Origin of the sequence: Novosphingobium sp., assembly GCF_965229225.1 — a bacterium.
Taxonomy (GTDB): domain Bacteria; phylum Pseudomonadota; class Alphaproteobacteria; order Sphingomonadales; family Sphingomonadaceae; genus Novosphingobium.
The window spans coordinates 2989363-3045227 of sequence record NZ_OZ245867.1; the positions used below are offsets into that span (position 1 = coordinate 2989363).

52 protein-coding genes and 1 tRNA gene (2 of these 53 only partly in view) are annotated in these 55865 nt (G+C 65.9%); 30 read left to right on the top strand and 23 right to left on the bottom strand.

Translation table 11 applies throughout. The features are described 5' to 3' along the window. Together ubiB and ubiE are read right to left on the bottom strand one after the other, a co-directional pair. Positions 1-649 carry the start of a 2-polyprenylphenol 6-hydroxylase gene (gene ubiB, locus ACO06X_RS13865; protein ID WP_421836830.1) on the bottom strand. The gene continues 905 nt to the left of window position 1, outside the view, so only the first 649 of its 1554 coding nucleotides appear in the window; it begins with the start codon at positions 647-649; the stop codon falls past the left edge of the window. 10 nt (positions 650-659) lie between these two features. Beyond that, positions 660-1412, bottom strand: coding sequence for a bifunctional demethylmenaquinone methyltransferase/2-methoxy-6-polyprenyl-1,4-benzoquinol methylase UbiE (ubiE, locus tag ACO06X_RS13870; RefSeq protein WP_421836831.1), 753 nt, complete (start codon positions 1410-1412; stop codon positions 660-662). Positions 1413-1471: 59 nt separating this feature from the next. On the opposite strand from ubiE, the gene mutM reads away from it, so the two are divergent. The 3 genes from mutM (at position 1472) to rfbG (ending at position 4303) form a co-directional block, all read left to right on the top strand. Continuing rightward, positions 1472-2302, top strand: a complete 831-nt coding sequence (mutM, locus tag ACO06X_RS13875; RefSeq protein ID WP_421836832.1) for a bifunctional DNA-formamidopyrimidine glycosylase/DNA-(apurinic or apyrimidinic site) lyase — start codon at positions 1472-1474, stop codon at positions 2300-2302. A gap of 124 nt (positions 2303-2426) precedes the next feature. Next, positions 2427-3212 (top strand): glucose-1-phosphate cytidylyltransferase, encoded by a 786-nt coding sequence (gene rfbF / locus ACO06X_RS13880; protein ID WP_421836833.1) that lies wholly within the window; start codon positions 2427-2429, stop codon positions 3210-3212. Next, positions 3209-4303, top strand: coding sequence for a CDP-glucose 4,6-dehydratase (gene rfbG, locus ACO06X_RS13885; RefSeq protein ID WP_421836834.1), 1095 nt, complete (start codon positions 3209-3211; stop codon positions 4301-4303). The genes rfbF and rfbG overlap by 4 nt, the downstream gene beginning before the upstream one ends. Here rfbG and ACO06X_RS13890 read toward each other — a convergent pair. Next, positions 4273-5988, bottom strand: coding sequence for an ArnT family glycosyltransferase (locus ACO06X_RS13890; protein ID WP_421836835.1), 1716 nt, complete (start codon positions 5986-5988; stop codon positions 4273-4275). The two genes, rfbG and ACO06X_RS13890, sit on opposite strands and share 31 nt — an antisense overlap. A 135-nt stretch (positions 5989-6123) precedes the next feature. On the opposite strand from ACO06X_RS13890, the gene ACO06X_RS13895 reads away from it, so the two are divergent. Continuing rightward, positions 6124-6834, top strand: a complete 711-nt coding sequence (locus tag ACO06X_RS13895) for a M23 family metallopeptidase (RefSeq protein ID WP_421836836.1) — start codon at positions 6124-6126, stop codon at positions 6832-6834. Here the strand turns inward: ACO06X_RS13895 and ACO06X_RS13900 are convergent. Continuing rightward, positions 6824-7471 carry an HAD family hydrolase gene (locus tag ACO06X_RS13900; RefSeq protein ID WP_421836837.1) on the bottom strand — a complete coding sequence of 216 codons (648 nt, stop codon included), beginning with the start codon at positions 7469-7471 and terminating at the stop codon, positions 6824-6826. The two genes, ACO06X_RS13895 and ACO06X_RS13900, sit on opposite strands and share 11 nt — an antisense overlap. Before the next feature lie 235 nt (positions 7472-7706). Here ACO06X_RS13900 and ACO06X_RS13905 point away from each other — a divergent pair, with 235 nt between their 5' ends. The 10 genes from ACO06X_RS13905 (at position 7707) to ACO06X_RS13950 (ending at position 19356) form a co-directional block, all read left to right on the top strand. Continuing rightward, positions 7707-8480 carry an aldolase/citrate lyase family protein gene (locus ACO06X_RS13905; protein ID WP_421836838.1) on the top strand — a complete coding sequence of 258 codons (774 nt, stop codon included), beginning with the start codon at positions 7707-7709 and terminating at the stop codon, positions 8478-8480. 291 nt (positions 8481-8771) lie between these two features. Further along, entirely contained in the window at positions 8772-10661 is a 1890-nt protein-coding gene (locus tag ACO06X_RS13910) for an SLBB domain-containing protein (RefSeq protein ID WP_421836839.1), read from the top strand. Further along, positions 10658-11788, top strand: coding sequence for a capsule biosynthesis protein (locus ACO06X_RS13915; RefSeq protein ID WP_421836840.1), 1131 nt, complete (start codon positions 10658-10660; stop codon positions 11786-11788). Before ACO06X_RS13910 ends, ACO06X_RS13915 begins: the two co-directional genes overlap by 4 nt. Before the next feature lie 16 nt (positions 11789-11804). Next, positions 11805-12785: a glycosyltransferase family 2 protein gene (locus ACO06X_RS13920; RefSeq protein ID WP_421836841.1), complete on the top strand. Its 981-nt coding sequence runs from the start codon at positions 11805-11807 to the stop codon at positions 12783-12785. Next, positions 12778-14139: a hypothetical protein gene (locus ACO06X_RS13925; RefSeq protein ID WP_421836842.1), complete on the top strand. Its 1362-nt coding sequence runs from the start codon at positions 12778-12780 to the stop codon at positions 14137-14139. The genes ACO06X_RS13920 and ACO06X_RS13925 overlap by 8 nt, the downstream gene beginning before the upstream one ends. Beyond that, positions 14136-15179 (top strand): NAD-dependent epimerase/dehydratase family protein, encoded by a 1044-nt coding sequence (locus ACO06X_RS13930; protein ID WP_421836843.1) that lies wholly within the window; start codon positions 14136-14138, stop codon positions 15177-15179. Before ACO06X_RS13925 ends, ACO06X_RS13930 begins: the two co-directional genes overlap by 4 nt. Continuing rightward, positions 15176-17005: a thiamine pyrophosphate-binding protein gene (locus ACO06X_RS13935; protein ID WP_421836844.1), complete on the top strand. Its 1830-nt coding sequence runs from the start codon at positions 15176-15178 to the stop codon at positions 17003-17005. Before ACO06X_RS13930 ends, ACO06X_RS13935 begins: the two co-directional genes overlap by 4 nt. A 54-nt stretch (positions 17006-17059) precedes the next feature. Further along, positions 17060-17449, top strand: a complete 390-nt coding sequence (locus tag ACO06X_RS13940; protein ID WP_421836845.1) for a GtrA family protein — start codon at positions 17060-17062, stop codon at positions 17447-17449. A gap of 66 nt (positions 17450-17515) precedes the next feature. Continuing rightward, on the top strand, positions 17516-18358 hold the full coding sequence (locus ACO06X_RS13945; RefSeq protein WP_421836846.1) for a class I SAM-dependent methyltransferase: 843 nt from the start codon (positions 17516-17518) through the stop codon (positions 18356-18358). 26 nt (positions 18359-18384) lie between these two features. Then, positions 18385-19356, top strand: coding sequence for an NAD(P)H-dependent flavin oxidoreductase (locus tag ACO06X_RS13950; protein ID WP_421836847.1), 972 nt, complete (start codon positions 18385-18387; stop codon positions 19354-19356). A 143-nt stretch (positions 19357-19499) separates the two neighbouring features. On the opposite strand, the gene ACO06X_RS13955 is transcribed toward ACO06X_RS13950, so the two are convergent. Then, positions 19500-20630 (bottom strand): acyl-CoA dehydrogenase family protein, encoded by a 1131-nt coding sequence (locus ACO06X_RS13955; RefSeq protein WP_421836848.1) that lies wholly within the window; start codon positions 20628-20630, stop codon positions 19500-19502. 63 nt (positions 20631-20693) lie between these two features. After that, the gene (locus ACO06X_RS13960) at positions 20694-21887 is read right to left on the bottom strand and encodes an acyl-CoA dehydrogenase family protein (RefSeq protein WP_421836849.1); all 1194 of its coding nucleotides are present in this window, start codon (positions 21885-21887) and stop codon (positions 20694-20696) included. Between the two features lie 355 nt (positions 21888-22242). Between ACO06X_RS13960 and ACO06X_RS13965 the strand changes: the two genes are divergently transcribed. The 4 genes from ACO06X_RS13965 (at position 22243) to ACO06X_RS13980 (ending at position 28963) form a co-directional block, all read left to right on the top strand. Next, on the top strand, positions 22243-24789 hold the full coding sequence (locus tag ACO06X_RS13965) for a TonB-dependent receptor domain-containing protein (RefSeq protein ID WP_421836850.1): 2547 nt from the start codon (positions 22243-22245) through the stop codon (positions 24787-24789). Positions 24790-25116: 327 nt separating this feature from the next. Next, positions 25117-26568 (top strand): tryptophan halogenase family protein, encoded by a 1452-nt coding sequence (locus tag ACO06X_RS13970; RefSeq protein WP_421839913.1) that lies wholly within the window; start codon positions 25117-25119, stop codon positions 26566-26568. A gap of 4 nt (positions 26569-26572) precedes the next feature. Further along, positions 26573-27949 (top strand): putative 2OG-Fe(II) oxygenase, encoded by a 1377-nt coding sequence (locus ACO06X_RS13975; RefSeq protein ID WP_421836851.1) that lies wholly within the window; start codon positions 26573-26575, stop codon positions 27947-27949. Positions 27950-27964: 15 nt separating this feature from the next. Further along, positions 27965-28963, top strand: a complete 999-nt coding sequence (locus tag ACO06X_RS13980) for a LacI family DNA-binding transcriptional regulator (RefSeq protein WP_421836852.1) — start codon at positions 27965-27967, stop codon at positions 28961-28963. Here ACO06X_RS13980 and ACO06X_RS13985 read toward each other — a convergent pair. From ACO06X_RS13985 to ACO06X_RS14020, 8 genes are all read right to left on the bottom strand, one after another. Continuing rightward, on the bottom strand, positions 28956-29828 hold the full coding sequence (locus tag ACO06X_RS13985) for an ROK family protein (protein WP_421836853.1): 873 nt from the start codon (positions 29826-29828) through the stop codon (positions 28956-28958). The two genes, ACO06X_RS13980 and ACO06X_RS13985, sit on opposite strands and share 8 nt — an antisense overlap. Continuing rightward, a complete protein-coding gene (locus ACO06X_RS13990) occupies positions 29825-30964 on the bottom strand; it encodes a glycoside hydrolase family 68 protein (protein ID WP_421836854.1) in 1140 nt (379 codons plus the stop codon). The genes ACO06X_RS13985 and ACO06X_RS13990 overlap by 4 nt, the downstream gene beginning before the upstream one ends. A 68-nt stretch (positions 30965-31032) precedes the next feature. Next, positions 31033-32163: a galactokinase gene (gene galK / locus ACO06X_RS13995; protein ID WP_421836855.1), complete on the bottom strand. Its 1131-nt coding sequence runs from the start codon at positions 32161-32163 to the stop codon at positions 31033-31035. Further along, on the bottom strand, positions 32160-33209 hold the full coding sequence (locus tag ACO06X_RS14000) for a UDP-glucose--hexose-1-phosphate uridylyltransferase (protein WP_421836856.1): 1050 nt from the start codon (positions 33207-33209) through the stop codon (positions 32160-32162). The genes galK and ACO06X_RS14000 overlap by 4 nt, the downstream gene beginning before the upstream one ends. Further along, a complete protein-coding gene (locus tag ACO06X_RS14005; RefSeq protein WP_421836857.1) occupies positions 33206-35272 on the bottom strand; it encodes an alpha-galactosidase in 2067 nt (688 codons plus the stop codon). The genes ACO06X_RS14000 and ACO06X_RS14005 overlap by 4 nt, the downstream gene beginning before the upstream one ends. Next, entirely contained in the window at positions 35265-36605 is a 1341-nt protein-coding gene (locus ACO06X_RS14010; RefSeq protein ID WP_421839914.1) for an MFS transporter, read from the bottom strand. The genes ACO06X_RS14005 and ACO06X_RS14010 overlap by 8 nt, the downstream gene beginning before the upstream one ends. 159 nt (positions 36606-36764) lie before the next feature. Next, positions 36765-37388 (bottom strand): flavin reductase family protein, encoded by a 624-nt coding sequence (locus ACO06X_RS14015; protein ID WP_421836858.1) that lies wholly within the window; start codon positions 37386-37388, stop codon positions 36765-36767. After that, a complete protein-coding gene (locus ACO06X_RS14020) occupies positions 37388-38332 on the bottom strand; it encodes a carbon-nitrogen hydrolase family protein (protein ID WP_421836859.1) in 945 nt (314 codons plus the stop codon). Before ACO06X_RS14020 ends, ACO06X_RS14015 begins: the two co-directional genes overlap by 1 nt. Positions 38333-38566: 234 nt before the next feature. On the opposite strand from ACO06X_RS14020, the gene ACO06X_RS14025 reads away from it, so the two are divergent. After that, positions 38567-39166, top strand: a complete 600-nt coding sequence (locus ACO06X_RS14025) for a 2-hydroxychromene-2-carboxylate isomerase (protein WP_421836860.1) — start codon at positions 38567-38569, stop codon at positions 39164-39166. Between the two features lie 14 nt (positions 39167-39180). Here ACO06X_RS14025 and ACO06X_RS14030 read toward each other — a convergent pair. Continuing rightward, positions 39181-39254: transfer RNA gene (locus tag ACO06X_RS14030), tRNA-Gly, on the bottom strand. 156 nt (positions 39255-39410) lie between these two features. Between ACO06X_RS14030 and ACO06X_RS14035 the strand changes: the two genes are divergently transcribed. Continuing rightward, positions 39411-41540: an acetate--CoA ligase family protein gene (locus ACO06X_RS14035; protein ID WP_421836861.1), complete on the top strand. Its 2130-nt coding sequence runs from the start codon at positions 39411-39413 to the stop codon at positions 41538-41540. A gap of 160 nt (positions 41541-41700) precedes the next feature. Here ACO06X_RS14035 and ACO06X_RS14040 read toward each other — a convergent pair whose 3' ends face one another. Genes ACO06X_RS14040 through ACO06X_RS14055 form a run of 4 tightly spaced genes read right to left on the bottom strand, consistent with a single transcriptional unit; the run spans position 41701 to position 45768 of the window. Next, on the bottom strand, positions 41701-43437 hold the full coding sequence (locus ACO06X_RS14040; RefSeq protein WP_421836862.1) for a hypothetical protein: 1737 nt from the start codon (positions 43435-43437) through the stop codon (positions 41701-41703). Between the two features lie 57 nt (positions 43438-43494). Next, complete coding sequence (locus tag ACO06X_RS14045) at positions 43495-44295, bottom strand: SGNH/GDSL hydrolase family protein (protein WP_421836863.1); 801 nt, start codon at positions 44293-44295, stop codon at positions 43495-43497. Further along, positions 44295-45524, bottom strand: coding sequence for a serine palmitoyltransferase (gene spt, locus ACO06X_RS14050; RefSeq protein WP_421836864.1), 1230 nt, complete (start codon positions 45522-45524; stop codon positions 44295-44297). Before spt ends, ACO06X_RS14045 begins: the two co-directional genes overlap by 1 nt. 4 nt (positions 45525-45528) lie before the next feature. Next, complete coding sequence (locus tag ACO06X_RS14055) at positions 45529-45768, bottom strand: acyl carrier protein (protein ID WP_421836865.1); 240 nt, start codon at positions 45766-45768, stop codon at positions 45529-45531. 285 nt (positions 45769-46053) lie between these two features. Here ACO06X_RS14055 and ACO06X_RS14060 point away from each other — a divergent pair, with 285 nt between their 5' ends. After that, positions 46054-46584, top strand: a complete 531-nt coding sequence (locus ACO06X_RS14060; protein ID WP_421836866.1) for a hemerythrin domain-containing protein — start codon at positions 46054-46056, stop codon at positions 46582-46584. 51 nt (positions 46585-46635) lie between these two features. Here ACO06X_RS14060 and ACO06X_RS14065 read toward each other — a convergent pair whose 3' ends face one another. Continuing rightward, positions 46636-46998 carry a response regulator gene (locus ACO06X_RS14065; RefSeq protein ID WP_421836867.1) on the bottom strand — a complete coding sequence of 121 codons (363 nt, stop codon included), beginning with the start codon at positions 46996-46998 and terminating at the stop codon, positions 46636-46638. A gap of 83 nt (positions 46999-47081) precedes the next feature. Here ACO06X_RS14065 and ACO06X_RS14070 point away from each other — a divergent pair, with 83 nt between their 5' ends. From ACO06X_RS14070 to ACO06X_RS14090, 5 genes are read left to right on the top strand one after another with little or no spacing between them, the layout of a single operon-like run. After that, entirely contained in the window at positions 47082-47327 is a 246-nt protein-coding gene (locus ACO06X_RS14070; RefSeq protein WP_421839915.1) for a DUF3572 family protein, read from the top strand. A 13-nt stretch (positions 47328-47340) separates the two neighbouring features. Continuing rightward, positions 47341-47976: an HAD family hydrolase gene (locus ACO06X_RS14075; RefSeq protein WP_421836868.1), complete on the top strand. Its 636-nt coding sequence runs from the start codon at positions 47341-47343 to the stop codon at positions 47974-47976. Further along, a complete protein-coding gene (locus ACO06X_RS14080; RefSeq protein WP_421836869.1) occupies positions 47969-48436 on the top strand; it encodes a RidA family protein in 468 nt (155 codons plus the stop codon). The genes ACO06X_RS14075 and ACO06X_RS14080 overlap by 8 nt, the downstream gene beginning before the upstream one ends. Continuing rightward, the gene (locus ACO06X_RS14085) at positions 48408-49199 is read left to right on the top strand and encodes a glycerophosphodiester phosphodiesterase family protein (RefSeq protein WP_421836870.1); all 792 of its coding nucleotides are present in this window, start codon (positions 48408-48410) and stop codon (positions 49197-49199) included. Before ACO06X_RS14080 ends, ACO06X_RS14085 begins: the two co-directional genes overlap by 29 nt. Further along, entirely contained in the window at positions 49196-50326 is a 1131-nt protein-coding gene (locus tag ACO06X_RS14090) for a GNAT family N-acetyltransferase (protein ID WP_421836871.1), read from the top strand. Before ACO06X_RS14085 ends, ACO06X_RS14090 begins: the two co-directional genes overlap by 4 nt. Positions 50327-50597: 271 nt before the next feature. On the opposite strand, the gene ACO06X_RS14095 is transcribed toward ACO06X_RS14090, so the two are convergent. Continuing rightward, positions 50598-50960 carry a hypothetical protein gene (locus tag ACO06X_RS14095; protein ID WP_421836872.1) on the bottom strand — a complete coding sequence of 121 codons (363 nt, stop codon included), beginning with the start codon at positions 50958-50960 and terminating at the stop codon, positions 50598-50600. A gap of 260 nt (positions 50961-51220) precedes the next feature. Here ACO06X_RS14095 and dksA point away from each other — a divergent pair, with 260 nt between their 5' ends. From dksA to ACO06X_RS14110, 3 genes are all read left to right on the top strand, one after another. Then, positions 51221-51679: an RNA polymerase-binding protein DksA gene (gene dksA / locus ACO06X_RS14100; protein ID WP_298165765.1), complete on the top strand. Its 459-nt coding sequence runs from the start codon at positions 51221-51223 to the stop codon at positions 51677-51679. Between the two features lie 211 nt (positions 51680-51890). Then, complete coding sequence (locus tag ACO06X_RS14105) at positions 51891-52253, top strand: PilZ domain-containing protein (RefSeq protein WP_298165763.1); 363 nt, start codon at positions 51891-51893, stop codon at positions 52251-52253. Positions 52254-52365: 112 nt separating this feature from the next. Then, positions 52366-53835, top strand: coding sequence for an ABC transporter substrate-binding protein (locus ACO06X_RS14110; RefSeq protein WP_421836873.1), 1470 nt, complete (start codon positions 52366-52368; stop codon positions 53833-53835). A 23-nt stretch (positions 53836-53858) separates the two neighbouring features. On the opposite strand, the gene ACO06X_RS14115 is transcribed toward ACO06X_RS14110, so the two are convergent. Next, entirely contained in the window at positions 53859-54077 is a 219-nt protein-coding gene (locus ACO06X_RS14115) for a DUF1674 domain-containing protein (RefSeq protein WP_366886045.1), read from the bottom strand. A gap of 29 nt (positions 54078-54106) precedes the next feature. Between ACO06X_RS14115 and ACO06X_RS14120 the strand changes: the two genes are divergently transcribed. Then, positions 54107-55369, top strand: a complete 1263-nt coding sequence (locus tag ACO06X_RS14120; protein WP_298165760.1) for an RsmB/NOP family class I SAM-dependent RNA methyltransferase — start codon at positions 54107-54109, stop codon at positions 55367-55369. 111 nt (positions 55370-55480) lie between these two features. Here the strand turns inward: ACO06X_RS14120 and msrA are convergent, their stop codons facing one another. Beyond that, on the bottom strand, positions 55481-55865 hold the 3' portion of the coding sequence (gene msrA / locus ACO06X_RS14125; protein ID WP_298165758.1) for a peptide-methionine (S)-S-oxide reductase MsrA. 143 nt of this gene lie beyond the right edge of the window; only the last 385 of its 528 coding nucleotides appear in the window; the start codon falls outside the window, past its right edge; its stop codon occupies positions 55481-55483.

Consider the following 55865-nt stretch of genomic DNA (forward strand, 5'->3'; position numbering starts at 1 on the left):
CGGCGAGTTCGGAGGCCGAGGCCGCCTCGCGCCTGAGGTCGAGTTCGCGCAGGGTCCAGCGCTTGAAGTTGGCGATCACCATGCGCGGACGCAGCCGCGAGGCCTCGCCGCCCAGCGCTTCGAGATGCGCCGCGGCCCATTCGTAGGTCGCGATATCGGCGGCGAACTTTTCGCGCACGCCCGGGCGAAGCACCTTGACCGCGACCTTGCGGCCATCGGTCGTCACCGCGCGGTGGACTTGCGCCACCGAAGCCGCGCCGACCGGTTCTTCCTCGAATTCGGCAAACAGCGATTCGAGCGGGCGTTCGAAGCTCGTCTCGATCTCGCGGCGGATCAGCGCGAAATCGACGGGAGGCAGCTTGTCCTGCAGCTTGAGGAGGTTTTCTGCCGGCCCCGGCCCCACCAGATCGGGCCGCGTGGCCAGTGTCTGGCCCAGCTTGATCGCGGCGGGGCCGATCGCGCGAAAGGCCCCGGCATAGTCGCGGTCACGGTTCTTGCCCGTCAGCGAGGCCCAGCGCGCCAGCTTCACCAGCCGCCGCACCGGCGCCGGCGTGTTCGCGTCGTTCTCGATGCCGATCAGCGCGCCATGCCGGGCAAGCGTGATGCCCCAGCCCAGCAGGCGGCGAATATGCGTGATGTGCCGGGTCAAAGCGCTGGACCTAGATCTTCCAGCCCGAATGGATCGCGACGACCCCGCCCAGGATCGCCTCGACCTTGGTGTGGCGGAAGCCGGCTGCGCGGATCATGCCTTCAAACTCGCGCATCTTGGGAAAACGGCGGATCGATTCGATCAGGTAGCGGTAGGAATCCGCGTCGCCGGCGATCATCTGGCCCAGCTGCGGCACCACCTTGTGCGAATAAAGGTCGTAGACTTCGGCAAAGCCCGGCCATTCGGTGGTCGAGAATTCGAGCACGAAGAACCGGCCGCCCGGCTTGAGCACGCGGTGCGCTTCGGCGAGTGCCTTGTCGATCCGGGTCACGTTGCGGATGCCGAAGGCGATCGTATAGGCGTTGAACGCGCGGTCGCTGAAGGTCAGTTCCTCGGCGTTCTGGCGCGACCATGTGAGGCCCTGAATGCCCTGCTTTTCCGCGCGCTCCATGCCGACATCGAGCATGTCCTGGTTGATGTCCGAAACCGTGATGGCCGCGCCATGCCGCGCCATGCGGAAGGCGATGTCGCCGGTGCCGCCCGCCATGTCGAGGATCGTCTCGCCCTCGCGCGGCTTCACCCGGCGCACGAAGCGATCCTTCCACAGCCGGTGCATCCCCGCCGACATGGCGTCGTTCATCCGGTCGTAGTTCTTCGCGACGGAGGAAAACACCGCGCCAACGCGCTCGGTCTTCTCTTGCGGGGTCACCTCCTCATAGCCGAAGGAGACGGTTTCGGGCTCGGCAGCAGTTGCGTCAGTCATACCCCGCGCCTTTACGTGGGAATTGCCGCGACCGCAAAGCCTGTTAGGTGCAAAGCACGATGCCCGAATTACCCGAAGTCGAAACCACCGTCCGCGGCCTTGCCCATGTCCTCGATGGACAGGTTATCGCGCGTATCGAGACCCGCCGTGCCGACTTGCGGCGCCCGTTTCCGCCAGATCTCGTGCAGGCGCTGACAGGTGCCCGCATCACGGGCCTCTCGCGGCGCGCCAAGTACGGGCTGATCCATGTGGATCGCGGGCAGACCATGGTCTTCCACCTCGGCATGAGCGGGCGCTGGCGAATCGATCCCGAGGAGATCGGCAAGCACGATCATCTGGTGATGGAGACCGGGCCAGATTTAACTGGAAGACGGCGCACCCTCGCACTCAACGATGCGCGCCGCTTCGGCTCGGTCGATCTGGTCGATACCGCCGCGCTGGAACAATGGCCGCAGTTTGCCGCAATGGGCCCCGAACCGCTCGGCCCTGGCCTCACCCCCGGCCACCTCGCCAAGGCCTTCGAGAATCGCTTTGCCGCTGTGAAGCTGCTTCTGCTCGATCAGCAGATCGTCGCGGGGCTCGGCAATATCTACGTCTGCGAAGCGCTCCACCGCGCGAAGATCCACCCGGAGCGCGAGGCGGGCAAGGTCAGCCGTGCCGCGCTTACCCGCCTCGTGCCGGAAATCCGCGCGGTGCTGGAGGAAGCGATTCGCGCCGGCGGCTCCACCTTGCGCGATTATGTGCGCCCCGATGGCGAACTTGGCTATTTCGCCAAGGACTGGCGCGTCTACGGGCGGGAAGGCGAGCCATGTCACTGCGGCAAGCCGGTCAGCCGCGTGGTGCAGGGGGGGCGCTCGACGTTCTTTTGCGGCCACTGCCAGCGGCTCTGACAGGTTCTGTTCATGTCGGATCAGCTTCCACATTGAACTCGGCGCGTCGTCTGATTAGCGTCGAGTAACGTCAGCGCACCCGCCTTGCCGGGATGCGCTCTTTTTGTCCGCATGGCGCGGCAATATGCAGGAGTGTGGCTTGACCATCGCGGTGATTTTGGCCGGCGGCCTTGGTACGCGGCTCGGTGAGGAAACATCGGTTCGCCCGAAACCGATGGTTGAAGTTGGCGGTATGCCGATCCTTTGGCACATCATGAAGATCTATTCCGCGCACGGCGTGAATGATTTCGTGATCTGCCTGGGTTACAAGGGCTATATCATCAAGGAGTACTTCGCAAACTACTTCCTGCATATGGCGGACGTGACGCTGGATCTCACGAAGAACAGCATGGAAGTACACCAGAACTGGAGCGAGCCGTGGCGGATCACGCTGGTCGAAACCGGGGCTGACACGATGACGGGCGGCCGCCTCAAGGCGGTGCGGTCCTATCTGAAGGAAGACGAGCCCTTCTGCTTCACGTATGGCGATGGCGTCGCCACGGTCGACATCACCGCGCTGCTCGATTTCCACAAGGCGCACGGCAAGCGCGCCACCATCACGGCCGTCACGCCGCCGGGCCGCTTCGGCGCGCTCGAGATCGAGGGCGACTTGGTGCGCAGCTTTCAGGAAAAGCCCGCCGGCGATGGCAACATGATCAACGGCGGCTTCTTCATCGCCGACCCTTCCGTGATCGATCTTATCGAGGGACCGGCAACGATCTGGGAGCGCGAACCGCTGGAGCAGCTGGCCGCTTCGGGCGATCTTGCCGCCTGGCGCCATGAAGGCTTCTGGCAACCAATGGATACCCTGCGCGACAAGCTCTACCTCGAAAAGCTGTGGGAGGAAGGCGCGCCGTGGAAAATCTGGTGAGCCCAAATCTGCTGAACGAGGCCTTCTGGCGCGGACGGCGCGTTTTCCTCACCGGGCACACCGGGTTCAAGGGCAGCTGGTTGGCGCTCTGGCTCCATGCGATGGGCGCGAAAGTCACCGGCTTTGCGCTGCCCGCCGAACCGGTCAGCCTGTTCAACCAGGCCCGTATCGGTGAACTGGTCACGCACATCGAAGGTGATATCCGCGATCTCGCGGCGGTCGAGGCCGCGATGCAGGCCGCAATGCCATCGGTCGTGCTGCATCTCGCCGCGCAGCCGCTGGTCCGCAAGTCCTATGTCGAGCCGGTGGAAACCTATGCGACCAATGTGCAGGGCACGGTCCATGTGCTCGATGCCTGCCGCCGCATTGCCGGGCTGGAGGCCATCGTCTGCGTCACCAGCGACAAGTGCTACGAGAACCGCGAATGGGTCTGGCCCTACCGCGAGGACGATCCGATGGGCGGATACGATCCTTACTCGAGCAGCAAGGGCGCGGCAGAACTGGTCGCGGCGGCCTATCGCCGCAGCTATTTCAGCAAGGCGCCGGGGCCGCGGCTGGCCACGGTCCGCGCCGGCAACGTGATCGGCGGGGGAGACTGGGCGGAAGACCGGCTCGTGCCCGATATCGTCCGCGCGCTGCTCGGCGGCCACGCGCCGCAGATCCGCGCCCCCCAGTCGGTGCGGCCCTGGCAGCATGTGCTTGAGGCGCTGAGCGGCTATCTCCTCGTCGCCCAGCGGCTGGCGCAGGGGGATGCCGGGATCGACAGCGGCTGGAACTTCGGCCCCGCCGAAAGCGACGCCCGCCCCGTCTCGTGGATTGCCGACCGGCTGATTTCGGCATGGTCGGGCGCTGCACCGGGGGCGGGTTGGCAGGATGTTTCCGGCGGTGAGGCGGTCCACGAAGCGCGCCTGCTGCGGCTCGATTGCTCGAAGGCGCGCGCCGATCTCGGCTGGCGCACGGCGCTGACGCTGCACGACGCGCTGGGCATGATCGTCGATTGGCACAAGGCCGTCGGCGCGGGTGAGGATGCGCGCGCGGTCACGCAGGCGCAATTGCAGGACTACCGGGGGCGCTGCGCCGCGCTCAGCTGATTGCGTGGTGCCTGGTCCGCCTTCGGCTGGTCCAGCGCCACGACATGTGTGGTCCAGCCGCCGACGCGGCCCGGGACGGTGGCGAAGGTTGCCATGATCCGTCCCCGGGCCAGCAAGGCGCGATAGGCGGCATATTCCTCCGGGAAGGTGCCGCGCTCCGCCGCATAGCGGTCGTATTGCGTGATAATGGCGTAGTCGGCGCGGCAGGTTCCGCGCTTGTCGGGCGCAACGGTGCCGTAGTCGATGTTGGAACGGCCGCCGCGTCCGGCGTCCACGGTGTCATACTGCACCTTGCCGCCCAGATAGGCGCGCACGTCCACACAGCCCACCGTGCCGAACGGAAAGATCAGGTGCCATGGCTGGGGCAGGATATCGAACGCGAAGTGCTCCACCAGCACGGTGCTGCCGGGCGGGATGTGCGCTTTGGCCCAATTGGTGGCGAGCTGCCGCGCATCGGTCTGGCGCTCGATCTTGCGGGTCGTCATGGCCATTGCAGGCTGGATCAGCGCCGCCGCCAGCAGGGCGAATCCGGCAAGTCGCAAGGCTGGCGTCTTCTCGATTCGCGCCATCAGCTGGGCCCAGCCCAGCCCCATCGCAATCGCCAGCAGCGGGATGAGCGGCAGCACCCAGCGTTCCCAGACCAGCGTCTGGCTGCAGATCGTGGCGGCAAAGGCTCCCAGCACGGGCAGCACGATCGCACCGGCGCGGTGGCGCAGCAGCCACCATCCGCCCCATAGCGCCAGACCGCAGCCGATCACGCCGAGGCCCGAAAGGACTGGTCCGCCGGCATACCAGCCGAGGTTGTAAAGCGGGCTGCCCCCGGTCGCGCCGAGATGGTGGCTCTGAGCCTCGCCGTGCAGGTTGTGGACCACGGTGGCGAAATCGAGCGCTATGTAGGGCGAGACGGCAAGGAGCCCGATCACCGTAGCGACCGCACCGGCCGCGAGGTGCGCCGCGATTTCCCGGGTCCGCGTCCTTTCGGTGGATAGCCGCACTGCCGCCGCCCCGATCAGTGCTACTCCGGCAATGCCGGTGGGCCATTTGGTCGCAATCGCCACCCCCAGCCACAGGCCGGAAACCACATGGTCCCCGAGCCGACCCTCGCGCATCGCGCGCATTGCCGCGCGCAGGCTGAGCAGCATGAAGAAGGTCGCCATGATGTCCGTGCGGATCACCTGTGACCAAGCGACGCTGGCCGGTTCGATGGCGACCAGTGCGGCGGCGGCGAGTCCGGCATGGCGCGCCAGCCCGGCTTGTTCGCGGGTATCGCCCAGTTCCTCGCCCAGCCGGAAGGTCTGCCAGACCGTACCGGCGCCGAAGGCAACCATGGCGAGCCGCCCTGGCAGGATGATCCAGGCCGGATTGGCATAGACCGCGCCCGCAAAGGCCTTGATATCGGCAAACCAGCCCATCGCCCGGCCAAGGCCGAGCACGGTAAGATTTACCAGCGCGAGCACTTCCATGGTGGTCGTGCCGGGATGGCCAAACCAGCCTGGATTGAGAGACAGGCTGCGCAGCATCTTCAGCGCGCCGAGCTCGAAGATCAGTTCATCGGGATCGTTCAGCGCCGGCAAGCCGAAACTGGCACCGTGGATCCGCAAAACCAGCGCCAGACCGACAATGCCCGCAATCGCTAGTGTTACCGAGCGGGGGCGGGGCCAGCTTCGGCCTCGATCATCTGGCATCGCCTGTCCCTGTTTCCTCGCCCACCCTGCAGGGTCGCCGTCTGTCCTTGCGCTTAGCATAAACCGTGATCATGCCAAGCACGGGCCAGCGCGGCCCGCTTGCAGTGATCGCGCGGCTGGTCCAGATGCTGAAGCATGTCGCCTCGTGCCGCCTTTCTGCCCCTTTTGCTGCTCGGGATGGCCGCAGCGCCAGTGGTCCGCGCGGCCGATGGCAGCGCGGTGGCCATGCTGCCCACGGGCGAGGAAGCGCGCCCGCAAGGTCTGCTTCGGCCCACCGCACCGGATGCGCCAGAGGTGCCATCGCCGCTACCTTCGCCGCCGCCCAGCGCCTATCGCTCGATCTCGCTCTCGCCCGGCGCTCTGCCCCTGTCATCGCGGTTCGGCTGGCGTGGTGATCCGGTGGAGGGCGGCACCCGGTTTCATGCCGGAGTCGATATCCCGGCCCATGCGGGTGCCGCCGTGCGCGCAGTCCGGGCCGGGCGGGTGGTGTTCGCGGGCTGGGCAGGGGGCTATGGCAATCTTGTTGTGATTGATCACGGAGCAGGATTGCGCTCGCGCTACGGTCATCTCGAACGCGTGCTGGTGGCTGCGGGCGAACCGGTCGGCACGGGCGACATGATCGGCGAGGTCGGCTCGACGGGACGTTCGACCGGACCGCACCTGCACTACGAGGTGCGCAAGGGCGGGGTGGCCATCGATCCCATGCGGGCGGCGATGCAGGTTTCCGCCGCCATGGCGCCGGATCTGGCATGGCCCGCGATGGAACCTGCAGCGGAAGTCGCGCCGCGCTGGTCATGGACGTCCGATGGCATGGCCGATGCCTTGCCTGCACCTGCTATTCGCTGAGCGCGCTGACCAGCGTTTCGAAGCTGTGGTGGACCGTGCCTTCGGGCGGTGACCATCCGGCCTCGGCATAGCCCCAGGTGAGAAAATGGAACGGCATGCCGGCGGCAGAGGCCACCGCGTGGTCGATCTCACTGTCGCCGATGAACACGCCTTCGCCCCGCGCCAACTGGTGCGCGGAAAGCACACAATCGAGCAAATCGGTTTCCGGCTTGGGGCGCAGATCGGCTCTGCCGCCGACGACCGTGCCGAAATGCACCGCCAGGCCGGTATCGTGGAGAACCTTCTCGCACAGCGTCTGCGGCTTGTTCGAGCAGATGGCCATCGCGAAGCCCGCCTCCGCCAGCTGTTGCAACCCGCTTTCCACTCCCGGAAACAGCGTTTCGCGCGAGGTTGTGTGATCGGCATAGCGCGCGCGGAATTCGCGCAGGTCCTCGTCGGGATCGATACACGCGTCCCCCAGCAGAGCCCGGACCATCTCCCGCCCGCCGCGGCTCATGTAGCGTCTTGCGCTGCGTTCATCGATCATGTGCGCGCTGCTTCGCGCTTGCAGCATTGCGCGCAGAATGGCGACGCAGGCAGCATTGCTGTCGACCAGCGTGCCATCGAGATCGAACACCAGCAGGGGTTTGCACACCATCACTCTCGGCCTTGGGAACGGGCGGTGGATCCGGCCGTTAACACTACGTAACAACCCACGCTTAAGCTGGGGTTAATGATTAATCTGATGTTAAGTTTTATGGCGCAATGTCTATAGAGTGTGCCGGAGAGAGTATCTTGCGGCTTGTGAAGTGACGAGACCTGACCTATCAGATTAACGCATTTTTTGTGTAACACTAGTTTTCCAGACATTACATCCAAAATGGAGATATTGCGTGAACCTTGCTGAACGCCATATGCTGGACTTGCTGAAGCGCGGCCGTGACTACAGCGGCTTCGTCGCTGTTAAGGCGGAGTTTGAGGCTGAAGGCACGCGCGCGGATGAACTTCTTCGGCTGCTGGAGATCGCGCATCGGGCGGATTTGAAGGTGGCGATCAAGATCGGCGGCTGCGAGGCTGTTTCCGATCTGCTGCAATCGCGAAACTATGGTGCAAACTACATCATCGCGCCGATGGTGGAGACGCCCTACGCACTGTCCAAGTTCGTCGATGCCAAGAACAAGGTCTATGGCAAGAACGAGCAGGAAACCGAATTCCTGTTCAACCTCGAAACGCAGACGACACTCGAAAACCTGGCCGCGATGGTCCCGGTCGCCAAGCAGGGCGGCATTGATGGCATCGTGTTCGGCCGGGTCGATTTCACGCTTTCACGCGGGATGCCGCGCGGCGCGATCAATGATCCTTCGGTGACCAAGGCGGTGCTCGATGTCGCCAACGTCTGCGCCGAAAACGATCTCGGGCTCGTGGTGGGCGGATCGGTGGCGGCGGAAGCCGTGCCGAACCTCGCGCGCTTCCAGAGTGTGCGGCTCGACCGGTTCGAGACGCGCAAGGTCGTGTTCGACGGTGCCGCTGCGGTGAGCGATTCGATCACGCACGGCATTGCGACTGCGGTCGAGTTCGAGCTGACCTGGCTGCGCAACAAGCACGAGTACTACAGCCAAATCGCTGGCGAAGACCTTGCCCGTATCCGCATGATGGAAGAACGCTAGGCCTCGCGCGTCCAGCTCGCGGTCGCGCGCTGATCCGATCGGGCCCCCGGCGGCAAGGGCCGTGCGGGGGCCGTCCGGGGGTGGTTCGCCTTGGTCCCCGAATGCGATGAGGGCGGCCGCTTCTCTTGGGGATATTCCAAGTCGGCAGGCTTATTGCCGCGTGCTAAGGGGTTTTGTGCCGGGCCATTTCGGCCCATGCTGTGATGGCCCGACATGTGCGGGATCAGGCGCAGTGGTGCACAGGTATTGATGGGTCAGCCGTTGAAAATCACCAAGCTTGGAACCTGCGCCATGGCGGCGCTGCTCGCGCTGTGCTGCGGTCTTGCGGCCGTGCCCGGCCAGGCCCAGGTCGTCGATCCCGGTCAAGTCTCTTCGACGTACAGCGGGCAGGTTTCCGCCGGCGGTTCGCAGTCTGCTGCATCCCAGAACGCCACCAACCGGGGCATGCAGCCTTCGCCGAGCGTGCAGTCCTCCTCCATTCCCGAATATCGCCCGACGCAGCTCGTCGTCCCGGCCGAGGGCCAGGCCAATGCCGAGCCTCGCTCCGCTGCCGATCAGCCTGCGCGTACGCGCCGCCAGCAGCCGGGTCCGCCGGGCGAATTCGAAGCTTTCGTGTCCGAGATCGTGGGCAAGCCGGTCCGCCGCTTCGGCGCCGATCTGCTCACGCCGGATTCGCGTGATTTCACAGCCCCGCCGGTTGTTTCCGTGCCGGCGGATTACCGCATCAATCCGGGCGACGAGATCCGCCTTGGCCTGACCGGCAACGTGCAGGCCACCAACTTGCGGTTGAAGGTGGATACCGAGGGGCGGATCTTCGTTCCCGAAGTCGGCGCGATTCAGGTGGCCGGTGTTGCCTATCGTGATCTCCAGACGGTGATCGGCCGCGCCGTTTCGCGGCAGTACAAGGAATTTTCTGCGTCGGTCGGGGTGACCCGGCTCAACGGCATTACCGTCTATGTCACCGGCTTTGCCGCTGTCCCCGGCTCCTACACCGTCAGCAGCCTTTCGACCGTGGTCAACGCCGTGCTTGCGGCTGGCGGACCGGCAGCGGGCGGCAGCTTCCGGTCAATTCAGGTGCGGCGCGGCGGGAAACTTATATCCGATTTCGATCTTTATGATTTCCTGCTGAAGGGCGACAAATCCGCCGATGTCGTGCTGCAGAATGGCGATGTGATCTTCATCGCGCCCGCCGGTGCGCAAGTGGCCACGATCGGCAGCGTGAACAACGAAGCGATTTACGAAGCCCGGGCCGGGGACACGTTGAAGGACGTGCTGGTCTATGCCGGCGGGGTCAACACCGTGGCCGATATTCGCCGCCTGCATGTGCTTGATCCGATGAGCGATCAGGGCTGGCAGGAATTGACGCCGGAGATTGCCGCGACCACGCCTGCGCGGCGCGGCCTCGTGCTGCGCGTGCTATCGGCCGTCGGCATTGCGCAGCCGTCGCAGCGCCTGCCCTCGCTCGTCACGATCGGCGGCGAAGTGCAGAACCCCGGGCGCTATTTCGTGCAGCCTGGCACCACGCTGGAAGAAGTCATTGCCAAGGCGGGCGGGCTGACCGCGCAGGCCTATCCCTTCGGCGCGGTGTTCGTGCGCGATAGCCTGCGCCGCCAGCAGACCTACAATTTCGGCAAGGCGGTCGATGAGCTGAAGGTCACGCTCACGGCGGAACCGCTGGTTCGCTATGAAAATCAGGACAAGGACCTGACCGCCCGGCTCTCGGCCGTCGATGCACTGGTGAGCCAGCTCAACGGACGCCGGATCGAAGGCCGCCTCGTGCTGCCGGTTGCGCCCGGCGATCAGAGCCTGCCTGCAGGCTTCCTCGTCGAGAATAACGACAATCTGGTGATTCCCACGCGCTCGCTCGCGGTCGGTGTCTACGGCATGGTCAACAGCTCGGCCGATTTCCGGTTCAAGCCCGGTGCCAAGGTGGGTGACTATCTGAAGCTCGCCGGCGGGTTCAACCGGCTCGCCGATCGCAAGCACGTGTTCGTCGTGCGCGCCAACGGCACCTTGTTGAGCGGACGCAGCACGCTCTCCGCCACCGCGCTCCCCGGCGATCTCGTGTTCGTGCCGATCGATTCGCAGCGCGGCGCTTTCTGGGCGCGCTTCAAGGATCTGCTCAACTTCGGCTTCCAGGGCGCACTCGCCACCGCGTCGATCGTGGCGGTGACCAAGTGACCACGCTGCAACGGATCGGCCGGCTGCGCGAACGTCGTGTGCGGCTGATCATCTACCTCGTGCTGGGCGCCGTTCTGGCGGTGCTGTGCCTGTTTCCGCGCCCGTACATGGCGCGCGCCAAGGTCGTGCCGGGCGACAATAACGCGGCTTCGCTGTTCAGCATGTCCGGTGCCGGATCGCAGTTGCAGAATCTCGCCTCGCTGTTCGGTGATCGCAGCGCGACCGAGGTGACGCTGCAACTGGCGAAGAGCGACGCCGTCGGCCGTGAGGTGATCGCGCGCCTCAATCTTGTGGGTCCGGGCCGGCCCTATGCCGACGAGCGGACCGCGCTGGTGGCGCTGGGCAAGCGGGTCGATGTCCACTCGCTGCTGGGCGGCATCATCGAATTCGAGACGCGGGCCTACGATCAGGATTGGGCGCTGGCCGTGACCAAGACCTATGTCGATGCGATGAGCGAGCGGATGGGCAGCTACGTGCGAGTCCAGGTCTCCCGCAAGCGCCGCATCGTCGAAGACCGGCTCGGCAGCTCGCAGGAACGCCTGATTCAGGCGCAGGCTCAGCTCGAAGCCTTCCGCAAGGCCAACCGCATCGCCGATCCCGGCGCCCAGCTTGGCGAGCAGTTGACCGTGCGGGCCGGCCTTGAAGGCCAGTTGCAGGCCAAGCAGGTCGAACTGGCCACGCTGCGCGCCATTTCCGGGCCGGAAAATCCCCGCCTCAAGGTTGTCGCCGGGCAAGTCGCCTCGCTTCAGTCGCAGATTGCCCGCGCCGCGACGGCGAGCGAAGGGCAGCCCAGCCCCAACGTCGGCGCGATCACGGCGGTCACGCTCGCCTATGCACGGCTCTATCGCAACTACGTCTTCGCGCAGGGTGTCTCGGACGTTTATTCGCGCGCGGCGGAAGAGATTGCGGTGCAGGAAATCGTCTCGCAGGACCGGGCCCAGCTTTCGGTGATCGATGCGCCGCATGTCGATGCGGACCGCTATTTCAACACGACTGCGGTCGCCCTCCTCGCGTTGCTGGCCGCGCTGGTGGTGTTCGTCGAAGTCTATGCGCCGGCGACCGGCCTGTTCGATCCGGGAGCCGGACCACGCCGCGCCGGCCATGAGGCCGGTCCGCAGGCAGAATGATACAGGCGCCCGGACAATGAGCGATATCGAAATCTCTGTCGTGATTCCCTGCCTCAACGAGGAGGAGAATGTTCAGGGCATCTATGACGAGGTCAGTGCCGAACTCACGCAGCACGCGCGCTCGTGGGAAATCCTCTTCATCGACAATGGCTCGACCGACCGGACTCGCGAGCTGATCCGCGCGATCTGCGCTGCCGACACCAGGGTGCGGGCGATCTTCAACACTCGCAATTTCGGTCAGATGCGTTCGCCCACCCACGCGATCTATCAGGCCGAAGGCGCGGCCGTGATCGGCATGTGTGCCGATTTCCAGGACCCGCCGCAGTTGCTGGGCGAATTCATCCGCCAGTGGCGCGATGGCCGCATGATTGTGCTCGGTGTCCGCCGTAGTGAGGAAAAGGCGGGCGCCTTGCTCACCACCGCGCGCAAGGCCGGCTACGGCTTCCTCGCGCGCAACGCGGACTATGCCGTGATCCCCGGTGCCACCGGGTTCGGCCTCTATGACCGGCGCGTGGTTGATACCCTGGCGCGCTGGCACGAGCCGGAACCGTTCTTCCGGGGCATGCTCGTCGAAAGCGGCTTCTCGATCGGTCTTGTCCCCTATGACCGGCCGGAGCGGCGCGGCGGCCAGACCAAGAACGATGTCTTCGCCCTGCTCGATTTTGCCGTCTCGGGTCTTGCCGGCTCATCGAAGGCGCTGCTGCGCCGGCCCATCGTGTGGTCGTTCGGCTTCATGGCGCTGGGGCTCGTGCTCGCGGCGGCTGCAGTGGCGGCAGCCTTCACGGGCGCCGCGGCATGGCCGTGGGTCATTCTTGCCAGCCAGTTCGGCCTGTTCGGCTTCGGATTCCTGTTTACCGGATTGCTGGGCGAGCAGGTTCGCATCATCGCCGAACGGACGCGGCGCGTGCCGCTGGTGATCGAGCAGGAGCGGCTGAACTTCCCGGCCAGCCGCACCCGGCCGGTGCGCCAGCCGTTCGTCGTGGCCGAAGATGCCTGACGGCACGGGAGCGGACCCCAGCCGGAACCGGCGCGAGAATCTGCGGCTGGCCTTGCGCGCCACGCTGCCCGAACTCGTGCTGCTGCTGCTTGTCCTCGCCTCGTTCGTCTCGCTGGTCCACGCGTTCCTTGAAACCGGCTATCTGCCGCAGCCCTTCATCTGGGATCCGCAGGATACCTTCATGGATTGGTTCAACACTGCCTATTGGGCCAACCATTGGGGCGCCTATTCGGTCTGGCGCTCGATCTATCCGCCGCTGTCGTTCTTCGTCCTGCGCATGTTCACGATCTCGTCGTGCTATGTGACCTCGTCGTTCGCGGCGCGGGATTGCGATTGGCTTTCCATCACCACGATCCTTGTCTCCTATGTCGCGGCGATTGCGGTGTCGTACCTGGCCCTGCGCCGCAACGATCCGCGCACGGCGGTCATGCGCACCCTCGCGCTCGCCTTCGGCTATCGCTCGCTCTACGCGCTGGAGCGGGGGCAGCTGCTGATCATGTGCTATATCGCCATGGTCATCGCCTTCGGCTTCTTCGCCGCCTCGCGCCCGGTGCGGGCGATTGCGGCGGGTCTGATGATCAACTTCAAGCCCTATATGCTGGTGGCCACCATTGGCTGGGGCATCCGCCGCGAATGGCGGCAGCTGGAACTCGCCGCGGTCGCCACGGTGCTCATCTACCTTGCGACCTGGGCCTTTGTGGGCGGCGGCAGCATCGCCGAGCTGCTCGACAACACCCTCAACTGGATCACGTTCACCGGCGGCGATGTCGTCGGCGAGATCTACTATTCGACCAGCTTCAACGGCCTGTTCGGCGTGATCGACCGGGGCGCGTTCCCGATCCTGCGCTATTTCCGTTCGGACACCTACGAACAGTTCCGCTTCGTGCTGAAGACGGCGATGGCGGTCGCGCAGTTGACCGGGGTCGTGGCCCTGTTCCTTGCATGGCTGCAGCCGCGCGCGGTGCCGCTCACGCGGCTTGCCTGCATCGCGCTGCTCATTTCGCTGACCAACCGCTCCCCCGGCGGCTACACCGAAATGTTCCTGATGTTCCTCGTGTTCATGGAGCCCTGGCGCGGCTTTGCGCGGATCGCCTCGATCACGATCATCTATCTCAATGCGCTCAACGTGGATTGGCAGATATCCACCTTGCCGGTGGTCCACGCCACGGCATGGCTCAGCGGCAAGGCCGTCTCGGCGCAGTTCGGCATCGCGGTTGGTCAGTTCACCCATCCTATCGGCCTGCTGCTGGTGCTCATGCTGCTCTCGCTGGAAACGATCCGCGAGGCGACGCTGGCCTACCGCCAGCATCGGCCACAGCTCTCGTTCGGCCCGCCCCGGGAGGCGCTGGCATGAGCATGCATCCCATCCTTGCGGAAGACCTTGCGGGCGTGGTCGAACGCCTCGCGGCAGACTGGTCCGCGCTCAAGGGTGCGCGCCTGTTCATCACCGGCGGCACGGGGCTGATCGGGCGCTGGATGCTGGAGGTGCTGCGGCTTGCCGATCAGGCGCATGGCCTTGGCCTCGACGTGGCGGTGCTTACCCGCGATCCGGCCGCCTTCGCAGCAAAAGCTCCGACGCTGGCGGCGTGGCCCGCGCTGCGGCTGGTGGCGGGCGATGTCCTGACCCTGCAGCCGGACGGACAGCACTATACCCACGTGATCCACGGCGCGACCGATGCCAGCGCCGATCTCAACGAGAACGATCCGCTGCGCATGTTCGATACGATCGTGGCAGGCACGCGCAATACGCTCGATTTCGCGCGCGCAGCCGGGGCAGGGCGCGTGCTGTTCATGTCCTCGGGCGCGGTCTACGGCGCGCAGCCGTGGGACGTCACGCATGTGGACGAGGACTATCGCGGCGCGCCCGATCTCATGACCCACCGCTCCAGCTACGGCGAGGGCAAGCGCGCGGCGGAAATGCTTTGCGCGATCTATCGCCGCCAGTTCGGGCTCGACATCGTCACCACCCGCATCTTCGCGCTGCTGGGGCCAATGCTGGCGCTCGATATCCACTTCGCTGCGGGCAATTTCATCCACGATGCCATGGCCGGGCGCACGGTAACCGTGAACAGCGACGGGCGCGCGGTGCGCTCCTATCTATATCTCGCTGATCTGACCGCGTGGATGTGGGCCGTGCTGCTGCGGGCTCCGGCCGGCGCGACCTACAATCTCGGCTCGGAGCAGGCGGTTTCGATCGGCGAACTTGCCGAACGCGCGGCGACCCTGCTGGGCAGCGGCAAGTTCGAGATCCTCGGCAAGCCGGATGCCGGCTGGAACCCGGGGCGCTATGTGCCGGCAACCCACAAGATCCGGAGCGAACTCGGCGTGGTCTCCACGGTCGATCTGGATGAAGCTATTCGCCGCACTGCGGCCTCGAATGGATGGATGCGATGAGCAAGGTCAAGCTTTCAGACTGGGTGGCGCAGCAACTGGTGGCGCATGGCATCGGCGATGTGTTCATGCTCACCGGCGGCGGGGCGATGCACCTCAACCACTCGATCGGCACGCACGAGGGGCTGCGCACCACGTTCTGCCATCATGAGCAGGCACTCGCGATTGCGGCGGAAGCCTATGGGCGGCTGACCGGGCGCCTGCCAGTGGTCAATGTCACCTCGGGGCCCGGCGGCACCAATGCCATCACCGGCATCTACGGTGCCTTCGTGGATTCGGTCGGCGTCCTCGTCATCTCCGGGCAGGTCAAGAATGAGACCACGGTGCGCCACACCGGCCTGCCGCTGCGCCAGTATGGCGATCAGGAACTCGATATCGCGCCGATCGTGCAGACGATCACCAAGTATGCCGAGATGGTCACCGATCCGCAGACGATCCGCTACCACCTCGAAAAGGCGATCTACCTCGCGCGCTCGGGCCGTCCGGGGCCGACCTGGCTCGACATTCCGCTCGATGTGCAGGCAGCGCGGATCGATCCCGATACGCTGGATCCCGGCTTCGATCCGGCTGAGCTCGACGAGCCCTGGACGAAGACCGACCTTGCGGCGGCGGCAGAGGCCGTCATCGCCAGGCTCAAGACCGCCAAGCGCCCTGTCGTCTTCGCTGGCGGCGGCGTGCGGCTCAGCGGCGCGCACGCCCAATTCATCGAGCTGGTCGAAAAGCTGGGCGTCCCGGTCGTCACCGGCTGGAATGCGCACGATGTGATCTGGGATGATCATCCGCTCTATTGCGGCCGCCCTGGCACGGTGGGCGATCGCGGCGGCAACATGGTCAACCAGAGCGCCGATTTCCTGCTCGTGCTCGGCAGCAGGCTCAACATCCGGCAGGTCAGCTACAACTGGGGCAGCTTTGCGCGCGAGGCCTACAAGGTCTGGGTCGATATCGATCCGCTCGAACTGCAGAAGCCCAATGTGAAGCCGGACATGCCGGTCGTCGCCAATCTCAAGGACTTCATCCCGGCGCTGCTTGCCGCCGCGCCGGAGGGGGCCACGGACGAGCAGCGCGAATGGCTCGCTTGGGCGGTTGAGCGGCGGCGCAATTTCCCGGTGGTGCTCCCCGAGTACAACCAGAACGCCGTGTGCAATCCCTATGTCGCGCTCGATGCGCTGTTCCAGGTGCTGGACGGCGAAGATGTCGTCGTGTGCGGCAATGGCAGCGCCTGCGTGGTCGGGTTCCAGACCGCGCAGATCAAGGAAGGTCTGCGGCTGTGGACCAATTCCGGCTGCGCAACGATGGGCTATGATCTGCCCGCCGCGATCGGAGCCTGCGTTGGCCTTGCCAGCGCGGGGCAGGGCGATCCGCGCCGGGTGATCTGCGTGGCGGGTGATGGCAGCATCATGATGAACCTGCAGGAACTGCAGACCATCATCGGCTACGGCATGCCGGTGAAGATCATCCTGCTCAACAACAACGGCTATGTCTCGATCTTCCAGACCCACCGCAACTACTTCAACGGCGTTGAAGTGGGCGGCGGGCCCAAGAGCAACGTGACTTTCCCTGATTTCTCCAAACTCGCAGCCGCCTTCGGCTATGGCTACTGGCGGGTCGACGGGCATGAAAACCTCGGCGCGCTGCGTGAAGCGATCGAGGCACCCGGCGCGACGATCTGCGAAATCATGATCGACGAGAATGCCGCCTTCGCGCCCAAGCTGGGGGCCAAGGTCCATCCCGATGGGCGGATGACCTCGCCGCCGCTCGAAGACCTCTCGCCGTTCCTCCCGCGTGAGGTCCTGCGCGAGAACATGCGCATTCCGCTGCTGGAAGAGTAAGCCGTGCGCCTCATCGAACGCGTTCGCACGCGATTGCGCCGGGGCGAGCGCCCGGTGCGCTATCTGCTCGCTGGCGCGGCGAACACCGCGTTCGGGCTCTCGTTCTTTCCGGCGCTCCTGTGGTTTTCGCCCTGGTTTGCGCACAACTACATGGTCGCGCTGCTGCTCTCGCAGGTCGTCTGCGTGGTCTTTGCCTTCAGCACCTACAAGATCGGCGTCTTTCGCACCCGCAACAATATCCTTCGCGAATTTGCTTACTTTGCCTCATATTCGTACGCGGTTTTCGGGGCCAATCTGATTGCATTGCCGCTTCTGGTGCAAGGCTTCGGCCTGCATCCGATCCCAGCGCAGTTCAGCTTCTCGCTGATGACGCTGGCGGGCAGCTATTTCTGGCACCAGGCCGTGACATTTCGTGCTGATACACCTTCTGATACGGGGACTTGATGACCGATGGCAGCCTTTCTTGAGCGGTCCTGCCCATGCTGCGCAAGCACGCAGGCCATTCCCGAAATGCAGAGCAAGCCGGCCGGGGAAGACGTGGGCCTCGAAGGCCTCGTGCCCTTCTGGGAGGGGCTGCGCAAGGAGCGCATGTTCTTCACCTATGCCCGGTGCCAGAACTGCGGCCTGCTCTATTGTCCGCGCTATTTCACCGGCGCGCAACTGAGCGAGCTCTACGCCAATCTCGCGCCCAACATGGACATTGTGCCTTCCGCCGCGATCGCCGCAACCCAGCGCGGCTACTGGTCGGCAGTGGCAGACAGCGTCGTTCCGGGCGGTTACATGGAGATCGGGCCGGATGTCGGGCATATCGTCACGCCGGCGGCGGCTTCGGGCAAGTTTGGCCATGCCTGGCTGTTCGAGCCGAACCGCGCGGTGCATGATGTCCTGTCCCGCTCGGCCGGAACCCTCTCGCACACGATCAGTGCGGCGATGGACGATTTCAGCGACGTGCCGGATGGCACGATCAGCCTGGCCGTGATGATCCACGTGCTCGATCACATTACCGAGCCGCTCGCGATCCTGCGCCAGATCCGCACCAAGCTGAAGCCGGGGGGGCGCATTTTCATCGTCACGCACAACGAGAAGTCGCTGCTGCGCACGGTGATGGGCCGCACATTCCCGCCGTTCTGCCTGCAGCATCCCGAACTCTACAATCCCGAAACCATAACCAAGGTGCTGACAACCGCCGGGTATTCGGGGGTAGAAGTGCAGCGCAGCGTCAATCACTTCCCGATCAGCTTCCTGGCCCAGCAGGCGGGCCAGACTGTCGGGCTCGACCTTTCGCGCCTGCCCCTCCCAGACATGGCAGTGGGCCTGAAACTGGGTAACATGTTAACGACGGCCCAGCCGTAAGATCATCCATCGGGAGAGAGCCAGCCATGAAGACCCGCATCACCGAACTGTTCGGAATCGAGCACCCGATCATCCAGGGCGGCATGCACTATGTCGGCTTTGCTGAAATGGCCGCTGCCGTGTCCAACGCGGGCGGGCTCGGCATCATCACCGGCCTCACGCAGAAGTCCGCCGCCGATCTCGCCAATGAAATCGCGCGCTGCAAGGACATGACCGACAAGCCCTTCGGCGTGAACCTGACCTTCCTGCCCACGGTCAACGCGCCCGATTATCCGGGCTATATCCGCGCGATCATCGAAGGCGGGGTGAAGATCGTCGAGACGGCGGGCAACAACCCCGCGCCGTTCCTCCCCTATTTCAAGGAAGCCGGGATCAAGGTGATCCACAAATGCACTTCGGTGCGCCACAGCGTGAAGGCGCAGAACGTGGGCTGCGATGCGATCTCGGTCGATGGCTTCGAATGCGGCGGCCACCCGGGCGAGGACGATATCCCGAACTTCATCCTGCTCCCCCGCGCGGCCGAGGAACTCACCATTCCCTTTGTCGCTTCGGGCGGCATGGCCGATGGCCGCAGCCTCGTCGCCGCGCTGGCGCTGGGCGCGGAAGGCATCAACATGGGCACGCGCTTCATCGCGACCAAGGAAGCGCCGGTGCATGAAAAGGTGAAGCAGGCGCTGCTCGCCGCGTCCGAGCTCGACACCCGCCTCGTCATGCGCCCGCTGCGCAACACCGAACGTGTGCTGACCAACGCGGCGGTCGAACGCCTGCTCGAAAAGGAACGCCGCCTCGGCGCTGACATCAAGTTCGAGGACATCATCGAGGAAGTCGCGGGCGTCTACCCGCGCATCATGATGGAAGGCGATATGGAAGCGGGCGCGTGGAGCTGCGGCATGGTCGCGGGGCTCATCCACGATATCCCGACGTGCAAGGAACTGGTCGACCGGATCATGGCGCAGGCGAACGCGATCATCCGCGAACGGCTGGCCGGGATGGTGTAAGCGCTACGCTAGCACGGTAAGCGGCAGGCTCCTCCCCCGCTCGGGGGAGGCCGGGTGGGGGTACTCGGCGTCTGCCGGAAGCAGCGGAACCCCCTCCCCAACCCCTCCCCGAGCGGGGGAGGGGCTTTTGGCCAGCGGCTAAATCAAGCCGCCAGCGTCAGATCCTCGAACCGGCCAAGGTGGAAGTCCGCCGAGCCGAACTGGTTCTCGATCATCGTGGCGCGCTTGAAGTAGTGGCCGATGGCGAGCTCGACGGTGATGCCGATGCCGCCGTGCGTCTGGATCGCGTTCTGGCCCACGAAGTTGATCGAGCGCGCGACCTTCGCCTTGGCGAGGCTCACCGCCGCCTTGCGCTCGTCTGCCGCCAGATCGAGCTTCAGCGTGCCCATCAGCGCCATCGATGCGATCTGTTCCACTTCGACGAACATGTCCGCCATGCGGTGCTGCAGCACCTGGAACTTGCCGATCGGCTGGCCGAACTGCTTGCGCTGCTTGATGTAATCGAGCGTGCCCTCGTGCAGTTTGCGGCTCACCCCGCAGGCCTCGCCGCAGATCGCGACCGTGGCCTCGTCGGCCAGCAGTTCGATCAGGCTGATGCCGCCGGGAATATGCGCATCGCCGGGGATGGCGACGTTCTCGAAGTAGATCTCGCTCGCCTGGAAGCCGTCGACGGTCGGGTAGTCCCGCCGCACGATGCCGGGGAGGGTGGCGTCGATCAGGAACAGCTCGACGCCCTCACGCTCACGCTGGCTCCCGCCGGTGCGCGCGGTGACGAGGAGGTGCGTCGCCCACGGCGCGGCATAGACCACCGCCTTGTGGCCCGAAAGCACATAGCCCGCGCCGTCCGCCTTCGCGGTGGTGCGGATGTTCGCCAGATCATAGCGGCCCTGCGGTTCGGCATAAGCGAAGGCGATCACGGCATTGCCCGCGATGATCTCGGGGATCACCGCATCGGCCATGGCCGCAGGCGCGCGCTTCAGCGCACCGCCGCCGATCACCACGGTCTGCAGGTAGGGTTCGATCGCGATGACCTTGCCCAGCTCTTCCATCATGATCATGTTTTCGAGCGCGCCGCCACCAAGGCCGCCGTGCTCTTCGGCAAAGGGCGCGCCCAGAATGCCGAGCTCGGTCGCCAGCGCCTTCCACACGCCCGGATCGCGGCCTTCGGGGCGCAGCAGCATCTTCTTGCGCGTCTCGAAATCATAAGTGTCGGCCAGAAAGCGCGCGAGCGTGTCACGCAGCATGTCCTGCGTTTCGGTGTAGCTGAAATCCATTGTCCTCAATTCCCAGTCAGGGCCGCCGCGTCGTACCTTCCGCGCGGCGGCCTCCATTTTCACTCAGAGCCCCAGCACCATCTTTGCGATGATATTGCGCTGGATCTCGTTTGAACCGCCGTAGATCGTCGTCTTGCGGGTGTTGAAATAGGTCGGCGCAGCGCGGTGCGCGTAGTCCGGCCCGATCGGGTGCTCGTTGTCACCCTCTCCAAAGCCGCGGAAGTAGGGCGCGCCATAATGACCCACCGCTTCCAGCGTCAGTTCGGTCAGGCGCTGCTGGATTTCCGAACCCTTGATCTTGAGCAGGCTCGATTCCGGCCCCGGGCCCTTGCCGGCGCTTTCACCCGCAAGGCTGCGCAACTCGGTGAATTCGAGCGCGGTGAGGTCCATTTCCAGCTCGGCGATCTTGCGCTTGAAGAAAGCGTTGGCGATCAGCGGCTTGTCGCCGTCCATCTCGGCGCGCGCGATGGACTTGACCTTCTCGACGCCGCGCTTCGAAGCGGCCACGCCGGCGATCCCGGTGCGCTCGTGCGCCAGCAGGAACTTGGCGCAAGTCCAGCCCTTGTTCTCTTCATAGACGCGGTTCTCGACCGGCACGCGCACGTCTTCGAGCCACACTTCGTTGACTTCGTGCTCGCCGCCCAGCGTGATGATCGGGCGCACGGTGATGCCAGGCGTCTTCATGTCGATGAGGAGGAAGCTGATGCCTTCCTGCTGCTTGGCATCGGGATCGGTGCGGACGAGGAAGAAGCCCCAGTCGGCATGCTGCGCCATGGTCGTCCAGGTCTTCTGGCCGTTCACAATGTAGTGATCGCCGTCCCGCACTGCCTTGGTGCGCAACGAGGCAAGATCGGAACCCGAACCCGGCTCCGAATAGCCCTGGCACCACCAATCCTCGCCCGAAAGGATGCGGGGGAGGTACTTGGCCTTCTGTTCAGGCGTACCGAAAGTGTAGATCACCGGGCCGACCATCGAGAGGCCGAAGGGCATCAGGCGGATGCAGTCCGCACGCGCGGTTTCTTCCGACCAGATGTAGCGCTGCGTCGCGCTCCAGCCGGTGCCGCCGTATTCGACAGGCCATGCCGGGGCGACCCAGCCCTTCTTCGCCAGCACCTTGTGCCAGGAGAGGAAATCTTCCTTCGAAAGCTCGTCGCCTTCGTCCTGCTTCCCGCGCAGTTCGACCGGATAGTTTTCGGCAATGAAGGCGCGGACTTCCTGCTGGAAGGCCAGATCCTCGGGGCTGAAATCAAGATGCATGGGGCTCTCCGTTTGAGTTCATGGCCTTTTTGCGGCCCTGACGCGGTGAGACTCGCCATCGCGGACGAAGGCGTTCTCTTGATCCCTCCATCCTTCCACTTTACGTAAACGTCAAGAGGGGCATTGGTCCAGCAGTGCCTGCAAGACGCCTCCATGCCAGCGCGAAGCCACGAACCGCAGCGCGATGCACAGAAGCCACAGTTTCTCCACTCTCGAGCCATACCCGATTCAATCGCTTGAATTCTTGCTTGCGCTCGGCCCGCCCTTTTGCCAGAGAGCCGGCATGCAGGCGCTTCGAGGCTTCGATTCGCTGCTGTCGTACGCACAAAAGTGCTCGCAATCGGGAGGGATATCTGTGAAGCTCACCGCAATTCAATCGTGTGCATCGGTCATCGCGCTGGCCATGGCCGGTCTTTCGACGCCGGTTCTCGCGCAAGCCGCCGCACCTGCCGATGCCGCCACGGCCGATACCGCCGCAGGCGATACCCTCAGCGAAATCGTCGTCACCGCATCGACCGGCACCAAGAGCAAGCTCGACAGCTCGGTCTCGATCTCCTCGGTCGATTCGGCGATCATCGCCAACTTCCGCCCGATGTCGGAAGGCGATCTGCTCCGCCTGCTGCCGGGTCTCCAGCCCAACGTTTCGGGCCCGGGCGGTAACGGCAACTTCGCCGTTCGCGGCCTGCCCGTTGCCACCGGCGGTGCCACTTTCGTGCAGCTGCAGGAAGATGGCCTGCCCACCGTGCTGTTCGGCGATATCCAGTTCGGCAACAACGACTACTGGACCAAGTCGAGCCCGATCGATGCCCGCGTCGATGCGATCCGCGGCGGCACCGCTGCCACGCTCGCCAGCCAGGCCCCCGGCGCGGTGATCAACTACATCAGCAAGACCGATCGCAGCGAAGGCGGCTATGTCCAGGTCGAGCGCAATCTCACCTACGATTACACCCGCGCCAGCTTCCGCTACTCGGGCGGCATCGACGACAAGACCTATTTCAACATCGGCGGCTACTACGGCGCCGGCGACGGTCCGTGGCACCCGGGCTACCAGCTCAGCAAGTCGTACCTGATCAAGGGCAACGTGACCCGCGAGTTCGACGATAATCGCGGCTTCTTCCGCCTCTATTTCAAGGCGCAGGACACGCAGGAGCCCAACACGCAGGGCGGCATCGCTTGCGGCAACCTCAGCGGCGGCAAGGTCTCCGGCCTTTCGGCCTGCCCGGGCTTCGATCCGCGCCGCGCGTCCAACTTCTCGGCGTTCAACCCGGTCGTGAACTATGTCGATTTCGACAGCCGCGGTCTGGCGAGCACCCCGCTGAACGGCATCACCACCAATGCCCAGTCGCTCCAGGCGCAGCTGCACTACAAGTTCGACAACGGCATCACCGTCGACAACAACGCACGCTACACCAACATGAGCGGCGGTTTCTCGTCGAACTTCCTCAGCGTCTCGCCGCTCTCGGGCCTGATCGGTTCGACCAAGAACGGCGGCGTGGTCGCCCGCGCGGTCTATTCGGCCGGCCCGAACAAGGGCAAGGACGTCGCCGAAGCGTTCTATAACAACAACGTATCGGTCTACACGCGGATCCGCGACGTCGGCAGCTTCGTCAACGATGCCAAGCTCAACTGGCAGGGCGATCTCGGCGGGATCAAGGCCAACCTCACCGCCGGCTGGTTCTACATGAACCAGAAGGTCGCGATGGATTGGCATCCGAACCAGTTCAACGGCTCGTTGACCCCGGCGGCCTCGCCGATCGACTTGCTCGATGCGGCCGGCAACCTGCTCAGCGCCAATGGCTTTACCGGTTACAACAACAACTGGGGCGGCTGCTGCGCCCGCACCTACGATTACACCTTCACCGACAACGCGCCCTATGCCGACTTCATCTTCGATGTGGGCAAGTTCGAGCTCGACGCATCGGTCCGCCACGATATCAACAAGGGCACCGGTTCGGGCATCAATGCCAACCCGGCAGTGGGCGATGCGGTGACGCATTTCATCACAACCAACGCGGTGAACCCGGTCACGGGCGCTTCGCAGTCGGTCAGCCTGCCCTACTACCTGCCCGATGGCGCGCGGGAGACGATCAACTACACCAAGGCAACCACCTCGTGGTCGGTGGGCGCCAGCTTCAAGCCGGCGGACAACCTCAACCTGTTCGTCCGCGCTTCGAAGGGTGTTCGCGCCAACGCGGATCGCCTGACCTTCAGCGGCTACTTCAACGCTGACGGCACGCTCAACGCCAAGGGCAACACGGCGGTTTCGAACAACGTCTATCAGTACGAAATCGGCCTCAAGAACCGCGGCAACATCGGCGGCGCGCGCTACACGGTCGAACTGACGGGCTATCACAGCCACTTCAACATCACGACCTTCGAGCTCAGCCAGACGATCTGCCCGATCGTGACCGGGAATCCGACGCAGTTCACCTGCATCATCTCGGACAAGTACAAGACGACCGGCGCGGAGTTCTACGGCACGCTCAGCGCAGGCGGCTTCAGCCTCCTTGCCAACATGACGTACAACAAGTCGAAGAAGCAGCCTTCGGCGCCGGGTTCGGTGTTCTCGCGCTCGAACAACATTCCCGATCTGTCGTACACCTTCGCGGCGAACTATGACTTCAGCGACATGATCGCGCTGGGTGCCAACATCACCGGCGTGACCAGCACGCTCGATGGTGCAGGCAACCAGTGGCCGGGCGGCAGCGTGTTCGGCGCGAACCTCAAGGTTCGCCCGGTCAAGAACCTCGAACTGGGGCTCAATGCCTACAACCTGTTCAACAAGCTGACCCCGCTCGGGCCGGCCGGAACGGACTATCAGCCGGGCAACGGCACCTTCGTCGGCGGCATTGCGCCGGTGCTGGGCCGCAACGTCAACGCCTCGGTCCGCTTCAGCTTCTGATAGCCGGGCGGCTCCGCAAGGGGCAAACAACCTGAAAGGGGGTGGGCGCGGCCAGATGGTTCCGCACCCGCCCCTTTTTGCGTATGCCTGCATCCATGAAGGCGCAGCGCGTTCCCAGCTTTCGTCATTCCCGCGCAGGCGGGAATCCAGAGCCGGGCAAGCGACGGGTCAAAATCTGGCGCCCTGGACCCCCGCCTGCGCGGGGGTAACGAATGATGATTTGAATAAATGCAGTCTCGGCAGAAGTTGAGTGGGAGAAAGTCCGTGAACGAAGGCGATCGGCGGATCCGTTCGGTGCTCGTCGTCGGTGGCGGCTCGGCCGGCTGGATGTCGGCCGCGATGCTGGCCACGATGCTCAAGCGCGATTGCAAGGTCACGCTCGTCGAATCCGACGCAATCGGCATCGTCGGCGTGGGCGAGGCGACGATCCCGCCGATCCGCCTGTTCAACGAAACGCTGGGCATCGGTGAAGCCGATTTCATCCGCGAGACGCGCGGCACCTTCAAGCTCGGCATCGAGTTCGTCGATTGGGGCACCGTCGGCACCCGCTATTTCCACCCCTTCGGCCCGCACGGGCGCAATTTCGATATGGTGCCGCTGCACCAGTACTGGCTGAAGACGCGCAAGGAACCCGGTGCCTTCCCGCTCGAGGACCTTTCGATGGCCTGGCAGATCGCGCGCGCCGGCCGCATGGCGCGCCCGGTGCCCGATCAGCGCTCGCTGCTTTCCACCTTCGACTATGCCTACCATTTCGACGCCTCGCTCTACGCGGCCTTCCTGCGCCGCCATGCCGAAGCGCGGGGCGTCACTCGCGTCGAAGGCAAGATCGACGACGTTACGCTGAACGGCGAAACCGGCTTCGTTGAAAGCGTCACTCTGGAAGGCGGGCAGAGGCTCGAGGCCGATCTCTTCATCGATTGCTCGGGCCTGCGCGCGCTGCTCATCGAAGGCGCGCTGCAAACGGGGTTCGAGGACTGGAGCCACTGGCTTCCTTGCGACCGCGCGGTCGCCATGCCTTGCGCCAGCGCCGGGCCGCCCACGCCCTACACCCGCTCCACTGCGCGCGAGGCCGGCTGGCAATGGCGCATTCCGCTGCAACACCGCATCGGCAACGGCTACGTCTATTCCAGCCAGTTTCTGGAGGACGACAAGGCCGCGCAGCTGCTCGCCTCGCGCCTGGATGGTGAGGCGCTGGGCGATCCGCGCTTCGTCCGTTTCCGCACCGGCCGCCGCAAGCAGCACTGGAACCGCAACGTCATCGCGGTCGGGCTTTCCAGCGGCTTCCTCGAACCGCTCGAATCGACCTCCATTCACCTCATTCAGGCCAATATCTCCAAGCTCATCGGCCTGTTCCCGGACCGCGATTTCGATCCCGCCACGATCGCCGAATTCAACCGCATCGCCCACGCCGAAACCGACCGCATCCGCGATTTCCTGATCTTGCATTACAAGCTGACGCAGCGGCAGGATCACGAACTCTGGCGCTATGTTTCCGCGATGGACGTGCCCGATACGCTCGCGCTGAAAATGGATCACTTCCGCCGCCACGGCCGCCTGATCGCGCGCGAGATGGACCTCTTTGCGCCGCCTTCATGGCTCGCGGTCCATATCGGCCAGCACCACTATCCCGAAGGTCTCGATCCCCTCATCGAGCACCGCGGCATCGATGCGCGCGATTACCTTGCCAAGCTGCGCGCAGCGATGGCGGCCGAGGCGGCCAAGCTGCCCAGCCATGAGGCCTATATCGCCGGCCTCACCGGCACCGCAGCTGCGGCCTGAGGAGGTGTCGGAGCTGCTCGAGGCCGAGGTCTGGCGCGAACGCGCCCGCGCCGCGCGCGCCGTGCAGGATATGGCCGGAGCCGATCGCGCGATCGCCGAAGCCGCGCGCCTTGCTCCGACCGATCCGTTGACCGCATTCCTGCGCGCGCAATCGGCCTACGAACTCGGCCACCCGGCCGCCACGCTCTTCGCCGAAGCCGTGCGGCTCTGGCCCGAAAACCCGGATGCCTTGCGCAACCACGCCCTCGCGCTGGCGTCCGAAGGCCAGCTGGCCGAGGCGGAAGCCGTGCTCGTCCGCGCGCTGGCGGCAAGGCCCGATTGGCTCGATGGCCAGCGCGTGCTCGCCAGCTTGCGTTTCAGCCATGGCGATGCGGAGACGTACGACGCAGGCTTTGCCGAGGCGGTGCGGAGCCAGCCGCGCCATCAGGGCCTCTGGCTCGGCTGGTTCACCTTGCGCGCGCAGCAGCGCGATTGGCCCGCCGCGCGCCGCATCCTCGATGCCGCCGCTGCGCAGCTCGGCGAAACCCGCCCGCTGGCCGTCGCCCGTGCCTTCCTCGCCAGCGAAAGCGGCAACCTCGCCGAAGCGCAAACACGCCTTGCCGCGTTGACCGGCGCGGATGACGAATTCCTTGTCCTGTGCCGCATCCGCACGGCCTTGCGCGCAGGCAATGCCGCAGCAGCGCGCGACCTCGCCCTGCCGCTCACCGCCACGCGTCTGGCCGGGCAGGTCTGGCCCTATCTCTCGACGGCTTGGCGCATGCTTGGCGATCCACGCGCCGCGTGGCTGGACGGCGATCCGGTGCTCCACGGCATCCTCGATCCCGGCCTTTCCACCACCGAGCTTGCCGAACTCGCCGCACTGCTGCGCCGCCTGCACACGGCCTCGCTGCCCTATGCCGAACAATCGGTGCGCCACGGCACGCAGACCGATCGCTCGATCCTCCTCCGCCACGAACCGCTGCTGGGCACCGTCCGCGCGCGGCTGATGGAAGCGCTGCGCGATTTCGTAAGCACTTTGCCACCGCCCGATCCGCGCCATCCGCTCCTCGGTAAGCCGCGCGGCGGCCTGCAGATTTCCGGCAGCTGGTCCGTGCGGCTCGGGGCAGGGGGCTTCAACGTCACGCATAGCCATCCCGTCGGCTGGCTTTCAGCCGTGCTCTATGTCGCACTGCCGGATGATCCCGGCCCGGCTCCGGCGGGTGCTTTGCAGCTCGGCGCACCGCCGTCGGAGCTGGGAATTGCCCTTCCCCCATATGCCGTAATACCACCACGCGTGGGGCAGCTTGTGGTCTTCCCGTCGATCCTGTGGCATGGCACCCATCCGTTCGCGGCGGGTGAACGGCTCAACATCGCCTTCGATGTGGTTCCCACCTCTGCCTGAGGACACCTCGAAACCATGAATGCCCCGAAAACCCTCAAGGAACTCGCCGAGATCGCCGGTGTCACCAGTGGCACTGTCTCGCGCGCGCTTTCGGGTTCGAGCCTCGTCACCCCTGCCACGCGCGACATGATCGTCGCCCTTGCGCGCCAGCACGGTTTCACCCCCAATGCCACCGCGCGCAATTTGCGCATGCGCAAGACGAACACGATCGGCGTGGTCATCCCTCTCGGTCATGAAGTGCGGCAGAACATCTCCGATCCGTTCTTCATCACCATGCTCGGCCTGCTGGCGGACAAGCTGACAGGCCGGGGCTACAGCCTCCTCCTCTCGCGCGTCGTGCCGACGGACGAGGACTGGCTGCTCAAGCTCGCCCGCTCAGGCCAGTCGGACGGGATCATCGTGATCGGCCAGTCAGACCAGTCCGCCGTGCTCGACCGCGTCGCCGAACTCTACCGCCCGCTCGTCGCGTGGGGCTCGCACATTGCAGGGCAGGCGCATTGCTCGGTCGGTTCGGACAACTTCCGCGGCGGCGCGCTCGCCGCGCAGCATCTGCTGGAGCGCGGCTGCCGCAATATCGTGTTCTTCGGCGATGCCCGCGCGATCGAGATCGGCCAGCGGCTCGAAGGGTGCCGCTCGGTCGTGGAGCGTTCCGGTGCGCGGTTCAGCGTGGTGCCCACGCACCTTGTTGCCGATGCGGCGCAGAGTGAGATCGGCAAGTATTTCCGCATCAAGACCAATCGGCCGGACGGCGTTGTCGCGGCGTCAGACGTCATCGCCGTCACCGCCATGCGCGTGCTGGCCGAACAGGGCCTTGCGGTGCCCGGCGACGTGAAGGTTATCGGCTACGACGGTTTGCCGCTGGGCGAGCACACCATGCCCCCGCTCACCACGATCGCGCAGGATCTGGAACAGGGCGCGGAAAACCTCGTCAGCAGCGTGATCCAGCGCATCGCCGGGGAGGAGATCCACTCGGTCATCCTCCAGCCGCGCCTGCTGATCCGGGAATCTACCTGAGCGCCAGAGCCAGCGCCAGCGCGCCCAGCAGGCCCGCGTTGTCGCCCAGCCCCGGCGCCACGATCAGTTCGTCGATCTTTCCCACGGTATAGCCGCCGTTCGCCGCCAGTGCTTCGGCGCGGATCAGGTCGAGCAGACCGTCCGTCGCGGTCACCCCGCCGCCCAGCACGATGCGCGCCGGTTCCATCACCGTCTGGAATGTCGCGAGCGCGCGGCCGATGTACCAGGCGATGATGCGCTTGCCGGGATGATCCTCCGGAAGCTCGGAAAGCGACTTGCCCCAGCGCGCGATCACCGCAGGCCCGCAGGCGAGGCCTTCGAGGCAATCGCCGTGGAACGGGCAGGTGCCCGCAAAGTCCAGATCCTCGGGATGGCGCGGCATGCGGATATGGCCCATTTCCGGGTGCGAAAGCCCGCGCAGCAGGTGCCCGTCGCTGCAGAAGCCGCCGCCGATGCCGGTGCCGATGGTGAGGTACAGCACCGAACTGTGGCCTTCGCCCGCGCCCCAAAGCGCTTCGGAAAGCGCAGCGCCGTTGACGTCGGTATCGATCGCCACCGGCACGCCGAAGCGCTCCTTGAACGGCGCGATCAGGCTCGCTCCGCTCCAATGCGGCTTGGGTGTGGGGCGCACGCAGCCATAGCTGGGCGAGGCGGGATCAAGATCGAGCGGCCCGAACGAGGCGATGCCAAACGCGGCATAGTCCGCGCCCTGCGCCGCGAACCACTCCACCGCCGCGCCGAGCGTCTCCTCTGGCGTGGTCGTCGGTATGCGTTCTCGCGCAAGAATTGTGCGCTCCGCGTCCGCCACACCCAGCACGAACTTGGTGCCGCCCGCCTCGATCAGGCCATAGCGCGCCGCGCTCATGCCGCGATCTCCGCGCGCGCGCCGTCAAGGACAAGGCGAAATACCGGCGCCGGCACCCCGGCGAAATGCGCCCTGCGCCAAGCCGCATCGCCATGGTCGTTGCCCTTCAGCGAGTTCGGATAATCGACGAAGCCATGCACGGTGAGTTCCTGCGTCACCCACCAGCTGTAAGTCTGCACTGGTGCCTCCGGCGGATTTCCTGCGACCAGCCCGCTCCCATTGAGCGGCAGCCACGGCCCTTCCATGTGCTCGGCCACCATGCCGTAAAGCCCGTTGGGGCCATTGGGCTCGCCCGGCGCAAAGACCTTCCGCTGCGTGGACCAGAACAAGTAGTAGCGCCCAGCGTGGAAGACGATATGCGGCCGTTCCTGCTCGTTGTTGAGCCCGTCCGCGCTTAGTAGCGGCGGCAGGACCGCCCAGCTGTCACCCTCACGCCGCAGCAGGCCGATGCAGCCGTTCCACGGGCTTGCCGAACCTTTGAGCGATCCGGTGAACAGCAGATAGTCCGCGCCATCCGCCGGATCGCGGAAATGCGCCGGATCGCGGAAGCCCTTGATCATGCCCGGCACGCCTTCCGCCGCCGTCACCAGCACATAGTGCGGGATCGGCCCGCCCGCGATCTCGCGCGGTTCGCTCCAGTCCTCCACGGCAAAGGCGCTGGCATCCCCGGTCAGGGCGCCGGTCGTCTCGAACATGCGCTGGATGAACGTGCGCGGCTCTTCCCCGCGCAGGCCCGATGCGGTCCAGTAGAGCGTCACCGCGCCGGTTTCAGGATCATACAGCGCAGAGCCCGCCCATTCGCGGCTGCCGGGATTGAGGTCGTCGGGCAGGGCATCGCCGTGATCGCGCCATTCGCCCCCGCGTGCCGCCATCAGCCGGATGCGCACAAAGTCATGCCGCGCCTCGGGGTCCTCGCCCGCCGGGGCGGAGAGCACGAACCACAGCGTCCAGCCTTCCACCACCGCCGTGGTGCCGTCCGCCAGCTGCAGCGGCCAGAGATCCCACAGGTCAAAGCCCGGCAGCGGGTGCTTCAGGCGCTTGCCGTCCACGAGCGGGATCTGGTGGCAAGGCTCGATGCTGAGCGCGCGCAGGTGCTCGCGGGTCCAGAGCGTTGTCGGGGAAGTGAGTACGGACATCGAACAAGTATCCTGAAGCAATCGATTGGAATTGGCCACGGCCATCGAAAAAGGGACGAGCAGCGCGCTTACCTCATGATAAGCCCGGCCCCGTCGCAGGCCGCTTCGCGCAGCACCAGTGGCGCGCTACCGTCGGGCCTGCGATAGGTGAGGGCGTCCAGCACCGCGTCGGCGCGGTCCGCCCGGCACAGCGCGACGACCGCGCCGCCAAAGCCGCCGCCGGTCATGCGCGCGCCGCCATCGGGGCCGATCAGCGCCTGCAGTTCTGCCGCCAGCGCATCGACCGGCGGCACAGTGATCTGGAAATCGTCGCGCATCGAGGCGTGCGATGCCGCCATCAGTTCGCCAGTCGCTCTGAGGTCGCCAGTTGCCAGCGCTTGCGCCGCCGCCAGCACCCGCGCGTTCTCGCTCACCACATGCCGTGCCCGCGCCAGGGTCAGCGGATCGAGCCCGGCACGGTTCAGCATCGCCATGTCCGCATCCCGCAGCGCGGGCACGCCGATCGCTGCCGCCGCCACCTCGCACTGCCTGCGCCGCTCGTTGTAGGCACCTTCGACCAGCCCGCGCGCCACGCCCGAATGGACGATCAGGATCTGCACGTCCCCCGGCATCGCCACCGGCGTCACATCCAGCGAACGGCAATCGATCATCAGCGCGTGGCGGGCGACACCTGCGGCCGAGGCCAGCTGGTCCATGATCCCGCAGCGCATGCCCACGTGATCGCACTCGCCCGCCTGCGCCATGCGGGCGATGTCGGCAGGGGCGATGGCAAGCCCAGCCAGCGCCGCCAGCACCGTGCCGATGCCGACCATCAGCGAGGCTGAGGAGGACAGTCCGGCGCCCTTGGGCACGGTCCCGGTCATGGCGATGTCCGCGCCGGTCAGGGCATGGCCGCGCTCGATCATCGCGGAGGTCATGCCGCGCACGTAATCGGCCCAGGGATTGGCGGGATCGGCGGCATGGGGCGCATTGAGCGCCCATTCCGCCACGGCCCCGCCGAAATCGCAGGCGACAACGCGAATCCGGCCATCACTGCGCGGCGCGGCTGCGATCTGCGTTTCCACGCTGATCGCGCAAGGCAGCACGAAGCCGTCGTTGTAGTCGGTGTGCTCGCCGATCAGGTTGACCCGCCCCGGCGCCCGCGCGACCACTGCAGGAGCCGCGCCAAAGGCTTGCGCGAACTGTTCTGCCAGGGTCATGCGGCGCTCCGGAAATGCGGGCCGCCACAGGCGCGCAGCCGTTCTGCTGCCTGCTCGGCCGTCAGATCGCGCTGCGTCTCAGCCAGGATCTCGAAACCCGCCATGAACTTGCGCACCGAAGCAGAGCGCAGCAGCGGCGGATAGAAATGCGCATGCAGCCGCCAGTGTGCGCTGGGGTGGGGTGCGCTCGGCTCATGCCCGAAGGGCGCGCCATGCCAGCCCATCGAATAGGGGAAGGAGCACTGGAACAGATTGTCGTACCGCGTGGTGAGGTCGCCAAGGATCGCGGCGAGATCGGCGCGCTGGTCGTGCGAAAGATCGGGCAGGCGCGCCACATCGCCGCGCGGCAGCAACAGCGTCTCGAACGGCCAGACCGCCCAGAACGGCACGATCGCCAGCCAGTGCTCGCTGGCGCAGACCACGCGCGGGCCAGCCGCCTCGGCTTCCACCAGTTCCGCCAGCATCGGGCGGCCCGTGTTTGCGAGCCAAGCTGCCTGCGTGCGGTCCTCGGTCGCGATCAGCTGCGGCACATGGCTCGTCGCCCAGACTTGCCCGTGCGGATGCGGGTTGGAGCACCCCATCATCGCGCCCTTGTTCTCGAAGATCGAAACCACGCTGTAGCGCTGGCCCAGATCTGCCGCCTCGGCACACCAAGTGTCGATCACCGCGCGCCGTTCCGCGATGGAAAGCTCGGGCAGGGTGCGGCCATGATCGGGCGAGAAGCAGATCACCCGCGCTTCGCCCGTTGCCTGTTCCGCGCGGAACAATCCGTTTCCGGCATCCGGCGCCGGCGTATCGGGCAGCAGCGCGGCAAAATCGTTCTGGAACACGTAAGGCCCGGTGTAATCCGGGTTGCGCTCGCCGTTCACGCGTGTGTTCCCGGCGCAGAGATAGCAGCCGGGATCATGCACAGGCGGGCGCGCCCTGTCCGGCACTTCCTCCGCCCCCTGCCACGGCCGCTTGGCGCGGTGCGGGGAAACCAGCAGCCAGGTATCGCTCAGTGGATCGTAACGCCGATGGGGATGTTCGGCAGGATCGAAACTCATGAACGCACCTCAAGCACCAGCACAGCCTCGCCGGGTAGCGGCGGGACGGCCATGCCTACGCGCGCGAGCCAGCCACCGTCCATCCGCGCGAGCTCGCCGTTCTCGGACGCAATCGTATACGTGCGCCCCGGCAGCGCCATCGGCAGCCTGAGGTTCGGCTGGTGGCGCATCGTCGTGGGCTGCGTCCGCGTCACCAGCACGACCATATCCTCGGCCGAGCCATGTGCCTGCCACACCACCCCGTCGCCCACTTCGCCCATCCACACGCGGCCCGCATGCAGGCGTTCGCGCAGGGCTTTGTAGCGCGCGATCCCGGCCATGAGCTCGCGGCGCTCGGTCTCGCCCAGCTTGCGGGCGTCCAGCTCCACGCCGAAATGGCCCGGCAGCGCCACCCCGCAGCGAAACGCCATCGATTGCGAGCGCCCGGTCGAATGCGCCGGGCTTGCGCCCACGTGGCTGCCCATCACTTCGGGCGGCATGAACTGAAGGAACCCGCGCTGCATGCCCGCGCGCGAAACCGCGTCGATGCAGTCGCTTGTCCAGAAGCGGTGTGTGCGCTTGATGATCTCCGCGTCGATCCGCCCGCCGCCGCCAGCGCAGGCTTCGATTTCCACCGCCGGAAATGCCGCGCGCAGCCGGTCCATCAGGGCATAGGTCGCCAGCACTTGCGCGCGGTAGTGCGGCAGGCTCCCGGCATGGACCAGATCGCGGTTGTGATCCCACTTGAGGTAGCTGATCGGCAGCTCGCGCAGCAGCGCCGCAATCGCATCGAACAGATAGGCGCTCACCTCGGGCCGCGCGAGATCGAGCACCAGCTGGTTGCGCGCCTCAAGCAGCGGGCGCCCGTCCACGTGCAGCGCCCAGTCGGGATGGCGGCGATAGAGATCGCTGTTGCGATTGACCATCTCCGGCTCGACCCACAGGCCGAATTCCATGCCGAGGTCCGTGACCGTCTTCGCCAGCGGTCCCAGCCCACGCGGGTATTTGCGCTTGTCCACCGTCCAGTCGCCGAGCGATGAGGTATCGTCGTCGCGCTTGCCGAACCAGCCGTCATCCAGCACGAAACGCTCGATCCCGATGCTCGCCGCCGCCCGCGCCAAGTCCATCAGGGCGGCTTCGTCGTGCTTGAAGTAGAACCCTTCCCAGGTGTTGATGTGCACGGGCCGCTTGGCCGCGCCCTCTGCACCGCCCGGCCAGGTCATCCTTGCCCGGATGCCGCGGTGGAACGCATGCGCCACCCCGTTGGGGCCTTCGGCTGAAGCTGTCGCGAGCACTTCCGGGCTCTGCAGCACGCCGCCCGGTGCGATGATCGCCTCGCCCGGCGCCAGCCATTCGCCCAGCTGCCACTGCCAACGCCCGTCGTCGATCCACTCGATCGTCTGCGCGTGATTGCCCGACCAAGCGATCTGCGCGCCATAGGCACTGCCATCGCCGCAGGTCACCACCGCGCCGGGGAAGCAATCGTGCGATGTCAGCCCGCGCCGGTTTTCGCGCCGCCATATGCTGCGGGTGAGGGGGTCGCGCACCGGCACGAATTCCGAATTGTGCCGCCCGGCCAGCGAATGGACCTCTGTTGCATCCTCGGGAAGCGGCAGCGCGGCGGCGGCCAGCCAATGCACATGCAGCGGCGCATCGCCTCCGTTGGAAAGCGCGGTGCGCACGGTCATCACGTCGGTCGCGGGATCGAGCGTGTAGCTCGTCGTCACCGCGATCCTTGTAACCGCATCATGCAGCACGAAGCGCACGGTCTGTGCATCCAGCCGCTCGACCTTGCATTCGCCCGCCTGAAACGACCAGTCGCGCCCGCCCCGGTCGGCCAGCAGCGCGCTCTGCCCGAACCAGCCCATGCCGAAGCCGGGAAACACTGTCAGCGGCTGATCGAAATGGAGCGAGAAGCTCGGCTCGGGCCGCTCGCTGCGCAGGCTTGCGGAAGGCTGTGCGCCTTCGGGCAGGCGCGGCCCCCAGTATCGCCACAGCGGTGCCTCGCCGGGGGGCAGCTCCCACACGGCGGAGCAGCCCGGGCTTTCCAGCGCGATGATGTCAGGAACGCCCATGTCAGGCATGCACCAGCTCCGCCGTCCGGCGCGGATCGCGTACGCGCAGCATGGTGATCGCCGCCATCACCAGCAGCGCGCCGGCAAAGCTCAGCGCATTGCGCGGGTCTGCGCCGAGCACGTGGTTGTAGATCCAGCCGAAGGTCAGGCCATTGAGCAGCATCGGGATCACGATCATCATGTTGAAAATGCCCATGTAGACCCCCGTCCGCTCCGGCGGGATCGAGCCGGCAAGGATGATGTAGGGGTTGCCCATGATGCTCGCCCAGCACATGCCCAGCGTTACCGCGATCAGCAGCAGCGGCGTGTGGCTGCCAAGATCGGGCATCGCCAGCGCGGAGAACACCGGCCCCGGCGCACTCGGCGCGCCCGCAACATGCGCCATCGCCACCATGCCGAGCCCGCCCGCAGCAAGACATGCCATATGCACCCGCGATGCCCCCAGCGCGCGCGAGATCGGCACCATCGCCAGCGCTGCGGCAAAGCCGACAAGGTTGTAGAACGCACCCAACTGCTGCGTTGTCAGCACCGCAGCGCGGAACGCCTCGCTCGATTTGTCTGCCGTGCCATAGATCGATCGTCCGATCGAAAGCGCGCTGTAGGACCAGTAGATCGAGAAGCCGTACCACTGGAACAGGCTCATCCACGCCATGCTGCGCATCGCCTGGGGCATCTCCACGATCGCGCGGCCGATCTCGCCCAGCGTTGCGCCCGCAGACTTGGGCGCGGCGGCAATGCGCGCCTTTTCGTCCTCGCTCAGCGGCAATTCGGGCACGCGCCAGATCGACCACAGGATCGTGGTGATCGAAAGCACCGCGCCGACCATGAACGAAATATGCGTGATCGTCGGGATATTGTGCGCATCCACCGCATTGCGGTCGATCCCCACCCAGTAGACGAGGATCGAAGGCGAAAGGAACGCAAGGCACTGCGCCAGCCCCGTGAACGCGCTCTGGCTGAGGTAGCCGATCTCGTGCTGGCTCTCGTCCAGCCGGTCGCTCACATAGGCGCGGTAGGGCTCCATCGTGATGTTGTTGCCGGCATCGAGCAGCCACAGCAGGCTCGCCGCCATCAGGATGCTCGCGGAAAACGGCATGAACAGCAGGCCCAGGCTGCACATCACCGCGCCGATCAGGAAATAGGGCGTGCGGCGGCCAAACCGTGAACTGGTGCGGTCGGAGAGTGCGCCGACCAGCGGCTGGATGAGGAGACCGGTCATCGGCCCGGCCAGTTGCAGGATGGGGAGATTCGATTCATCCGCGCCGAGCCACGAATAGATCGGCACCATGTTGCCCTGCTGCAGGCCGAAGCTGAATTGCAGGCCAAGGAAGCCGAGATTCATCTCGATCACGCGCATCAGCGACAGGATCGGCTTGTGCTTTGCCGGGGTCCGCTCGTTTCCTTGAGGCTTGGTCACGTCCAACGGTTCTCTCCCGCACGACTCTCGCTGGAGCCTTTGTGCCCGTCTAGCTTAGGCGACAGAATGATTCAATCGAGTGAATCAATTTGTTCCGGGACGATAGACGGGTCTCTCCAGCGTCCGGTCGGTCTGGATGCGGGTATAGCCGCCCACACCGTGAACCCGGCCCATCAGCTGCATCGCCACCGGATCGGGCCGCAGGCTAGCGGCATCGACGAACCGGTCGTCGATGGTCATCGCCAGAACTTCGCCCAGAATGATCGTGCTGCCCGGCGGCGCGTCGATCGCCTGATAGAGCCGGCACTCGAGGCTCACCGGCGCGCCCGCGATGCGCGGCGGCGCGACGAGTTCGCTCGGCAGCATCTCGAGCCCGGCCAGCATCGCCTCGTCGATCTCGGGCGGCGCATCCACGCAAGTCACGTTCATCGCCTCGAGCATCGGCTCGCTCACCAGATTGACGACGAACTCCTTCGTTTCCAGAATGTTGGTCGCTGTATCCTTGAGAACGCCGCCGCTCCCCCGCATCGCGCCCAGCACCACCAGCGGCGGCGCGGCCGAGATCATGTTGAAGAAGCTGTAGGGGGCGACATTGCCCACGCCTGCCGCCGAAAGCGTCGATACCCAGGCGATCGGCCGCGGCACCACGGTCCCGGCCAGCAGCTTGTAGCGCTCGGCTCCGCTGAGCCCGTCCATCCTGAGGTGCATCAGGCGTCGTCCTCGATCCACGCCACCGCCGGCTTGGCGCGGCGGTCCACCGTGAGGCGGAACACATCGGGCCGCGAATAATGCCCCACCGCATCGAAATCATAGCGCGCGCGGGCGATCTCGGCGGGATCGATCTCGGCATAGAGCACCGTCTCGCCGCTGTAGTCCGGCCCCGCCAGCATTTCGCCCAGCGGCCCCACGATCAGGCTCCCGCCGCGCATCAGCACGGTGTCTGCGTCCTCGCCCAGCACGCATTCCTGTCCCTCGGGCAGATCGCGCCGCCGCAGGAACTGGCAGGCGGAGAGCACGTGGCAGCGCCCTTCCAGCGCGATGTGCCGCATCGAGGAGGCCCAGCCGTCGCGGTCGTCCGCCGTCGGCGCGCAGTAGAGCGTCACGCCCTGGCCATACATCGCCATGCGCAGCATCGGCATGTAGTTTTCCCAGCAGATCACCGCGCCTACGGTGCCGAGCGCGGTTTCCACCACCGGCAGGGTGGAGCCATCACCGAAGCCCCAGACCAACCGCTCGGCCGCAGTCGGCATAAGCTTGCGGTGGTGCGCCATGGTTCCCGCCGTCCCGTCGATGATCAGCGCGGTGCAATAGAGCGTCGAGCCCACACGCTCGATCACCCCGATCACCACGACCATCCCCGCAGTGCCAGCAGCCTCGCGCACCGCCGCGATTTCCGGGCCGTCCAGCGCCACCGCCGCCGCGTAGTACCGCGCATAGGCCTCGCGCCCCTCCGGCAGCCGCAGCCCGATCGGCGCGCCAAACCGTGCGCCCTTGGGATAGCCGCCGATGAAGGCTTCGGGAAACACGGCGAGCTTTGCGCCGGCGGCGCCGGCCTCGGCAATCAGGCGGGCGGCCTTGGCTGCGGAAGCCGCGCTGCCGGCGGGGTCGGATGCTGCCTGCACAACGGCGGCGCGAAAGGGAGAACTGCTCATGCGGTGAGCCTAGCAGCGCCCCTGCGCTCGGGCGATTGCTAACTGCACGTTCTGCGCGGTACGAGGAGCGCCAGCAATGCAGAGGGGGCAGGGTGAGCGAACCAGCCGCCAACGGCGTGTTCCCGCGCTCGCGGGTGGACGATCGCGCGCAGGCCTTCGTCTGGCTGCACCAGCAACCCCGCTCGGCATGGACGCACGAGCTTGATCTATGACCTTTGCAGGAGCGCTTCTGATATGACCCGGACTATCGAGTTCATCTTCGATTTCGTCAGCCCCAACGGCTACCTTGTGTGGGGGCCGCTCAAGGCTCTTGCCGCGCGCAAGGGCGCAACGATCACGCTGACGCCCGCACTGCTGGGCGGCATGCACAAACTCACCGGCAACGCTCCGCCGTTCATGCGCGATGCCGAAATCAAGGGCAAGAACGCCTATGCCCAGCTCGAAATGCAGCGCTTCATCGCCCGCCACGGCCTCACGAAGTTCCGCATGAACCCGGCGTTCCCGTTCCGCTCGGTCGAACTCCTGCGCCTGCTCCTTGCCGCCATCGATCTCGGCTGCGGTGAAGCCTTTGCGGACAGCTTCTTGCGCGCGATCTGGGAAGACGGGCTGAATCCTGCGGACACCGCCGCCGTCGATGCCGTCATCGCCACCGCCAGCCTCCCCGCCGCCGCGCTGGCAGAGGGCGCCCAGTCCGCTGCCGTGAAGGACCGCCTCGCTGCCAATACGCAGGCCGCCGTCGATCGCGGCGCCTTCGGCATCCCCACTTTCTTCGTGGATGGCGAGATGTTCTTCGGCAAGGAACGCCTCGGCCAGATCGAGGAACTGCTGGGCTGAATCTGCGGGAGGGCTGGAGCGGGTAGCGGGAATCGAACCCGCATAGCCAGCTTGGAAGGCTGGTGCTTTACCACTAAGCTATACCCGCGTCGCGCATTCGCATTGCCACGCCGTCCTCCCGCCCGTCAACCTCTGGCCTGCCAGGCTTTGGCCAGTCTCTCCAGTAGCTGTCCATCCGGGCAGCCTTGCCCTGTGCGCCTGCAGCGGCTATTGTTATACGGTATAACCTAATCCGGAGAGCGCCGTGCCCGATACCGCCAACACTGCCCCTGTCCTTCCGGCGCTCGAGCGGCTGCTGCGTCCGCGCTCGGTCGCGGTGGTCGGCGCTTCGGACAAGCCGGGCGCGCTCGGCACCACGTTGCTCTCCAATCTCGATGCCAATGGCTTTTCCGGGGCGGTCTATCCGATCAACCCCAAGCGCGAGACGCTGGGCGGCCGCACCTGCCTGCCCGGGATCGAGGCGCTGCCCGAGGGCGTCGATGCTGCCGTCCTTGCGATTCCCCGCGTGGGCGTGCTCGATGCGGTAAAGGCGCTGGCCGCGCGCAAGGTTGGCGGTGTGGTCATCTTCGCGGCGGGCTTTGCCGAGGGCGGGCCGGAAGGCCTTGCCGAGCAGCGCGAGATCGCGCGCATTGCCCACGAGGCCGGCATGGTCATCGAAGGCCCCAACTGCCTTGGCCTCGTCAACTACGTCGACCGCATCCCGCTCACCTTCGTCGAGACCGACGCGCGGCCACCGGCGGGCAAGCGCGCGATCGGCGTCGTCTCGCAATCGGGTGCGATGGCCGCCGTGCTCGGCACCATGCTCCTCGCGCGCGATTGCGGCGTTTCCTACTCGGTCTCGACCGGCAACGAGGCGGCGAGCGGTGTCGAGGACTATGTCGAATGGCTCATCGATCAGGACGATACGCAAGTAATCGCGATGATCGTCGAGCAGTTCAGGAAGCCGGAGCGCTTCCTCGCGGCGGCCGCGCGCGCGGCGGCGGCGGGCAAGCCGATCGTCCTGCTCCACCCCGGCACCTCCAGCGCCGCGCGCGAATCCGCCGCGACGCACACCGGCGCCATGGCGGGCGACTATGCCCTGATGCGCGCCAAGGTGACCCGCGCTGGGGTAATCATGGCCGAAACGCTGGAAGAACTGGGCGACATCGCCGAAATCGCGCTGCGCTGCCCGGTGTTGCCTGCGGGGCACACGGCGGTGCTCGGCGAATCGGGCGCGTTCAAGGCGCTCACGCTCGATCTGGCGGAATCGCTCGGCCTCCCGCTTGCGCCGCTGCATGATGCGGATTCGCCCGCCTTGCGTGCTGCGCTGCCGCCGTTCGTGCCGGTCAGCAATCCGCTCGATATCACCGCACAGGGCCTTTCCGAACCGGCGATCTACACCCGCTGCCTCGATGCCTTGCTGGAGGATCCGCGCGTCGGCACCGTGCTTGCCGGGATCATCCAGGCCGAAGCGGTGACTTGCGCGATCAAGTTCCCACCCATCCTCGCCGCCGCCACTGCGAAACCCCTCACCAAGCCGCTGATCTTCGCCGGGCTCGATGAAGGCGCTGCCGTCCCGCCCGAGCGCATTGCCGCGCTGCGCGAAGCCGGCGTTCCGTGGTTCCCCACCACCGAACGTGCGCTGCGGGCGATCACCCGCCTCACGCAGTTTTCTGCGCGCGATACCGCCACCTCTACGCAGGCGCCGCTCGCCGTGCCCGGCCTTGCCGATCACACCGGCGTGATCCCCGAATATCAGGCCAAGGCGCTGCTCGGCCCGCTCGGCATTCCTTTCCCTGCAGGTAGGTTCGCCGCCAGCGCCGACGAGGCCGTCGCCGCCGCCGAAGCACTCGGCTATCCCGTCGCGATGAAGGCGCAGGCCGCCGCGCTCAGCCACAAGAGCGATGCGGGCGGTGTGATCCTGAACTTGGCCGATGCCGCCGCGGTGCGCACCGCGTGGGACAAGATGCACGCCAGCGTCGCCGCCTATTCCGCCGCGATCACGCTCGATGGCGTGCTGATCGAGGGCATGGGCGCGCGCGGGGTTGAGATGATCGTCGGCGCGAAGAACGATCCCGAATGGGGCCCGGTCCTCCTCGCCGGCTTTGGCGGTGTCACCGCCGAAATTCTCGGCGATGTGCGCCTGCTCGCGGCAGACATGACGGCGGAGGCGGTCGAGGCCGAACTGATGAAGCTCAAGAGCGCTGCGATCCTGGCCGGCTATCGCGGGGCGCCTGCGCTCGATGTTCCCGCGCTCACGCAGCTGATTGTCACGCTCGGTCGCGTGCTGCGCGCTGAACCACGCATCCGTGAAGTCGATCTCAACCCGGTGATCCTGCATCCCAAGGGCCAGGGCGTGGTCGCGCTCGATGCGCTGATGCTGGTGGAAGGCTGAAGAACCCCTCCGTCAGCCCTTCGGGTTGCCACCTCCCCGTTTGTGCTTCGCAAAAACAGGGAGGACCTTCTTGTTCCTCCCTATTTTCCCTTGAGCTTGTCGAAGGGGCAAATGGGGAGGGGGACCGCCCGCGCAGCGGGTGGTGGAGGGGTGAAAGCCCTCAATGCACCCGCACTGCCATCCCCTCGGCGCGCGCCAGCAGGTCTTCCGCCACCGGATCGCGTGGCCGCAGCCGCAGCGATTCCTCCGCTGCTCCGCGCGCGCCTGCCGCATCGCCCGAAGCCAGCAGCGCCGCCGCAACATCGCGCCGCACCGGATACCAGAATGCCGGCGGGTCGGAGAATTGCATGAAATCCTTGGTTTCCTCGATGTCCGCCGCCGCCGTGAACGCCGTGACCGCGTCCTTGTAGCGCCCTTCTGCCATGGCGATGCGGCCTTCCAGCACGCCGCGTGTGATGCCCAGCATCTGCTCGGGCGCGCGGTGATCGCGTTCGACTTTGCCCTCTGCCACTTGCGCCGGGATCGCCGCCAACTCCGCCTTGGCACCGGCCAGATCGCGCAGCCACACCATCGCCTCGCCTCGTGCATAGTGCCGCGCCGCCTTGAGGTAGGGCAGCTTCGGTTCGGCCAGCGCCAGTACCGCCGCCGGATCATCGAAGCGGGCAAGCGCAAAGTATCCCGCCGCCGCCAGCATCTGCGAAAATGGCTCCGCCTTCTCGCGCTCGGCGGACCGTTCGACCAGTGGCCGTGCCAGATTGAGCGCGGTGCGCGCGTCACCTGCCATCATCGCCCCGCCAAGCCCGAAGATCACGTTGTGCGCGTGATAGGGCAGGTCCCACACGCCCTTGGGCTCGGGCAGGCCCAGCCGCTTGGCATTGGCCTTGCCGATCTCCACCGCGCGCCAGTTGGTATCGGCGGCATCCTGATAGCGGCCCACCCAGAAGAACGTGTGGCTCGGCATATGGACCAGATGGCTGGCATTCGGGGCAAGGTCCGCCAGCTTGTCGGCATAGCGTTCGGCCTTGGCCGGCTCGCCCGAAACTTCGGTGGCGTGAATAAAGAAATGGATCGCAGGCGTATGCTCTGGCGCGCGTTTCAGCACCTGCTCCAGCAGCGTGATGGCCGCATCGATTGCGCCGTGGTCGAAATCCTCGGCGTCCTCCACGAACGAGGACACCATCAGCGCGTCCGCCGTCAGCACCGCGATTTCGTTGTCCGCCGGGTAGCGCGCCGCCACGTGTCGCATCGCTGCCGCATAGGCCACATCGCGTGCGTGGACTTTCTTGTCCGGCAGGTAGCGCAGGATCAGTGCGTCGATCAGGTCGCGCTCGCGCGCGGTGCCATTTTTCGCCGCCAGCGCCTTGGCCTTGCGCACCATCACGAGCAGCGGCGCGCGCTCCTTGCCGTCGCTGCCATAGTTGATCGTGGGGCCTGAAACGAGCGCTTCGCCCCACAGACACATCGCGCAGGCCGGATCGAGCCGCACCGCCTCGCCCATCGCTGCGATCGCGGCCTTGTGCGCAAAGGCTGCGCCCAGTTCCAACCCGTTGGAAAAGAACGCCTGCGCCGCCGGGGCCGTGGTGCTGATCGTAAAGCCGCCGTTGCCATAGCCGGTGAGCAGCGTCGGCACCTTGGGCACAGTGTTGTCGTCGTGCGAGGCATGGTCCGCGTGATCGCCCCCATGATCGCCCCCATGATCGCCATGCCCCGGCTCAGCGGCCTTGGCCGCGCCTTCGGCGGTCTGCGCCTCGCTCAGCGGCTTGCCGGTGGAGGGCGCCTCCATGTCGTGCCCAGCCACGTCATGACTGCCCATGTCGTGGCCAGCTTGCGCGAGCGCCGGTTCAGCCAATCCCAGCAGAACCGCACTGATGATCGAATGGAATACGGCCTTGTTCAACGACTTGCCCCCCTTGCCAGCATCAAGGCTGGCACGGGCGGCCCAGTCTGGCAATCTTTAGCGCTGCGGTGCGGCGGTCTTTTCCGCTTCGGCAATTGCGGCGCGGGTGATCGGCTCCATGATTGCATAGCCCTTGGCATTGGGGTGGATGCCATCGGGCGCAACGTCGGGGTTCATGCCGCCTTCGGCATTGACCAGCGTGCCGTAATAGTCGGCATAGACTGCGCCCCGCACCCGCGCGAGCTCACGCAGCCAGCCATTGAGCGCGACGACTTGCCTGGCCGGGGCCAGCGCCGGTTTCCACGGGAACTTCGCGGCGGGCAGGATGCTTCCCAGCACCACGCCGATCCCGTTGGCGCGCGCGATGTCGACCATTGCCATCACGTGGTTCTTGTACATCTCCGGGCTGTTGGGCCCGGTATTGCCCGCCAGATCGTTGGTGCCGATCATGATGTGCACCACGCGCGGGCGCAGCCGCACCACATCCTGATAGAACCGCACGAGGATCTGCGGGCTCGTCTGGCCGCTGATTCCGCGCCCCACCGCGCCCCCGGCAAACAGCTTCGGCGCAAGCGCCACCCACCCTTCGGTGATCGAATCGCCGATGAACACCACACGCGGCGGCGCGGCCACCTGCTTTTCCGCCTCGGCGTACTTGCATTCCCAGGCCCAGTCGTTGGCCTTCACATAAGGATGGCCGAACCACAGGCCGGTCTGATCGGGGCAAGGCTTGTCCAGCATTCCGTCGCCCGGCGCGGTAACGGGCGGGGAGGGCGGGGGGAAGCTCGGCGCCGCCGCCGTCTGGGCCAGCGCGGGCGCGGCCCAGATCGCCAGCGCGGCCGCCATCCCCCGCCGCATCAGATGATCCCCACGGCCTTGCCCGCACGTTCGAACATGCCGGTGATGATCCCCACCTGCTCGGCGGTATGTTCGGCGCAAAGCGAGCAGCGCAGCAGGGTCATTCCCGCCGGCGTCGCGGGCGGGCGGGCAAGGTTCACGTAGAGCCCCTCGCGCAGCAGCGCTTCCCACATCATCGCGCCGCGCTCCAGATCGGGCATGATCACCGCGATGATCGCGCTCTGCGGTTCTGCCGTGCCCAGCTTGAAGCCCAGCTGCGTCAGCGCCCCATGCAGCGTGCGCGAATTTTCCCACAGGTGCGCGCGCTTGTTTCCGGCGTGCATCAGCTTGCGGATCGAAGTGGCGGCGGTGGCCACCACGCTCGGCGGCAGGCTCGCGGTGAAGACGTAGGGGCGGCAGACCAGCCGCATGATCTCGAACTTCGGGTGGTTCGAAACGCAGAAGCCGCCCACCGTGCCGACCGACTTGGAGAACGTGCCGATCACGAAATCGACATCCTCGAGCACGCCCTGATCCTCGGCCACGCCGCGCCCGTTAGGGCCGATGAAGCCCATCGAATGCGCTTCATCCACCAGCACCATCGCGCCGTTTTCCTTGGCGATGCGGATCATTTCCTTGAGCGGCGCGATATCGCCCAGCATCGAATAGACGCCTTCGAGCACGACCAGCTTGCCCGCGCCGGCGGGAATGCGCTTCAGGCGCTTTTCCATCGCCTCGATATCGTTGTGCTTGAACGGCACGACTTCGGCGTCGCCCATCTTGCAGCCATCCCAGATCGAGGCGTGGCTGTCGATGTCGAGCACGATGTAATCGCCCTTGCCTGCGATCGTGCTGATGATGCCGAGGTTGGCCTGGTATCCGGTCGAGAACACCATGGCATGGTCCATGCCGTAGAATTCCTTGAGCGCCTCTTCCACCGCGCGGTGGCCTGCATACGTGCCGTTGAGCACGCGGCTGCCGGTGGTGCCCGCGCCGAAATCGTCGAGCGCCTGCTTGCCCGCCGCGATCACGTCGGGGTCGAAGGTCATGCCCATGTAGTTGTAGGTGCCGAGCAGGATCGTCTCACGCCCGCTGCAGATCGCCGTCGTGGGCGAAAGCACCTTCTCCATCACGAGGCTGAACGGATCGGTCACGCCCGTCGCCAGCAGCGAACGGCGCGTCTCGATCAGCGGATCGAACTTCGAGAAGAGGTCGGTGGTCGGCATCTCAGGAGGGGTCATGTCGTTCATGGCTTCAGCCCTGCATCGTGGTCACGGCATCGATCAGCTGGCCATAGGTTTCGATCTCGGCCTGCTGGTTCATGCTGATGATGATGTCGAATTCGTCCTCGATCGCGGCCACGAAGTCCATCACGGTGAGGCTGTCCCACTCGAGATCCCCGGCAAACGAGGTGGTTTCGTCGATGGCGAGCCCGTTCTTGTTGAACGGTTCGATCACCTCGGCGATGCGGGCGGCTGTGGCGGCGCGATCCATTTGCGTATTCTCCGGTTATGAGGCGCCCTTGCCCCAAGAATAAGGCTGAAAAGCGGCCAGCCGCCCTGCTTGTCAAGCGCCGCGGCCCTGCGGCACCCCCGGATTTGTCGGACCCGCGGCATGGCGGGCCTTTCGCGGCCTGCCTCTTCACCATGGGGCAGGCCCGTTGCAGCGAGCTCCGCGCCGCAGGGCCGGTTCCTGCAACAATTCCCGGCACGGCGCATTTGGCCTCGTATGGTGCGGCGCAGCCCTTTGCCGCACCAGCCAAGAGCGAAGGACCCGCCCATGCCCCCCAAAGCCAAAGACGCCGTTGCCATGCTCAAGGCCGAGCACCGCGCGGTCGAGGATCTGTTCGAAGCATTCGAAGCCGCCAAGACCCAGCCGAAGCAGAAGACGCTCGCCATGCAGATCTGCGCCGAGCTCATCATCCACGCCACGATCGAGGAAGAGATCTTCTATCCCGCACTGCGCGGCAAGATCGACGATGACACGCTCGACGAAGCCTACGTCGAACACGATGGCGCCAAGCTTCTGATCAGCCAGCTCATGGCCGGCAAGCCCGCCGAGCCGTTCTATGCGGCCAAGGTCACCGTGCTCGCCGACGAGATCAAGCACCACGTCAAGGAAGAGGAAATGTCGCGCGAGGGCATGTTCGCGCAGGCCACCGCAGCGGACGTCGATCTTGTCGCGCTGGGCGAGCAGATGGCCGCGCGCCGTGCCGAGCTCGAAGCCATGATCAAGAAGGAAGGACTCCCCACGCCCGTCTCGCGCACGCTCTCCGTGCCCGAGCTGATCATCGGCGAGCCCGTCGCCTGATCCTGTGCGCTGCCGGTCCGGATCTCGATCCGGGCCGGCGTGTCTGCCCGCTCACACCAGCGCCTTTACCGCCATCATGAACGGCCCGATCGATACCGGCTTGGCGAGATAGCCTTCCGCCCCCGCCTCGCGGATGCGTTCCTCGTCGCCCTTGCCGGCGTAGGCGGTTACCGCCAGCACCGGGATGGGCCTCAGGCCAGGATCGCCCTTGAGGGCCTCGATCAACTCAAGGCCCGAAATGTTGGGCAGCTGGATGTCCATGATGATCAGGTTCGGCACGAATTCGCGTGCGCGAACAAGCACATCGCGCCCGTCTGCCAGCGGCTCCACCGCAAAGCCGCCTGCCTTCAGCACATCGCAGAACAGCTTACGGTTGAGGTCGTTGTCCTCGACAACCAGTATTCTTTTTGCCACTGAGCCCCATTATCCTCATACCACCCCAGACCCCTGCCTAGTCACCCCGGAAGGCCCTGACAATCGCCCGCGCATCCGCCTCCCTGCCCGATCCTGCCGCCACGGCGCTGCAGGCACTTGGCTGGGTGCTCGGTGATGCTGGCCGTGCGGAGCGTTTTCTGTCCCTCACCGGTCTGACGCCTGACGAGCTGCGGACCGGTCTCGGCGATCCGGCGGTGCAGAGCGCGGTGCTCGAATTCCTCTGCGGGCATGAGGCGGATCTGATTGCAGCGGCAGATGCGCTGGGCCTCCCCCCGGCCACGCTCGCCGCCACCCGGGAGAGATTGTGATGAAGGCTTCAGCATGACCAGGCCGCTGGTGATCAGCGATTGCGATGAAGTGCTGCTGCACATGGTCGCGCCCTATCGGGATTGGCTGGGCGAGCAGCACGGTATCGATTTCGTGATGGAGGACAGCGATTTCGGCAAGGCCATGCGCTACGCCGGAACGGGTGATCCCGTCCCCGGGCCGGAAATCTGGCGCCTGCTCGGCCTGTTCTTCGATACCGAGATGCACCGCCAGCAGGCGATCTCGGGCGCGGTCGAGGGTATCAACGCGCTTGCCCGGCATGCCGATGTGGTGATCCTCACCAACCTCAACGACGATCGCCGCGATGCCCGCGCCCGGCAGCTCATGGATGTCGGCATCAACGCCCGCGTCTTCACCAATCAGGGGCCGAAGGGGCCCGCGCTCAAGGCCATTCTCGATGAATACCAGCCCAGCCGCGCGGTGTTCATCGATGATCTGCCGCAGCACCACGGCTCGGTCATGGAGATTGCCCCCCATGTCGGCCGCCTGCATTTGTGCGGCGAACCGATGATCGCGCGCCACATTGATTGTGCGCATGTCAAGGGCCACGCCCATGCCCGTATCGACCAGTGGGAGCACGCGCTACCCTGGCTTATGGATCGTATCCACGGAGTGAACGACGATGACTGAGACCCCCGCCACACGGCTTGCCGAACTCGGCCTCACCCTGCCTGCTCCGGCAGCACCGGTGGCCGCCTATGTCCCCACGGTGGAGGCCGGCGGCTTTCTCTATGTCTCGGGGCAGGTCTCGTTCGTCGATGGTGCGCTGATCAAGGGCAAGCTGGGCGCGGATCTCTCGGTCGAGCAGGGCTTTGCCGCCGCGCAGGGCTGCGGGCTGATGCTGCTCGCTCAGGCCCAGGCCGCGCTCGGCTCGCTGGACCGGATCGCCCGCGTCGTTAAGCTCGGTGCGTTCGTGGCTTGCACGCCCGATTTCACCGATCAGCCCAAGGTCGCCAACGGGGCTTCGGAACTCATGGTCGCGGTTTTCGGCGAAACCGGCAAGCATAGCCGCAGCGCCGTCGGCGTGCCTTCGCTCCCCCTTGGCTGCGCAGTGGAAATCGATGCTGTATTTGCTCTCCATCCTGCTTGATCGCCTGCTGGCGCCGCCCCCGCAGGCGGAGAAGGTGGCATGGCTCAAGGGCGTGACCTATGCGCACCGGGGGCTCCACGGCCCCGGGCTTCCCGAGAATGCGCTTTCGGCCTTCGCCGCTGCGATCGAGGCCGGGCTCGGCATCGAATGCGATGTGCAGCGCAGCAGCGATGGGCAGGCCATGGTCTTCCACGATTGGGAGCTGGACCGGCTGACCGCCGAGACCGGCCTCGTGATCGAACGCAGCGCGGCCAAGCTGGGCCAGATCCGCATCATCGGCAATGATGCAGATATGATCCCGTCCCTGCGCGAACTGCTCGATCTCGTCGCGGGCCGCGTGCCCTTGCTGATCGAGGTCAAGACGCGGCCTTCCACCCGCATTCCCGCGATCTGCCTCGCGGTGCGCCGCATGCTCGAAGGCTATCGCGGTCCTGTTGCGGTGATGAGCTTCGATCACCGCGTTTCGCGCTGGTTCGCGCGGCATTCCAGCCACATCGTGCGCGGTATCGTGATGATGGAGGAAGGCAATCGCACGCTTTTCGCGCGCACCCGCCGCCACATCACGCTCTGGCGCGCGCAGCCCGATTTCCTCGCCTACGACATTACCGACATGCCCAGCCGCTTTGCCGGTGCACAGCGCCGCCGGGGCTTCCCCGTGCTCACGTGGACGGTCAACACGCCCGACCTGATGGAGCGCGCTCTCAAGCACGGCGATGGTCCGATTGCGGAAGGAGCAGGGCTGGCAAAGGCCGCCCGCCCGTGAGCGTGACCGCGCGCGTCCACCACGCTGTCGGCGAGATTCCCGCCGCCGAGTGGGACGCGCTGGCCGGTGAAGGCAACCCCTTCACCAGTCACGCCTTCCTCACGCTGCTCGAGGAATCGGGCAGTGTCGGTGGGCGCAGCGGCTGGTCGCCGCTGCCGCTGGTGATCGAGGATGCCGCCGGCATCGCCGCCGCCGCGCTGCCCGCGTATCTCAAGGGCCATAGCCAGGGCGAATATGTCTTCGATCACAACTGGGCGGATGCCTGGCACCGTGCGGGCGGGCAATATTACCCCAAGCTCCAGATCAGCGTGCCCTTCACCCCCGCCACCGGACCGCGCCTGCTGACGGGCGATCATCCGGCGCTTGGGCTGCCCCTGCTGCGCGTTGCCGAGCAGATCTGCGCGCAGAACCAGCTTTCCTCCGCCCACGCCACCTTCATCGAGCCGGCGCAGCTGCCGTTGTTCGAGGAAGCGGGCTGGCTTTTGCGCACCGATACGCAGTTTCATTGGGACAACCAGGGCTACGCCAGCTTCGACGATTTCCTGGGCCAGCTATCCTCGGAAAAGCGCAAGAACCTGCGCAAGGAGCGCGCCAAGGCGCAGGACGGGGTGGAGATCCGCCAGATCACCGGCGATGCGATCCTGCCTGAACACTGGGACGCGTTCTGGGTGTTCTATCAGGATACCGGCGCGCGCAAATGGGGCCACCCCTACCTCACGCGTGAGGCCTTCACCCTGATGGGCGAGCGCATGGCGAACCGCATCTTGCTGGTCATGGCCTTCATCGGCGATCAGCCGGTGGCCGGCGCGCTCAACTTCATCGGGTCGGAAGCGCTCTACGGGCGCTACTGGGGGGCTGTGGTCGACAAGCCCTTCCTGCATTTCGAGCTGTGCTACTATCAGGCAATCGACGCCGCGATCGCACTGGGCCTCAAGCGGGTTGAGGCGGGCGCGCAAGGCCAGCACAAGCTGGCGCGGGGCTACAAACCGGTGCCGACCTGGTCGGCGCACTACATCACGGACCCCAATTTCCGCAGCGCCATCGCCGATTTCCTCGAACGCGAACGTCGCGGCGTGGCGCAGGAACAGATGTGGCTGGGCGAGAGGACGCCGTTCAAGAAGGGGTAGGGCGGCAGTTCCTCTCCATTTTCACGAAGTGCAAATGGGGAGGGGGACCGCCCGAAGGGTGGTGGAGGGGTAAATAGGCGCTGGCTCGCGCCTTCACTGGAGAACGTAAGGAAAGTCAGTTCGAACGTTTGAAGGCTATCTTGCAGCAAGCCTTCGCAGCTCCAGCCGATACCTGCGTTACGCTTACCGCCGATGATATCATTGCGCGCTACAAGAGGACTGTGGCGACACCGGGTTCACAATCCAAACCGAGCTCGCTTCCAGACGATACTTAGGCCGCGCGGCTGTCGGTCCGCATCATGCGCAGCCATTCGCGGGCGCGGCGCTGGGCTTCGGCGATCTCGCGCGCGGTCATGTCGTCGGAAACCTCGGCGCGGCAGGTTGCAGCTTCCTCGTGCCCGCCTACTGCGGCAAGGTTGAACCACTTGTGCGCCTCGATCAGGTCGCACGGCGCGCCGTGGCTGCCGGTCGAATAGGCGACGCCAAGGTCGAACAGCGCATCCATGTCGCCTGCCGCCGCAGCAGCAAGGCAAGTCGCGACGAGTGTATCGGTGGCATCGCTGTCGCTGCCAGCCAGGGCGGCGGCGGCGGAAGCTTCGGTTTCGGAAACCAGCTTGATCCAAGTCTGTGCCATAAACGTTTCCCCTGTCCCCCCGAACCGTGATGACGCTTGGCCGGGCAGGGACAAAGTCAACAATCTTGGTCAACAATTGGTTAACGTCGAAGAAAAGGCGGCATATGTCCGGGTTGGGTACAACTTGGCATTGCCCCTTAGGAAAACCTTGTGCGGATTCCGCCACTTGCTTATAGGCCCGCCAAACCGGGAGCCACAGGTGTCCTTCCGCGGGCGTCGCGGCGGCCGGGGGTCGCAAGAGCATGAGCTTGGAGGGCCGGATGGCTGGGGTTTTGAGTGACGAGATCGACGTTCTGGCCAAAGCACGTCGGGCCATGCCCGGCGATTACATTCCTTCCGATGATGAGCCCTACATGGGTGAGGCGCAGCAGGACTATTTCCGCCGGCTGCTGCTCGAATGGAAGAAATCGATTCTCTCGGCATCGGCCGGCACGCTCACCGCGCTGCAGGATGGCCCGATCCGCGAGCCCGACCTCAACGACCGCGCCTCGAGCGAGACCGAATGGGGCATCGAACTGCGCACGCGCGATCGCCAGCGCAAGCTGATCGCCAAGATCGATTCCGCGATGCGCCGGATCGATGAAGGTGAATATGGTTATTGCGAAGTCACGGGCGAACCCATCGGGCTGGGCCGTTTGATCGCCCGTCCAATCGCCACGATGACCGTCGAAGCGCAGGAAGCGCATGAACGGCGCGAGAAAATCTCGCGCGATATGTAGGATCGGCGGCGTTAAACGCTTTGTCCGGAGAGTGTCCCGCTCCGGCACAGCCTAAGCAAAAACACGTTAACGCCGCGCCGATTTAAGATTCCGTTAGCCAGCCTCGCTTAGCAATCCGCGAGAAAGTTTTGCGACTTTCCTCGTGGCGTGCAGTGCGGCTCATCGCGCTGATCGTTGGGGCCTTCTTTGGCAGATGAGACGGAAACCGGGCGTGACTGAACTCGATCATCGGCAAGTAGGGCGTGACAGCCTGTTTCTCATGGCAGACGTGCGTCTGGCCGGGGCAGGCGACGAGCACCGCGTCAAGGTTCGCAACCTTTCGGGCGGGGGGATGATGGCCGAAGGCCATGTGAAGGTCACCCGCGGCGCCAAGCTTGAAATCAATCTGCGCAACATCGGCTGGGTCGAAGGCGTCGTCGCCTGGATTCAGGAAAACCGCTTCGGCATCGCCTTCGTCGAGGACATCGATCCCAAGCTTGCGCGCGAACCGATCGTCACCAGGTCCGACGAGACGCCGCGCTTCGTCAAGCCGGTGCTCGCGATGGTTGACCCGACCCGGCTGCGCAAGATCTGAGCAAACGCAAAAATTTCTGATGATTCTCGCGGTCATGCGGCCCTTCCGGCGCTGACCGGCGCGGCCTTGCGTGCTAGCACGGCTCCTGATGGTGCGTGCCTCCCGCCTTTCCATGGCTGCCGCCCTGGCCCTCGCCGGGCTCGGTACTCTGGTGCTGGGCGTCTCGGCCTGCGGACGGCGCAGCGAGGGGCCGCTTCCCATCGCCCTCATCGGTGATCGCACCGCGCTCGATACCAGCAGCCTGCGCCTGTCACCCGCAGCACGCACGATACGCGGCGCAACGGTGGAGGGCCTCGTCGCTTTCGACGCCGAAGGCCATGTCGTCCCCGCCATCGCGGACCGCTGGATCATCACCGATGATGGGCAGAGCTACATCTTCCGCCTGCGCGACGGCACCTGGCCGGGCGGCGCGCGCATCACCGCAGAAACCGCCGCCGCCGCGCTGCGCAAGTCGCTCGCACTGTTGAAGGGCACCGCGCTCGGGCTCGATCTTGCCGCGATCGAGCAGGTCCGCGTCATGGCGGACCGGGTGATCGAGATCGATCTCGTCGCGCCCGTCCCCGATCTGCTCACGCTGCTGGCCCAGCCTGAACTCGGCCTGCCCTATGCCCGCCGCGGTTCCGGTCCGATGGGCCTTGCCCGGCGCGGCAGCGGGCTCGAACTGTCTCTCATCCCCCCGGAAAAGCGCGGCCTCGTGCCGGAGGAAGGCTTTTCCAGCCGCGCGCGCAATCTTGTCGTCGAACTGCTGCCTGCGAAAAAGGCGGTGGACCGCTTCAACGATGGCGCCGCCGATCTTGTTCTTGGCGGGCGCATCGATTCGCTCCCGCTCACCGAACAGACCGGCCTCGCGCGCGGGAATATCCAGCTCGATCCGGTGATCGGCATGTTCGGCCTGCTTGTCGAAAGTGAGGCCGGCTTCCTTGCCGAAGCGCCCAACCGCGAAGCGCTGGCGCTCGCCATCGATCGCGATGCGATCATCGCCGCGTTCAACATCGCCGGCTGGCAGCCCACCACCCGCGTTGTCTCCGCCGGGGTCGAAGGCGATGCCGGCACGGTGGGCGAGCGCTGGGTCGGCGTCGCACTCGATGCGCGCCGGGCGCTGGCGGCCGAGCGTGTCACGCGCTTCATGGCCAGCGGCAATTCCGCCCCGCTGGTGCGGATCGCCGCGCCCAATGGACCGGGCACGCGGCGGGTGATCGATCTGATCGCAGCCGATTTCAAGGCCATCGGCGTGGTCGCGGTGCAGGTTGCGGAAGACAAGCCCGCCGACCTGCGCCTGGTCGATACGACCGCGCGCTATGGCCGCGCCTCGTGGTTCCTGAACCAACTCGCCTGCTCGGTCCACAAGCCCGCCTGCAACGCGGCCGGCGATGCGCTGCTCGCCGATGCCCGCCAGACCGCGGACCTGCGCGAGCGCGCGCGCCTGCTGGGGCAGGCCGAGGCCGAAATGACCGCCGCCAATGCCTATATCCCCATCGCGCGGCCCTTGCGCTGGTCGCTCGTGCGCTCGGGCGTCAGCGGCTTCGCGCTCAATGTCTGGGGCTGGCACCCGCTGCCGCCGCTGGCCGCGCTGCCGAAGTGATGAGGGGCCTCCGCAGCAAACCCTCAGAAATCGATCGCGATCCCGTTCTTCTCCCAATCGCCGAACCGCGTGGGATCAAGCCCGTCGGGATCGTCGCGCTGCTCGGCCGGGGCGGGCACGGGGGCGGGTTCGTTGGTCCAGTGCGCGGGCCGGGTAAAGCCTGCGGGGCGGGTTGTCGCGCGGGGGATCGGCTTGTCCATCAGGTCTGCCTGCCCAAGTCCGCGCGCAAGCGCAATTGCCAAGATGGGCACCACGCGCGATAGGCTGGCCAATGGCCCGTTCTCCCCAAGCTGCCGAAGCCGATATTCCCGGTGTTCCCGCCCGCCGCGCTGCGCTGCGCCTCCTCGATGCCGTGCTGCGCCGGGGCGATCCGCTCGATCAGGCTGCCCCGCCGGTGCTGCGCGCCATCGAGCGCGGCGATGACCGCGCCCTCGCGCTGGCCATCGCGGCTGAAGCGCTGCGCTGGCTGCCCGATCTCGATCGGCTGATCGATGGCGCCACCCGGCAGATTCTCCCCGAAGATGCCAAAGCGCGCAGCGTCCTGCGCCTCATGCTCGCGCAGGCGCTGCGCCTCGGCCTGCCGCCGCATGCGGTGATCGCCACCGGGCTGCCGCTGCTTGTCGGCGGCCCGCGCCGCCTCGCCCACGGTGTATTCTCCGCCGTGCTGCGCGCAGAGGGCTTGCCGGACAGACCCACGCTTCCCGCCGCCACGCTCGAACGGTGGACCAGTGCCTGGCCCACCCGCGTCGATGCCATCGCCGCCGGACTCGCCGTCCCCCCGCCGCTTGATCTCAGCTTGCGCGATCCGGCGCGCACCGATGAATGGGCGACACGCCTCGGCGGCACGTCGCTCGCGCCCGGCCATGTGCGCCTTGCGCGTGGCGGCCCGATCGAAAGCCTTGAAGGCTTCGCCGAAGGCGCGTGGTGGGTGCAGGATCTCGCCGCCTCGGTGCCTGCGCGCCTGCTGGGGCCGGGTGAGGGGCGCCGCGTCCTCGATCTCTGCGCCGCGCCCGGTGGCAAGACGATGCAGCTCGCCGCCGCCGGCTGGCGCGTCACCGCTCTCGACAAATCTGCTCGCCGTCTTGAGCGCCTGAGCGAAAACGTCGCGCGCGTCGGCCTCGAAGTCGAAGTCGTCACCGCAGACGCCATGCAGTGGCGCCCGTCCGAACTCTATGACGCCGTGCTGATCGACGCGCCGTGCAGCGCCACCGGCACCTGCCGCCGCCACCCGGACGTGCTCCACCGTCTGATCGACCAGACCGCCCTCGAAGAACTCCAGCGCGGCCTCCTCGAACGGGCTTCGGGCGCGATTCGCGCCGATGGCCGCCTCGTCTATGCGGTCTGCTCGCTGGAGCCGGGGGAAGGGGAGGCGCAGGCACAATGGGTCAAGGCGCTCGGCCCTGTCCCCATCACCGCCGATCAGCTTCCTGCCGGCCTTACGCCCACGCCCGAAGGCTGGTTCCGCAGCGATCCCGGCATGCTCGCCGAATCCGGTGGCATCGACGGCTTCTTCGCCGCGATGTGGGAAAAATAGGGACAGTCCCCCTTTTTTATTAAATAATTTAAATACTTGATAGGAGAAACGTGAGCTTGAAAAAAGGGGACTGTCCCTATTAATGCAAGACACCTTTCGCGTGCCCCGCGCTTACCCCTTCACCTTCGCCGCAAAGCTCTTGCGCAGCTTCTGCAGCTTGGGCGGGATCACCGCGAGGCAATAGGGATTGCGCTGGCCTTCGCCCTGCCAATACTCCTGATGGTAGTCCTCCGCCGGATACCACGTGGCCGGGCCCTCGATCGTCGTGACCACCGGCTTCGGATTGGCCGCAGCCGCCCGCGCAATTGCCGCTTCCATAGCCGCGCGCTGCTCGTCATCGACCGGAAACAGCGCCGAGCGGTACTGTGTGCCGACATCGTTGCCCTGCCGGTTCAGCGTCGTTGGGTCATGCGTCGCAAAGTGGATATCGAGCAGGTCGTCCAGCGAAAGCAGTTCGGGATCATAGGTCACCCGGATCGCCTCGGCGTGTCCGGTT

Excerpts from the sequence above, each read along its gene's own strand:
- ACO06X_RS13890 (WP_421836835.1), bottom strand. The coding sequence starts at position 5,988 with ATGCCAGATGATCGAGGCCGAAGCTGGCCCCGCCCCCGCTCGGTAACA.
- ACO06X_RS13925 (WP_421836842.1), top strand. The coding sequence starts at position 12,778 with ATGCCTGACGGCACGGGAGCGGACCCCAGCCGGAACCGGCGCGAGAAT.
- ACO06X_RS14010 (WP_421839914.1), bottom strand. The coding sequence starts at position 36,605 with ATGAATCTCGGCTTCCTTGGCCTGCAATTCAGCTTCGGCCTGCAGCAG.
- mutM (WP_421836832.1), top strand. The coding sequence starts at position 1,472 with ATGCCCGAATTACCCGAAGTCGAAACCACCGTCCGCGGCCTTGCCCAT.
- dksA (WP_298165765.1), top strand. The coding sequence starts at position 51,221 with ATGGCTGGGGTTTTGAGTGACGAGATCGACGTTCTGGCCAAAGCACGT.
- ACO06X_RS13960 (WP_421836849.1), bottom strand. The coding sequence starts at position 21,887 with ATGCATCTTGATTTCAGCCCCGAGGATCTGGCCTTCCAGCAGGAAGTC.
- ACO06X_RS14005 (WP_421836857.1), bottom strand. The coding sequence starts at position 35,272 with ATGCCTGACATGGGCGTTCCTGACATCATCGCGCTGGAAAGCCCGGGC.
- ACO06X_RS14080 (WP_421836869.1), top strand. The coding sequence starts at position 47,969 with ATGACTGAGACCCCCGCCACACGGCTTGCCGAACTCGGCCTCACCCTG.
- ACO06X_RS13895 (WP_421836836.1), top strand. The coding sequence starts at position 6,124 with ATGTCGCCTCGTGCCGCCTTTCTGCCCCTTTTGCTGCTCGGGATGGCC.
- ACO06X_RS13980 (WP_421836852.1), top strand. The coding sequence starts at position 27,965 with ATGAATGCCCCGAAAACCCTCAAGGAACTCGCCGAGATCGCCGGTGTC.
- ACO06X_RS13900 (WP_421836837.1), bottom strand. The coding sequence starts at position 7,471 with ATGGTGTGCAAACCCCTGCTGGTGTTCGATCTCGATGGCACGCTGGTC.
- ACO06X_RS14000 (WP_421836856.1), bottom strand. The coding sequence starts at position 33,209 with ATGAGTTTCGATCCTGCCGAACATCCCCATCGGCGTTACGATCCACTG.
- ACO06X_RS14020 (WP_421836859.1), bottom strand. The coding sequence starts at position 38,332 with ATGAGCAGTTCTCCCTTTCGCGCCGCCGTTGTGCAGGCAGCATCCGAC.
- ACO06X_RS14110 (WP_421836873.1), top strand. The coding sequence starts at position 52,366 with ATGGCTGCCGCCCTGGCCCTCGCCGGGCTCGGTACTCTGGTGCTGGGC.
- ACO06X_RS13945 (WP_421836846.1), top strand. The coding sequence starts at position 17,516 with ATGCAGAGCAAGCCGGCCGGGGAAGACGTGGGCCTCGAAGGCCTCGTG.
- galK (WP_421836855.1), bottom strand. The coding sequence starts at position 32,163 with ATGACCCTGGCAGAACAGTTCGCGCAAGCCTTTGGCGCGGCTCCTGCA.
- ACO06X_RS14085 (WP_421836870.1), top strand. The coding sequence starts at position 48,408 with ATGCTGTATTTGCTCTCCATCCTGCTTGATCGCCTGCTGGCGCCGCCC.
- ACO06X_RS13910 (WP_421836839.1), top strand. The coding sequence starts at position 8,772 with ATGGCGGCGCTGCTCGCGCTGTGCTGCGGTCTTGCGGCCGTGCCCGGC.
- ACO06X_RS13920 (WP_421836841.1), top strand. The coding sequence starts at position 11,805 with ATGAGCGATATCGAAATCTCTGTCGTGATTCCCTGCCTCAACGAGGAG.
- ACO06X_RS13985 (WP_421836853.1), bottom strand. The coding sequence starts at position 29,828 with ATGAGCGCGGCGCGCTATGGCCTGATCGAGGCGGGCGGCACCAAGTTC.
- ACO06X_RS14025 (WP_421836860.1), top strand. The coding sequence starts at position 38,567 with ATGACCCGGACTATCGAGTTCATCTTCGATTTCGTCAGCCCCAACGGC.
- spt (WP_421836864.1), bottom strand. The coding sequence starts at position 45,524 with ATGAACGACATGACCCCTCCTGAGATGCCGACCACCGACCTCTTCTCG.
- ACO06X_RS13955 (WP_421836848.1), bottom strand. The coding sequence starts at position 20,630 with ATGGATTTCAGCTACACCGAAACGCAGGACATGCTGCGTGACACGCTC.
- rfbF (WP_421836833.1), top strand. The coding sequence starts at position 2,427 with ATGCAGGAGTGTGGCTTGACCATCGCGGTGATTTTGGCCGGCGGCCTT.
- ACO06X_RS14075 (WP_421836868.1), top strand. The coding sequence starts at position 47,341 with ATGACCAGGCCGCTGGTGATCAGCGATTGCGATGAAGTGCTGCTGCAC.
- ubiE (WP_421836831.1), bottom strand. The coding sequence starts at position 1,412 with ATGACTGACGCAACTGCTGCCGAGCCCGAAACCGTCTCCTTCGGCTAT.
- ACO06X_RS14060 (WP_421836866.1), top strand. The coding sequence starts at position 46,054 with ATGCCCCCCAAAGCCAAAGACGCCGTTGCCATGCTCAAGGCCGAGCAC.
- ACO06X_RS13930 (WP_421836843.1), top strand. The coding sequence starts at position 14,136 with ATGAGCATGCATCCCATCCTTGCGGAAGACCTTGCGGGCGTGGTCGAA.
- ACO06X_RS14045 (WP_421836863.1), bottom strand. The coding sequence starts at position 44,295 with ATGCGGCGGGGGATGGCGGCCGCGCTGGCGATCTGGGCCGCGCCCGCG.
- ACO06X_RS14055 (WP_421836865.1), bottom strand. The coding sequence starts at position 45,768 with ATGGATCGCGCCGCCACAGCCGCCCGCATCGCCGAGGTGATCGAACCG.
- ACO06X_RS13935 (WP_421836844.1), top strand. The coding sequence starts at position 15,176 with ATGAGCAAGGTCAAGCTTTCAGACTGGGTGGCGCAGCAACTGGTGGCG.
- ACO06X_RS14015 (WP_421836858.1), bottom strand. The coding sequence starts at position 37,388 with ATGCACCTCAGGATGGACGGGCTCAGCGGAGCCGAGCGCTACAAGCTG.
- ACO06X_RS14095 (WP_421836872.1), bottom strand. The coding sequence starts at position 50,960 with ATGGCACAGACTTGGATCAAGCTGGTTTCCGAAACCGAAGCTTCCGCC.
- ACO06X_RS13970 (WP_421839913.1), top strand. The coding sequence starts at position 25,117 with ATGTCGGCCGCGATGCTGGCCACGATGCTCAAGCGCGATTGCAAGGTC.
- ACO06X_RS13950 (WP_421836847.1), top strand. The coding sequence starts at position 18,385 with ATGAAGACCCGCATCACCGAACTGTTCGGAATCGAGCACCCGATCATC.
- ACO06X_RS14120 (WP_298165760.1), top strand. The coding sequence starts at position 54,107 with ATGGCCCGTTCTCCCCAAGCTGCCGAAGCCGATATTCCCGGTGTTCCC.
- ACO06X_RS13990 (WP_421836854.1), bottom strand. The coding sequence starts at position 30,964 with ATGTCCGTACTCACTTCCCCGACAACGCTCTGGACCCGCGAGCACCTG.